Raw genomic sequence first — 57,671 nt, forward strand, 5'->3', positions numbered from 1 at the left:
AACAACCAATACTACTAGCACTAGTATTAATCGCTCCAGGAATAATCAAACAACTCAGACTCTGGCAACTCGGTAATCTCGAAAGCAAAAGGGATAACCAAGAATGATTTTCTATTACGGGGGGCTAATCCCCCTCCTCACATATTATTCTATAACGAAAATAAGAGGGCGCAAGTGATGAGTGTTCAAGCAATTGCGACTATGCTCATTTTACTGATACCTATATTTCTTATGATTCCCCGCAAAGCGCATCTTAATTATTTAAATAGGAAGATGAAAAATGACTGAAGAATGTGATTCATAGGTTTATATAAGCCGACAGCGAGAATCGAACTCGCATTGCAGCCTTACCATGGCTGTGTTCTACCATTAAACTATGTCGGCAGATGAAAATACCAAAATTCATTATAACATAAGCCATACCAATCTTGTACATCTGTGTTATTAAAATTTTTGAATTTCTCCCTGTTAGTAATAGATTTACACTTTATATAGTAATATTATACTTTCTTATATTATAAAACACACACATGCTCCCCTTAACCGGGAAACTTGTGTGTGTCTGCACTCTGTGTCACTATCCTATTGTTCCATCTGCTTCTCAAACTCGGCATTGACGTTATTGGCCTGGGGCCCGACGACGATCTGAAGGTTGTGGTCGTCGGCTTTGACGACGCCGTGGGCACCGGTCTGTTTGATCTTCTCTTCGTCGACGCGGCTCATATCTTCAACAACGAGTCTCAGCCGGGTCATGCAGTTTTCGTAGTCTGTGATGTTTTCTTTGCCGCCAACGTTCTCCAGGATCTTCTTGGCCATATATTCATATTTGGAATGGCTGAGTTCCAGTTCATACTCCTCCTCATCTTTTGCTTCTCCGAATTCCTCATCCTTCTCTCTGCCGATCACTGGGATGTCCAGCTTCGTGATCAGGATATAGAAGGTGAAGTAATATAAGGCTCCGAAAGCAAGACCGATGGGCAGTATGAACAGGCCGTTATCGGCGATGCCCAGATTCAAGGCGTAGTCAATGACACTGCCACCGAACGAGAAGCCGTGCCGGATGCTCAGCAGATATAGGGTGGCACCGGCGAGTCCTGTGTAGATGGCATGGATGAAGTAAAGCAATGGTGAAGTGAAAATGAATGTGAACTCGATGGGTTCGGTCAGTCCGGCCACGACGGAGGTCATACTGCCGGATCCCATCAGCGCTTTAGTCTTCTCTTTTTTCTGCTTGTATGCCGCTCTTGTGATGGCGAGCGCAACCGCTGGCACACCAAAGATCATGACGATGAAGAACCCGCCGAGGAAGAAACCGGCTGTCGGGTCACCGTTGAGGAATCTGGTGATTTCGCCCTGTACTGTTTCCCCGTCCGGTGTTTCATAACTGCCCAGTCCGAAATAGATATATGTGTTCAGTACGTGATGCAGTCCGAACGGCAGCAGGAACCTGTTTAGGAAGCCGAACAGGAAGATGCCGAATGCGCCCATGCCGACCAGTGCCTGAGCGAAGGAATCAATGCCTGCCTGGGCATACGGCCAGACGAGTGACGCCAGCCCGGCGACGGGAATCATGATGAGAATGGTCAATGTGATCGGCCATTTCTCACCGCCAAAGAACGAGAATATGGCGGGCAGCTGGGTATTTTTATACCTGTTATACAGCCCGGCGGCAATCAAACCGGAGAGCACTCCGCCGAAGACGCTCATATCGAGGTCCGGATTCATGAGAGTCAGCCCCTGATTTAATATGGTGATTGCCAGATAACCAGTTAATGCAGGAATCCCCCTGTCTTTCGTTTTCGACATCCCCATGGCGATACCGATCGCAATGAGCACATCCATATTATCGAAGACGATGCCCGCAGCCTGGAATAATGGAATGTTGAGCAGATCTTCGGCACTCAGGCGGAATAAAATCCCGGCAATCGGCATGGCGACGATGGGAATCAGCATGGATTTCCCCAAATTCTGCATGAATTTCTTCATTGTCATGACCCCTTCCTGCTTAGATCACGGTAGGTGATCAGCCTGAATCTATCATCGTTTTGAATGCGCTGGTTGATATCGTCATCTGTCAGCGCATCGAGTTCTTCCAACCTTGGCATGGCATAGGTAGAACCGTTCAGAAGTGCTTTATCGATATAAGAGGGATGGCACAGAACTTCAATGGTTTCTGCACTGCCGAATGTATCGATGATCTCGTCATTATCCGCGAGCAGGATATCCGGTTCATATTGGAAATAATCAGTGGTGATATAATCTGTAACTGCTGACTCAAAATTATTTCGCACCGGCAGACAGTATTCATTGGCCAGCGTTTTGAATACCGGCAGCACGTCCTCAAGATGGTTGACATGGTGGTGGCTGTCCAGATGCGTGGGTGTCAATCCTGAACTTAAGAACTTCTCGATCTGTGCCTGCCATTCTTTGTACAATTCCTCCGGATCGATATGAAATTTTCCCTGGTAGTGGCTGTTTTTCTTGAAATTTCCTTTTGCATCCACCAGTGTGTGATGACCCGCCACAAGCGGTCTGCCGCATGTAAGGGTCAGGTGCACACCGATGCCAAGTTCCGGATGGTCTCCGCCGAGTCTGAAAGCATGTTCGGCTGCCGGCATGTTGGTCATCAGTGTGGTTGAAGTGAGTATGCCCTCAGTATAAGCATCGATGATGCCGTAATTGACCGCCCGTGAGTAACCGAAGTCGTCTGCGTTGATGATTAACCGTTTCATTTTTTCCATCCCCTTTTCGGCCTATTTCAATTCCGGCCAATATCCCTGGTTTGCTTTGATCAGATCTTCAAGTATCGCTTTTGCCTTATTAACGTCCGTCACTGTACGGTTGAGCGTCAATGCCTGGAGCAATTTGTTATAGCTCCGCTCAAAGCAGGCATCAACGACGAGTGTTTCAAATGCATACTGATTTTCAATCAATCCTTTATAAAACGTCGGTATCTCTCCGACCGCGAATGGTTTTGGACCATGAGCGCCCAACATCGCCGGCACTTCAACCATGGCATCAAACGGAATGTTGGCAATGACGCCTTCATTTTTGACCATGACCGTGAAAATATGATTCAGATGATAAACGAGGGAAGCGGCAGCCTTCACCATGTAGACCCCATGAATATCATGTGTCAGTGATGCCCTCGCCATCGACTGATCTGCGATGATCCGATCGCATGTCTCGTGCACGCGTTTCTGCCGGCCGTTCATGACCTGTCTGGCACGCGTATTATCCCGCGATTCTTTCTCTGCCAGATCCTCCGGGTACAGATAATACTGCAGGTAAGTGTTCGGCAGATAATCCGGGAAGTCCATCAGTATTTGCCGGGCGGTCGCGAAGGTCGCTTTCCAGGACGCATCATCGGCGATTTCACTGTCGGTCGGGACGAACCCTTCGCTGATGATTTTGTCTTTAATCGTCTGTGTATAATCGTTCCCCTGTGTATCTTCGATTTTCGTAAACCAGCCGAAGTGATTGAGACCGAAATACCCGGGCACGAGATTCCACACGTCTTTGCCGAGCATATCCGCATAGCTCTGCATGATGGCAATCGGCATATCACAGATATTAAGCAGCCGGTCATCCTCCGGAAATACACGCTTCAGCGCCTCAGCAACAATCGCGGCCGGATTGGTGTAATTCAAAATCCAGGCATCTTTGGCGTATGTCCGGATGTCTTTCACCAGCTCGATCATGTCCGGTATGGAGCGCATCCCGTAAGCCATGCCGCCGGGGCCGCATGTTTCCTGGCCGAGGACACCATGCTTCAGCGGAATCTGTTCATCTTTCTCACGCATGGCCAGCCCGCCGGTCCGGATTTGCAGAAAGGCAATATCGATATCCTCAAACGCCTCTTTTTTATCGGTCGTGTACTTGAAAGACTCCAGTTCCGGATATTTTTCTCTCAATATGACTGCTGTCGCCTGGCCAATTCTTTCCTGACGCGCACCATCCGTATCGTAGAGTGTCAGTGTCTTTAAAGGGAGTGTCTCTTTCTCTTCAATCAGACTCATGATGATGCCGAGTGTATAGGTGCTGCCCCCACCGGCAATGACAAGATTCTTTCTCTCCATATGAAACCCCTTCCATTTAATTTAATACAAATATAACATGACATTTTTTATAATACAATACAACTAAAATACAAATTTACAAAGATGTATTAATAAATGGATACAAATGATAGAATGGAAGTAATTAAGCAGGAGGTTTGAATGCACTATGTGGGAGACAACTTTGCCTTTATATCAGCAGGTGGCAAACAAGATAAAAACGGACATCATTGCGAATGATGCCCGTGATGGGGAAGCCATCCCGACAGAAACAAAGCTGGCAGAGATGTATGAAGTCAGCCGTGTGACAGTGAGACGGGCAGTGAAGATTCTGATCGAGGAAGGACTGATCTACAGTGTCCACGGCAGCGGGACATATGTCAGCGGGAAAAAGATCGAACATGATATTTATAAACTGCAGGGGTTTACCGAGGAGATGAGCGGATTACATAACAATCCCTCTAATGAGATACTGGAATTCCAGCTCACTGTACCGTCGGAGTCGGTCAGAGAATATTTGAATATCGGAGAGAACCAAAAAGTCTATTATGTAAAGCGTTTACGGCTTGCTGACGGGCAGCCTTTGATACTGGAAGAATCCTATCTGCCGTTTGAGCTGTTTCCGGACTTGTCCGTTGATGTGCTGAAGCAATCAAAATATGAATTTATCGATCAAAAAGGGTTTAACATCAGTAAAAGATATGCGGACTTAAAACCGATCCTGCCAAGCGATGAATTGATGGCGCAGCTGCACCTCGAAACAAAGGATCCGATGCTCTGTCTGGAAGCCTGCGCCACATTCGATGACGGTACAATATTCGAGTATTCCAAAGTGTACTACCATCCGATAAAATATACATTTAAGCTGGTGTCGGAGAAATGATCAAAACTGAATATCTTCTCGCCGCCTATCTCGTCGGTGTGATACCCACATTGTTTGCTTATTGGTATTGACTGGACAACTATGATAACTGATTAGACGACTCAGCCATTACATCTAATAATCCCCAGTCTACGGACATAGACTGGGGATAACGCCATGTTAAGCAGCTTTGCAGTCACAATTCAACTTTCAGTATACAGGACACTAACTGCAAGAGTTTTTATGCTGTAAATTAATAGTACAGTTAAATTTGCTTTGTATAATACTTTTAATCGTTCTATAATAAGTCTGATAAAGAGGAAGAATTATAGATGAAAACTTCGAGTCTTCCGTAACACGGATGAAACAATCATCATCATTCACTCCATCGGTACATGCCGAGTCTGTACCCCCACAGCTTGATTAGTTCGCTCCGCCATATATAGAATGAGTTCCCGCCTTCATGCCAGCGCTCTCCGTCTGCGTTTAATGCAGAGATATACCGGAATTCAATACTCCCATCGTTCACTTTGTCATAAATATGTTTCGCTCGCTTAATATGATAATCGCTGGTAACGACGAGTGCTGAAGTCATGCCGCGGGCGCGCATGACCTCCATGGTGATGGCGGCATTGGTATAGGTGCTGGTGGCTTCGTAGTCTTTGATCAACGCGTCTTCTGGGATACCGTGGGCAACGGCAAGTGCTGTACTTTGTGAAGATGTTTCAGATTCAATCACCGGGGTGATTAGAATATAGTCTGCATGCCCTGCATGATAGAGTTCTGCGGTCTTTTCCATGCGCCCCGCGTCACCGCCGACCAGTACAATGAGGTCACTGTCGACCGGTGTATCTGAATAGCTATGGTTGAAGCTGTCAATCAACGCAACCACGATAAGCATTAAAACCATACATATGACAATGATTGTTATTCTAATCTTCATTGGCCCACCTCATTTAAGCATTGGACGCCGGACACAGCCATTCCCTGCTCGTATCAATTTTCTGTACTCGAGCTGTCTGGTTCGAATATGTATACAAATTCCGAAGGCTGCTCATCAAACAACCTTCGGAATAAACATCAGCCGGCCACTTTTTTCGTTGGTACTCTTGGCGCTCTGTAGGCCGGGAAAAATTCAGTATTTTCATCCGTGCCTGCCAGCCGGCACAGTTCGTGATACACCGCCCGATTCCATATTTTCCTGCCAATATGGAACTTGAATTCTGTGTTTTTGGAGAATCTTTTCTTGAATTTCAGCACACTGTCATCCACATCATTGGAAACCCCGCCGCCATAATGGATGACGGAGTAATGATTCTTCTTCCCCCAATTCATTGCCGTATACTTGAGCAGATAAGCTGGTGAATGATTCAGATACTTTGTTTTCGTACCGTTCAAATGATCGTGTATGACATTACCTGAGATGAAATAGAGCCCCATGGCGATGATCTCGTCGTCATAGGAAACACTTGTTGTAATAATGTTTTCTGGAAACTTTTGCTTCATTTCATAGAAATATCTGTGGTCAAAGTAATAAAAGCCGGTAGCATCATTCCGCTTCATCGTCTCGTTATAAATGTTTATGAACGCTTCGATATGATCAAAACCTTCAGTCAGGGTACATGAAATCCTTTCGTCCCTGAACAGTTTCCGGACCCGTCTGCGTGCAGTCGCACAAAATTCTTCCTGGAATGTATCTTCATAATTCTCCAGATCCGTTCCTACAGTATTCCGTATATACTCGACATCATATATCTTTCTGAATGGATTCTGATTCTGAAATATGGGGTTGAATCTGACAAACTCCGCGACGATATTATTCGTGTTGCAGTACTCAGAGAAACGTTTTTCAAACGCTGCAAGCAGGCCGTCCAGATCCGTATAGTGATGCACAACCGGTCCCCCGTAGCCGTAAGGAGTGATCAGATCGTAATACGTTTCGCCGTCCACCTGCGTATCGATCGCCCGTTTGATCGCACTGAGCGTCATATGCCCATACCTGTTCTTTACTTCGAAAAAGATCGCTTCCCCGCTTTCAATCAGCTCATTGACCTGTGCGTATTCCCTCGTAAAGTAGATATCATTGTTCATAGTAAGCCCTCCCCATGGATATTTTTAGCGGTCACTCTAAAACTTACGCGATCACTTTATCCGAAGAGACGATTTGTCTGAACAATCTTATGACTCTGCTGATTTCCTCTACGGTCATCTTTGTATCTGAAGGCAGACAGATACCATTTTCAAAAAGGTACTTCGAGTGATCCGCCCTGTCACTGAAATAATCACAACCTTTGAAAAGCGGCTGCATATGAAGGGGCTTCCAGACCGGACGGGCTTCTATATTACCCTCAGCGAAATACTTGATCACTTCACCGGCATCTGTCCCCAATTTTTGGGGATCTATCGTAAGTGTGGAAAGCCATCGGGTGTGAAATGCGCCATCCATTTCCGGCATGAATTGTATACCATTCACATCTCCCAGGCCATATACATACTGTTCAAAGATGGCACGCTTCTGGCTGATCCTGTCTTCCAGCACTTCCATCTGACCTCTGCCGATTCCTGCACTCACATTGCTTAAACGATAATTGTATCCCACATTCTCATGCTGGTAATGCATCGTATTTTCTTTGGACTGGGTCGCTTTCTTCAATGCTTTTTCGATGAGTATTTCTTCGTCGGAGACGATCATCCCGCCGCCTGAAGTCGTGATTATCTTATTACCATTGAATGAAAAGATACCAAATTTACCAAATGAGCCGCTCATCCGCCCTTTGTACATGGCGCCCAGCGACTCCGCGGCATCTTCAACGATCGGCACCCCGTATCTGTTGCAAATATCAACGAGTTCATCCATTTTCGCAGACTGGCCATAAAGATTGACGATGATAACTGCTTTTGGGAGTTTCCCTTTCATCTGATAAAAATCCAGTGCATTTTCCAGAGCTGACGGAGACATATTCCAGCTCTCCATGTCTGAATCGATGAAGGCAGGTTCCGCCCCAAGATAAAGGACCGGATTCGCACTTGCCACAAAAGTTAAGGAAGAACAGAGTACGGTATCGCCCTTACCCACCCCCAGCAGATCCAGGGCAAGATGTATTGCCCCTGTCCCGCTGTTGAGTGCACAGGCTGCTTTTATACCTGTATATTCCCTGACCTGTTTTTCAAATATATCGATATTCCTGCCTAATGGCGCAATCCAGTTTGTCTTGAACGCTTCTTTGACATATTTCTTTTCACTGCCCCCCATATGCGGGGACGATAAAAGTATCCTGTTTTGAGACATGCTATAGCACCTCTCCCTTAATTGGATTATTATATTACATTGGTTTTCAGTATCATAATGACTTCCCGACAAAGTTTATGATGTGATACTCATTTCCCAATAGAATTTCTTTTCATTTCAGGGTCTGATTCCATCTTTCCTGAAATTACGTATATTTCATCCATTTTTCCCTTATTTCCTGTAAACGCCTGGACCGTACTCTCCCCTTCCTGGCTGATGCCTTCGCTCTGCAATACTTTTCGGACGGTCATATATAGGATCTTCACATCCAGCCGAAACGTGTGGTTTTCAATATACCAGACATCCATTTCGAATTTTTCTGGCCATGGCAGGGTGTTGCGTCCGTTCACCTGCGCCCATCCGGTAATCCCCGGCCTTACCTCGTGACGCTTCATCTGCCGTGTATTGTACAGTGGAAGATATTCTGTCAATAAAGGTCTGGGACCGACGAGACTCAGATCGCCCTTGATGACGTTGATCAGCTGAGGCAGCTCGTCCAGGCTGTATTTGCGAATCATCTGTCCGGTGGGCCTCAGACGCAGCGTATCCGGCAGCAGTTTGCCGAACGCATCGGTTTCATCCGTCATGGTCCTGAACTTGTACAGTTCAAAACATTCTCCGTTTCGACCCGGTCTGATCTGCCTGAAGAGCAGCGGGGCACCCAGCTCCCGATGCACCAAAATTGCAGTGACCGCCATGACAGGCAGAAGGAGGATCAGAAGCAGGACAGCTGCCGCCAAATCGAACAGTCGTTTCATAAATCAGTACTCCCCTCTTAATTAGAGTATTGATCCTGTGATTCTTTAATCATTTACGCGTCTGCATCCAATTCGTTGATGATGAACCGGATTTTACCACTTTTCTCTTTGGGTATCTCATCCATATAGTTGAAAACATAGGTGTTGTCCTTGCCCAGCCGACGAGCCAGCCTGCCTCTGATCACCGTTTCATCCGCGCTTTCAAAATCATCTTCCACTGCGAGGTTCACCACAAATTGATCTCTTTCTTTTTGGACGAACTGCATTTGTATGATTTTTTCTTCAAAGCCGTCAGCAACCCATGAAATGTTCACGCTGGTCACTTTATTGGACTGGCTGCCGAGCAGGTAGTCCGATTGTCTCCCGATAATTCTCTGTATCTGGACATCGTCAACAAAGGAATTCAGGTACGCCCGCCCGGAATGAATTTCAACCTGATCTCCGATTCTGTAGCGGACGATCGGCGTTGCATCATTGATGTAGCTGGTCACAATCATTTCATACAGATGATGTCCGGTTTTCTCGAACTCAATCAGCCCTGTCTCATGCCCGATCCGATACTGGCCATCATCAGTCCCATAGATGAACGGGGCGCCTTCGGCAGTAGAGTACTGATCAATGACCTTCGTATCAAATGCATTTTCTATATCTGCTTTCACATGAGGCAGAAGGGTTTCAGCATTCGGGAACACCGCTTTAACATCAAAGTCCGGCCTCAGATGATTCGACAGTATATATTTCGCCACCATATGAATGGTTGAAGGATACCCATCCAATGCAGCCGGTTTGAATCTTTGAAGATTTTTATATACATGTTTCACATTCTGCGGCGTAATATGGCAAGATGCATAAAGCATCTGATCCATCGCCAGATTATACCGCCAGAGTACATTTTTGTGTTTCGGCGGTGTCAGTTCCTGACCGGTAAACGACGCGCGTCTCGAGAAAGGTTCGACCCCATTTGTTACTTTGATGTAGTCCAGATAGGCCATCCGCTCTGCACGGTCATACTCTGAATCATAGACAGCCAGATTAGCTCCGGTCGTGCCGCTCGTTCTGGATTTACGCAATATGCCTGCTTTATGGGAGCGCGCATCCAGTGCATTGCGCAGATCCGATTTTGTCGTCACCGGCAGGGCCAGAAAACTTTCAATGATATGCGCTTCATCGATTTCAATATTCCGGTAGACTGGAATGTTTCGTTTCAAATGATACATCAACTTAATCAGGGACTGGGTTTCATCAATACCGCCCTGCATGAAATGTTTGAGTGATGCCTGATATAAATGGCTGTATCGTTCCCGCCGTAATTTATAACCATAGAGACTGGTCATCACATTTTGTAAAAACACCGGCGATTTGTAGTAAAAATTATGCACCGAGGTATCCATCGTTCTTTTCAGCAACCGCATCACCCTGCTCTCCCAGAGAATTATAGAATTTCAGAAGCGCTTCCTGCATGTGACGTCTGTCAAAATGACCGGCAGCAAAATTACGGGCCTGATCCGCCAGACGTCTCCGTTTCTCTGCATCGTGTATCAGATCATCCAAAGCAGCCGTCAGACCTTCTGCGCCCATCCTTTTGACAATGATCCCTGTCCGCCCGTCAAGCACCGTGTCTCTGGCACCGGTGGCGTCAAACGTCACGACCGGCACCCCCATCGCCTGAGCTTCAATGCTGACGTTGCCGAATCCCTCGCGAAATGTCGGGAAAGCAAAAAGGTCCATCAGGCTGTAATAATATTCGATTGAATCCGTAAACGGACAATGGATAATATCGTCGTGGTCAGCGATCGTCTTTCTATTTCTTTCTGTAATCGGATCCCCATTTTCAAAATCCCCCACGAGCAGCAATTTCAAATGGTCATATTTCTTTTCCAGCCGGGTGAACGCAGCAACCAGTTCATTCATCCCCTTGTCCTTCGTCATCCGGCCGACGCAGCCAATGACGAAGTCCGAAGGTTTGATATCGAGTCCATTCCTAAGGCTGGACAGCTGGTGCGTATCAATACGCTCAGGATTGAATTTCTCCATGTCCGTGCCGTTGCTGCTGCCTCTGCCAATCCTGACCACCTTATGCCTGCTGAGCAGTTTTCTGCTGATCATTTCCGCTTCCAGGCTGTCTGAAATGACCATCACATGGGTGCTCAATTGACATGCAATTTTCTCGGTCAGATAAAGGAGATGGTATTTGAGTCCGGTGACTGTTTCCAAGCGCAGCCCCCGCTGGATATAGATGCGGTGGTCAACACCGCTCAAGAAACCGGCCACCATGCCGAGCAGCCCGGCTTTCGGTGTACTGAAATTGATGATATCCGGTTTTTCAGCCCTCAAATATCTGTATAACCGATAAAGGCTGCCCATATCCTTAACGATGCTGATCTCCCGTTCGAATGGAATATGCCTGATTTTTATATCATCATAACTTTTCTTAAAATCCTCATTACAAACCACTTTGACCTGGTAACCATTCTTTTCGATAAATCTGATCTGTTCTTCAATTAATACAATCGTCAGTGATGAAGTGACCCCCTGAATTATTTTCCGATTCATCGGCTACATCTCCAAACCTCTTGATTTTAAACCATGCACCCTGTGGCTTCATCTTTTCTTTTTCGGCAGTAATATGCCCATCGCAACGATAATGATATAGAAAAATTTAAACCGGTGTCTCAACGCTGTCCCGGCATTTGAAATGCCCAGACTGAATATCAGCCATCCGGCAAAAATGCTTAAAATCAAAATGCCGAGCAGCGGGCGTTTTTTTATCAGTCTCAGATTTTTGATGAAAAGTATCAGTGCGGACAGGTAGAACACACCGTCCATGAAAAAACTGATCAGATCATTGAAATTCCGGATGCTCCATGGCATCGGTGAAGCGATGAAGTATACGATCTTGATCGGCGAGTACAAAATCAGCTGAAACAGGTTGTTGATCTCCAGTCCGCTTAAATAGGCCGTATCTCCCCGCGTAGCGGTGAAAGCTTCATAAACTTCATCATTACTGTTCAGTATTTGCTCGAATTTATTGAATATGGGCAGTGAAGTGACCACGTCCGGGAAAACCAGGATATATGTCATAACCAGCGCAAACAGACTGAAAGGCACCACTGAATCCACAGTAAATCTGAATGTTCGCCGCCTGTGCCTGTAAAAGATGAACCCGAACAGATAACCAATCAGTATACCGATGATGGCCGAGTGGAAGACCGCACCCAAAAGTATGAAAATGATACTCAGTAAGGCACTGCCTTTTTCTTCTTTGACAAACCATCTGATAAAGAAATAGAGGGACAGCACAACCATCAGGGAAATGACAGACTCCCTGAGTAATATACTTGAGAATATCATCGAATGCGGAAAGAATGACATCGTTACCACCAGGACCATTTGTATATGTCCGGGCACATCAAGCATCCTGAAAATCCTTATCACAATGAGTATGGCGCTTATGGTAACCAGGATGTTTAAAAATTGAACAAACAGCCGGTCGTCACCATAGATATGGAAAATAACACCCAGGACTTTGGAATATATTCCCCCATAGACCGCTTCATTCAACAGTGTCAGATTATCTGAAATCATGACGCCCGTTTCATAGAAGTTTTCTGTGTCCTCCCCGCTGTGGGGAATTGTCCACCCGCCGTCAGAAAGATCAATCCACAGCATCGTGAGCCTGAGGAGAAAACCGGTATACACAATGATGAAGAACTTTGTATATCTGATGAACAGCCAGAGGAATAACAGCACCGCTGTGATGATAATGAATGAAAATGTCAGATGGAAAGTATCTGTCATATGATACTGAATCAGATACCCCAAGATAAGGTAAATTAGAGCGGTCAGCCAGATGATGAACATATTCCGCCTCCTAAGTCCCGACTTTATATTTCCAGTGGTAAAGCAGTACAACAAGCTGCCCCGAGATCAGAATGACCTGCGTTATAATTGCCACGATAAATGCGCCTGGGAGCCCATAGGGAATGATGACGGCGATTGAAAAAACACCAGTGGCAATGAAAGTGACGCCCTGCAGCACGACCTGCAGGTTGTAGATATTGAATATGCTGAGCGCCATCTCGAACAGCTTTGTATAGACTGTGAAAAACAGAAGAATGCCGAGCAGCACGATTTCATACTGATAGCCGATGAACTGGTCGCCATATACGAAAACGATGATATCAGTGCCAAAACTCAGAAGTATGATCTCTCCAATGATGATAAGCACAAGGAATATACCGCATAACCGGACGAAGGAACGGCCGAAACGTCTGATGCTGTTTTCAGCATCTCTGGACAGCGCTGCAACCACACTTTCGCAGATTGCCACCACCACATTATTTGTAATGGTGGCAAAATACATGATCGTCGCAAAAATCCCCAGCGTTTCAATGCTATGAAAATGTTCGATCATATACCTGGGGATATTGCTGACAAGGGAATTCAATACCTCAACGATCGACAGACCGATACCGAGATAAAATATATTTCTAAATGCCCTGGACGTCATCCGGGGTTTCACCCTGCCTTCAGAAAACGAAAATTTCAGATCATACAGATAGTAGATGATCACCTGTGAGATCAGAAGGCTTGCAATGGCCGCTATCAGAGACTGGAAAGTGATCGTTGCACCCGCAAACAGCAGAATGGTGAGTATACTTTTGTAGATTTTCGAATAGGCCAGAAAGCTGATGCGGGACTCGGCAATATTTTCCGTATAGATGAATTCCTCTTTGTTTTCATAAAATTTGAAGATGACAAAGATGAACAGGCAAATGCTTTCATATATACTCAGGTCCACAGTAATCATCAAAACGACAGCACAGAGAACGAAAGCATAATTGGTCATGTTACGGAACTGATGAAACACGGCATAGTCATAGGCCAATTTCCGCTGCGTCGGCACCAGCACCGAGAGCATGAAGCGGCTGAACAGCACGAAGGGACCCAGAAGTGCCAGAAAATATGAAAACAGGCCGACTTCGTACAGACCCAGCAGCCGGGTGATCAGAATAATCTGCACCCACTGGTTGATGGCGAGCAGGATGGTACCAATGACATTCAGTATTTTAACTCGCATTGATCTGTTCCAGCGCTTGGTGACCCGGAGCCCTCTGAGCGGCAAACCCGATCAGCATATCTTTCAATTCATTTTCATCAATCCCCATGAAAGTGTTCAGGTGTGCTTCGATGTCACTCAGCGATGATTCTGAGACTCTGCCGCGGTAGATTTTTTCGTAGACCTGTTCGGGATGGATCTCACCCTCTTTGAGCAGTTCTTCATACAGTTTCTCCCCCGGCCGCACCCCGACAAATTCTATGCCAATATCGTCTTCACTGAAGCCGCACAAGCGGATCATATTCTTTGCCAGATCGACAATTTTTACGGGTTCTCCCATATCCAGGACGAATACTTCCCCGCCTTCTGCGATGGTGCCTGCCTGAATCACCAGTCTCGATGCTTCCGGAATGGTCATAAAGTATCTGGTCATCCTCGGATCAGTCACCGTTACTGGACCGCCCATCTGTATCTGTTTCTTGAATTTGGGGACCACCGACCCGCTGCTGCCCAGGACATTACCGAAGCGGACGGCGACGAGTGTCGTCTCTTCACACCCCTTATCCAATGCCTGCACGATCATTTCTGCCATGCGCTTTGTGGCGCCCATGACATTCGGCGGATTGACGGCCTTATCTGTAGAGATCATGACGAACTTCTGTGCTTTGAAATGACAGGCCGCTTCCGCAGTATTCTTTGTACCGATCACATTATTCTTAACCGCTTCCTTCGGATTGAATTCCATCATTGGCACGTGCTTATGTGCAGCTGCATGATAGACGACCTCCGGACGGTATTTCTCAAACACTTCAAATATCCGCCTGCGGTTCTGGACATCTGCAATAATGGGCACGTAACTGATATTGTCCTGCTTGTTATCCAGCACTTCTTCCAATATTGTATAGATACTGTTTTCCCCATGGCCGAGGAGCAGTATTTTCCGCGGCTGAAACCGGGCAATCTGGCGGACAATCTCCGAACCGATGCTGCCGCCCGCTCCTGTGATCAGGATCGTTCTGTCTGCCACTTGTGCCTCGATACCTTCAATATCCAATTCGACAGGTTCACGTCCGAGGAGATCCTCCACCTCGACTTTCTTCAGCATGTTGACTTCCAGACGCCCGGACATGACGTCTTCAATATTCGGCATGGTCAGTACATCTACACCCTCAACATTCGCCAGTGAATGGACTTTTTTCAGTTCTTTTTTACTGAGGGAGGGGATGGCAACGACCACCTTTTTTATGCCGTACTTGTTAACCAGCCGTTCGATGTCTTCACGTTTACCTTCTACTTTCACGCCTCCGGCCAGCTCCATATTCTGCTTGGCGGAATTGTCATCAGCCACGACAACTGGATTCATACCCATTGAAGGATTATCCAGCATCTGTTTGATGAGCAGAGAGCCGCCTTTGCCGGCACCGAAAACCAACGTTTTGATCCTTGCTGATCCATTCGATTTTCTGCCGTTCAATTGGTAGTAAATCACTTTCCATGACAGCCTGGATCCGCCAATGAATATCATATGCATCATCCAGGTAATGACTGTCAGTCTGACGAACGTGATATCAAACAGCAGATACGTGAGTATATACGTCGCAATCATTGCAGACGTGACCGACTGGGTGATTGAAATCAGTTCCCTCACACTGGCGTATTCCCATGCCCGGTGATACAGATTAAAGATGTAGGCGAACAGATGGTGATTGACCAGGAGTATGACGGCTGTGACCCCTAATACAGCCAGTGAATACTCCGAGAAAAATGGCATGAGTATGAAATAGCCGATGAACACAGAGAAAGTAACAATCAACGAATCGACAAAGAGAAAGAGAAAATAACGCTTTTTAGCACCCATAGTATCCTCTTCTTTCCGTTAAACCCATAATTAAATTTTTTCCGAAATGCACCCTGAACATACACCACGATCAGACATTTTCACCAGGACCTCCATCCGGTAAAATATCCGTTTCAGATTCTAATACCTTCCTTTTTACTCCTCTTATGTCTGTTGCAGCACGACTGGGTGCCAGCTTCTCTTACGCTGTTGTTTCAACCCCTTCCCTCTGAACCCAATTACAGCACCCGTTGTAATTGGACCATTTGGATTTTATAAAATCATACAGTCGCCGTTCTCTATCTATAGGCAGTCTGTATAATTACCATAGTAAAAACTGTCCATATTCAATCCCGACTTGATGTGAATGATTGATAACTATGGATGCACCCGATTTCAGAAGATATGTACTTCTTCTGTTTTATGAAAATCAACCGTCATTTGACGCCTGATAGTAATAGTATTTGTCACTGGTCCGATGATTGACCTTTCGATTGTTGAGCACGACACCAATGATATTGGCATCTGCTTTTTCAAGCAGATCCTTCGCCTCCATCAGACGATCCCGATTATTATTTTCCACATCCGTGACAATGATGACACCGTCTGCCTGCTTGCTTAAAAGCTGGGCATCGGTCACGGACAGTATCGGCGGAGAATCCATAATGATCATTTCATATTGTGCGGCCAGTGAACCCATCAGCTCAGCCATCTTCTTTGAAGACAGCAGTTCAGAAGGATTCGGCGGAATGGGCCCTGAAGTGATCAGGTCCAAATCATCAAATTCAGTCTTTTTAACAAAATCTTCAATAGGTATATCGTTGACAATCGCTGCAGACAACCCTGACTGATTCATCGCTTCAAAGGTGTAGTGACAAGTCGGGCGCCTGAGATCTGCATCCAGCAGCAATGTTTTTTTGCCGGCCTGCCCATAGGCCACTGCCATGTTTGCAGCGATGGTGGATTTGCCGGCACCCGGGATGTCAGAGGTGAAAAGTACTGATCTCATCGGTCGATCCACACCCGCATACATGATATTGGTTCTGATCGTCCGGAACTGTTCACTTACGGTAGCGTGCGGACTGATAGCGACAATCAGCTGTCTTGGACCCGCTGCCCCGCCGCGGTGCATTTTTTTCCTCATCATATTCATCCGTCCCCTCTTAATCTTCAAACTTCTCGATTGACCCGACCACCGGTATATTGAGATGCTTCTCTGCGTCCGTTTCATTTTTGACTGATTTGTCGAAAAATGCTCTGGAAAACGCCACAGTCAAACCAAGAAGCAGACCGGCCACGATACCGATTGTGATATTGACCAGCGGCTGTGGAGAGACAGGATTTGTATCCGCTTCCAAAATTGCGGGTGAAAGAATGGAAACATTGTCAATATTCATTACTCCCGTAATCTGCGCCTGAAATACTTCGGCTGCCTCATTGGCAATCGCTTCAGCATCCTCTGCGCTCTCGTCCAGCACCGTCACATTAAGCACTTGAGATTGGTCTTCATTATCCACTGAAATCTGTTCAGACAGTTCAGGCATGGTCTGTTGCAATCCCAGGTTGCTGATCACTGTTTCCAAAACGATTGGACTTTTTATAATATCTCTGTATGTGTGGATCAGCTGCAGGCTGGCTTCAATATCCTGGTTATCGACCTGCGTGCTTCCTTCTGATTGACTGACCAATATTTGTGTCTGTGCTTCATAGCGGGGAGAAATTAAGAAAAAAGTAATAAGTGCAGCGACACCGCCAACCAATAGTGCTGATAGAAGAATGGAAATCATATTTTTCTTTAGGATTTCCAATACTTTCTCTAAATTGACAGATTCCTCCATACTGCCACCTCTCATCTATTAAATTTTAAGATGATGCATTTCACAATTATTTACTTTTTACAAAATTAATGTATTTCCATCATTATATCCAAGACCTTATAAATATGCAATAGAATTTTGAATATTCAAATAAATATATTTTAAAGTTTGAATTTTAGGAAACATAATAAAAAATGCTCCCTTCAAAATGAAGAGAGCAACTTTTATCTAAGCAGTAATATGAGTGCAAAAAAGATGATGGCGATGATCAAAATTCGTTCCAACAGCTTATCCGGCAGGATACTTGCGTATCTGCCGCCGACAGTGCCGCCAATGGCTGAGCCGATGGAAAGTGCGATGGCAAACTGCCAATGGATAAGACCGTTAAAGATGAAGACGAAAGTTGATACTGAAATATAGATCAGGATCACCAGTGTTTTAATGCCGTGCATTTCTGACATCGGTATTTTGGGGACCAGTATCAGCAATGTCAGGATGATGAAGAAACCCACCCCGGCCTGCAGAGCCCCGCCATAGATACCAATCAGGATAAAGGCCAAAAACAGCAGCACCATAGATACTTTGGGATTAAACTTCCCTTTGATATAACGCTGCGGTTTAATAATGAGCAACACTGCGAAAATGATCATGAAGGTCGCCAGCAGGGAATCGAATGTGTTGTCTGCGATATCCACAGCAATTTGGGCCCCATAAATGGAGGCAATGGTTGTCGGGATGGCAAGGAGCAGGCTGAGCCGCCAGTTCAGATGCCCCTTCTTCTGGAATTGATAGAGTGCGAAACCATTTTGAAACAGAATAGCAATCCGGTTCGTCCCATTCGCCACAGTAGATGGCAGCCCAAAGAAGATCAGCAGCGGCAGGGTCAGCATGGAACCGCCCGCGGAGACGATGTTGACGAATCCGACAACAATCCCCACTGCCAGCACCGCGAGACTTGGCAATATTTCCATATAATCGCTTCTTTCTTCCTGAGGATACTTTCCGTTGGTTCTCGCTTATACATTGAATGCGCGATATCCAAGTAAACAGCCTTCCGTATGTCTTACAATCGATCCATAGAAATGATATCCCTGTGGAACTCCTTGAAACACTGGAAGTGATTCGGATTGAAATTACGCAGTACATGGGTGCGAGCCGATCCTTTTTCATTCAGCAGCTTCATATAGAGAACACCGGAGTTATATTTTGATTCTTCATTACCCTCCATCAATTCCATATCCAGTTCCTGTATCTCCCGGAAGGGGTAATGGGTAATCTTCCAGTCATCTTCCATACTGGAATCTTTAAGATTCGATGTGCTCACAAAAATAAGTTCATTTTTCAACAGGAAATACAGCCCCACACGCGTGAGATTGGTCAGGCAGCTCCCCATGCAATGCACATCTTTTAAACGATAGTCCTTATAACTTTCATATTTTCTCAGACAATCATTCGCATTATTGATGAATTCCAGCTCCGTGTCCGCCATTGTGTATTGATGGCTGAGCACTTGTTCAATACTTTGAGGCAATTCTATCTTGTCCAGATATTCGTTCACCAACTGATAAGAAATCATAAATTTACTCCCGTCTTTTTTTATCAAATATCAGATAGCCTGTGAAACACATGGTATAAACCTCTGCCATTTGACTGAATTGATTTGGAATATCATATATTACAGGTACGCTTATATACATTTCAATTAATATAACTTTATCATATATCCCACGCAGTTACGATGCATAAAGTAATTCGTGATCCCTTCGCATCCGCTCCACTTCCCATGGCATTTTTTCCGCTTCCACATGAACATGGCGCATTGCCCCCTCCCCGATTTTCTTAGGGCCGCCCGGCTGCGGCGGTGTGTCTGCCCTAAAAGGTAGAAAGCTGACCATGGTCGTGGTGTGAAAGAACCAATGGTGCTTCTGACCAACAAACCGGTTCAGACAAAAGTCACAATGCTTTTTATCCTGAAAGCATACATTAACCGGTGGCGGATCGAAGAGAAAATCCATGTCCAAAAGCAGAAATTTCAGCCCCTTGCAGAAAATGGACGGCCTTGAATTCGGTGGATAAGCGGGAATTGTCAAATACAAATAATCTGAAGACATTGAATTATAGGAATATTCTTGATATTATACAAATATAAGGTATTCTATTTCGAAAGGAGATTTCCTGATGAAAAAGAGAATGTTGTTAAGTTCACTGTTTGTCGCCGGTGCATTAACGGTTACGGGTATGAGCGAAACTGCACAAGCCAACGAAGAAGAAGAAGGCGCCAAAACTTTATGGGGGGAGATACTGCCTGCTGAAACGGATCCGGATGGTGATGGATGGGCCAACATGGGATTTGATCCAAGCTGGATGCCTCAGGATGCTCAGGATGAAATTAGTGATTTGACTTATGAAAAAGATTTCGGTAATTTATCGCAAGTAGAATACAACGAAGCAGTCGCTGAAATATATCAAAGAGAAATGGATCGGGCAGATGATGCTGATCTGCCGGAGCATGTAAAACAACATGACGAAGCAAAAAGTCACGGTGACGATCGTAAACACTCAGAAAAAGGTTACTATCATAAAGAAGGGAAAAATTACTGGGATAAAGAATGGTACGATGAAATTAATCCATTGAATGTGGAAGTGACAAAAGAAAAAATGGCTTATCTTGCAATGCATGAACCTGAGAAATTGAATTCAGGACCATTACAGGAAAAACCTTATGACTATCATTTCCACTACAAAGACTATAAATTTAATTTTTCATTTGACGGCACCCACTGGAAATGGTCATATGACTATGTAAAATAGAAGATTACACTATATCACTTGTTCGACATTAAAATGAGACGCAAAAAAACCGTTCGGAATCAATTTTCGAACGGTTTTTGTGTAAATGACCTTCCACGGCACCTTTGCCGTTTTAACCGCCTCGGTGATATCTTCACCACACAATCAATCTTCTCTTTGCTTTTATATTTTTGGAATCTCTGCAGCTCGTACAATGGTTGTATCAGGTTTTGGGCGGTTATATAATATATTAGACATAGAAAAGGCCTCTTTTGTATTTATGATTTGTCTTGTCCTAAATAAAATCTTAACACTTTTAGAAGCCTTTTTCCTTTGATTTACCATAAGAATAACTGAAACAGGCATGAAAAAGATCGATTTTTGGCTCGAACTTTTCCATGCCTGTTTTTATTTTAAAGTCAATCTTTATTTTTGGGTAAACTTTAGGGATACAGAAAACTACCTGAAAATGCATTCGAGCGGCTGCCCAATTTTGGCATCACCGAAGTCAGCGTCAAGATTTTCGAAATTAATGAAACACTGTCGAAAATAACAAACGCACCGCTGGATTAAGCGGTGCGTCGTCCCCGGTCTGCTATGACAGCATAAAGTACTTCCCCAATTTTCGGAATTCACCATTCAAAGGGGAAGTGCTGCTTTCTGGAATCTTTAAGATTCGTAGTGCTCACCAGCACAAGTTCGTTCCACGCCCGGTAAACGCTGTTGGACATTTGAGCCCGGCATTCATTCACTCCGCTGATTTTGCCAGTGTGAAAAATGCGATCAAACCGATGGATGATGTGCTAAATAAGATGACACCCATGGGGACGGCGGATGCTTCGTTGACGCCGGCGAGCGGAGAAAATATGGCGCCGAGCAATAAGGGCAGCATGCCGAGGACGGCACTTGCACTGCCGGCCCGATTCCCCTGCTGAGCCATGCCGAGGGTGAAGGTGCTTGTGATCGTCATGCCCATTGTCGTCATGTAAATGAAGATCAGTATGACGATGGCCGCAAGCGGACCTTCTATGATGGTCATGAGCAGCAGGATAAAGGTGGTGCTTACCGCCGTGATTACAGCGGTTTTCAATAACCGTTTCTCATGAATAACGGCGCCAAACCGGCCGATGATAAAGCTGCCGATAATAATGGCAAGACCGTTGATCCCAAACAGGATGCTGAATACCTGCGGAGAGACGCCGTAAATGTCCTGGTAGATAAAAGGCGTGCCGGAGACATACGCGAAACTGCCGCCATGGACAAATCCCACGATGACCGCATAACCAATGAATGAACGGTCCGTGAGCAGGCGGCCCATGGTTCTGAGTGAGGCACCGACAGAACTCGCGATCCTTTTCTCCGCCGGTAATGTCTCTCTGAGGCTGACAGCCACGATCATCACGATGATTATACCTAATATGCCTAAGGCAAGGAAAATCGTCTGCCAGCCGGCAAAAGGAATGGCCAGTATGGCACCGCCGGCCATCGGTGCAACCATGGGGGCCACTGCATTGATGACCATCAGGAGGGAGAAGAATTTTGACAGTTCCCTGCCGCTGAATACGTCACGCACAACCGCTCGGGAAAGCACAACACCGGCCGATGCTGTGAATCCCTGCAGAAACCGGGCGGCGATGAGCACATAAATGTTCGGTGCCAGCATACAGAGTAACGAGGCGACGACAAACAATGAAGTGGAGATGATTAATGGTTTTCTTCTGCCCTGGGCATCACTGATCGGGCCGATGACGACCTGCCCAAAAGCAAGGCCGAGCAGACAGGCGGTTAAGCTGACCTGGACCAGGGCAGGCGTCGTGTTTAAGTCCTGGGCAATTCCCGGAAAACTGGGTAAATACATATCAATATTGAGCGGTCCCATAATGGCCAGTAAACCAAGGAGCATTGCCAGACCCAGCCGCTTCTTACCTGTTGGATTATGTAATACAGGATCATTGTTTTGCTGATCGATACGATCACCTCCAAACTCATATTTTATAACTTCACAATATATCCGTCTACTGTTGATTACTATTTTCGTCTTGATTACTCTATGATTCCCCTACTCTAATATAAGCGTATTTAAATGGATACTGCGTACACAGAAAAACCCGAAGCACGGACGTTTCACTAGCCGTGTTCGGGAAATATTTACCGTGCGCCAGTCATGGATCACAGATCTTCAAAGCCCGCGATTTCCAGTTCCACTTCTTCAGAATCATACGCCACTGTGTAACGGGTCTTAATGTCTATCGGAGATTCTAAACTGTCATAATCTCTTTCAATTGCCACATCAATCGTAATGGTATCTCCATCTTGTGAAAAATTAGAGAAACTGATATTAGATATATCCATGCCCTCAAATGTACCGCTATCCAGGTTATCTTGAAGATTTGTATATGTATCAGAATCTTCATCGACAAATTCATCCACTTCATTGATATCATCGAACATATACATCATTTCAAGTGCCAATAGATAATCCGTGACGAACGTTTCAACATTATCTTCCATCTCCGCTTCAAACTGTTCGCGTTCATCTTCCAATTGTGCTTGATTGCGTTCAGTCTCGCCAGCTTCAGTGATCGCGTCTTCATCAAATTCAAGCGCTACGCCGTGAACCGGTGCTGTACCTGCCATTGAATAGCTGCTTTCTGCTTCGTCAGGACTGACTTGTACAGTTTCAGTGCTGCTTTCAAATGTTTCATCCGCGTATTCCAGCGTGGCACCCACCTCGATTTCCTCATCAAAAGCGTAAGGCCCGACCCTGTTTTCATAATCATTTAAATCGACCTCAACGGCTTCATCATTCACAGTCACAGTGATATTTTCTTCAGAAATATCTTCAAAAACCATAGAAGTCACATTTTCACTGAAATCTCACCGGCATATAAGAAACATATTAATGACAGCATCCGATGTTTTAAATCATGTTTAGATTGATCCACCCCAGTTCACCAAGACACTGATGACTAAGGCAAACCAGGAGATGAAAAGCGCTATAATCACAAATGGCACAATATACCGGAGCCATCTGCCATAAGGCACTTTACATAAACCGAGCATTGCCATTAAACCGCCCAATGTAGGGGAAAATAAATTTGTAATTCCATCACCGATTTGAAAAGCTAAAATCGCTGTTTGCCGCGTAATATCCAGCATATCACCGACAGGGATCATAATTGGCAGTGTCACTAACGCCTGACCGCTGCCGCTTGGAATGAGAATATTAATAATCGATTGTGATATTGTCATAAATACAGCGGCCAGCGTGGTTGGCGAATGCTCCAGCACCGAAGTCAGAACATAAGCAATCGTATCACTGATATTTCCTTGGTTCATGACTACTTGCGTCGCCATTGCAACACCGATCAGTATGGCTGCTAGTGCACTGGGTTCAAGCGCTTTTGAAAATGTATCAGCGATCTGGCTGGAATTCATCCCAGCAATGATTCCGCATACGATACCAATCATGAGAAATATCGCCGCAACTTCATTAATATACCAGCCCTGGGTAAAAATACCGGTTAACATAACAGCAAAGCCTAAGATAAACACAAATAACATCGCAATATCTTTTTTTCTCATTCGATACGAACCCAGCGGCTGAGTCAGTTGCATATCCCCCGTTTCAATATCATGAGCCAAGCTGTTTTTCTCATCCTTTAAAATCCTTTTAAAATACCTGACATTATAATAAGCCAGTACAGATAAAACCAACGCCACTAAAACACTTCTGAAAAACCAGCCCGAAAAAAGCGGCAGCTCCGCTATCCTGTGCCCAACCCCCACAGTGTATGGGTTGAATGGGGACAGCCCGAATCCGACAAGCACGCCTCCTATTCCAATACCTGCACCGAGCATTGCATCCCCGCCGATGGAAACACTTAGTAAAACAGCGATTGGAATGAGAGCAATATTATTTTCAAGACCGACAAAAATCCCGAAAAAACCGTAGACGAATGTCATAATCACCACAATGAGGAAACGTCTTTTCATACCGATTTTACGAATCAATGTGCCGACCGTATTTTCAAGCATCCCTGTCTTTTCCAAAAGCCCGAACATCATCGCCGCAGCGAACGTGATAAAGACGATGTCAGCCATTTCCTGAAAGCCTTCTGGAATTGCAGTGAACAGATCCATAATACCCACAGGGTTGCCCGCGCCATATTCGAATGACCCGGGAATGGTCCGGGTGGCATCATCCACGGTCTCCCTGTCGTATGATCCTGCCGGAATAATATACGTTAAAACAGATGCAGCGACGACTATAAAAAATAATAATGCCAATGGATGGGGAATGCGATCCAATAACTTTTTCCTTTTACTCTCATCATTCATGCTTATTCACCCTTTCGTTAAATATCATTGATGATTTTCTGAAGCCCCCGAAATATTTGTTCTGATCCTACTGTGTGACCGTTCTTTTAAGATAAGCTTATACATTAAAAAAAGCCTCTTTCAACAAACAAGAGGCTAAATATCAATTCACCTTATCTCCAGGAATACGCAAAAAAGTTATTCCACAGGAATTGGCACCGTTTCTTTTAACAAGAAGGTTGCCGGACATCATCGGGCCTGTCCCTTAGTCGCTCTTGATAAGAATCATTATAAAATTTGATTTACTTCAATATTAAAAAATTTTAAACGTGATCAATTATTTTGTCAACGTCCGATACAAATGTATACGCTCGATATTCAAAATACAATGGCAAGAATTTTCAATTCTGTCTCCCCAATGTTAGTTTATATCTATGGAATTACTACACCGTCAAATGCCTATAAGAATCTTTTGAACTTTTTGACGCTTAATTCTATTATCTATCCTGGATGTCCTCTGCCTCGGTTTTCGTAAAACTTAGCTCCATCTCTAAATCTTTCTATATTTAAGCCGTTTATTGTCAAAGTATTCTCTTTATCCTGAATTAACTCAGCGATATACTGACCTATTGCCGGTGCCAATGTAAAACCATGCCCGCTAAAACCAGTAGCAAGGAAATAATTTTTTAGATCAGGAACACCGCCAATAATTGGGACACCATCAATAGATTCTGCTTCAGCGCCATTATATGTGAAATCAACTGCATAGCTTTGAGCTTCAGGAAGGACTGAAAGAACCGCCTTCCTTTGTTCTGTCAAACTCTTCTCTGAATATGTGCCAGTAAATTTATTATGACCAGGACCACTATCATAACCGCCGCCTGCTCTTAACTTTCCGTCTTTCGTTTGTTTTAATGATAGTTTTGTCCCTTCGACACTAATTACTGTATTGATTAATTGAGGGGCAGGAAAGGTTGCAGACATTTGAGGAATTCTCGGTTTAATTGGCAACTTATACTCTGTTTGTAGTGAATTATGCAAAACCTCAGACCATATTCCTGCCGCGTTTACAACTGCATCACATGGAATAAGGTCATTTTGTGTTTTCACACCAATGACCTCTCCGTTTTGGTATGAAATATTCAAAACTTGTTCGCCTGTTTTAATTATTGCACCTAAACTTTTTGCAGCATTAGCAAAAGCTGTTGTAGCTAATAGAGAGTTAGCATGACCTCCGTTCGGATAAAAAATACCATATGGAAAATCAGAAGATATGCTTGGATGTTCGTTTGCTATTGAATTTTTATCTAATAAATACGACTCGATCCCATTGTTTTTGTTATCATCTATTATTTCTTTTACTTGATTTTTCGAATGAGCTTCTTTAAATAATTTTAGTTGTCCGACAGGTGAATATTCAATATCTGCATTAAGTTCGTGTTCTAACTCTGACCATCTTTTAAGACTCGCTTGTGCTAAAGATAATTCCCGAGAATCTCTATCATTTTCCCTTAAACCGCCTGCAGATGCTTTTGATGCTGCTCCAGTATTTCCTATGCTGCCTTTTTCGATTAATGTAACCTTAATACCTTCCTGAGCCAAATGATAGGTTATAGAAGATCCAATAATCCCCCCGCCAATTACTATCACTTCGTTTATCATAATATCCATTTCCTCTCATTTAATATTACTATAATTACAAACAAGATATACTTAAAACAATTTAAAGTACAAGAACTTACTTTCATGAATTCAGACTAAAGAAAATTGTAGAATGAATAATCAGTAGTAAAAACAAATAACTGGCTGATACAATTTAGAGATAAAAAATTCTTCTATTAGCAACATCTTCTTCTTCCATGTTTAAATTTTTTTCGACTCTTTCTGGATATTTTTGGCCCACTGATGCTACTAGAGCATTTATTAATGTCATACTTGAGACATGTGAATATAATGGTCCAAAAGAGTTACTGGAAGCTATAAACACATAATCACTGATTTCTACTAATGGACTTTTGATACTATCCGTTATAGAAACTAAATTTACTTTATTATTTCTTTTCAAATAATCTGCTATTTCAATTGTTTGTTTTGTATATCGGGGAAAAGAAAAAGCAACTATAACACATTCTTCATCCGCTGTTTGCAGGCAATGATCCAACATTACACCATTAGAAGTAATAGGAAACGTATTACCTAACATTTTTTTAAGCGAAACCCCCAGATAATGGGCATCAGCGATAGAAGATCTATAACCTAAAGAATAAATATTTGCTGCTTTACCAAGCAAATGAACAACAGCTTCAAAATCATAGGTATTAATATTATCCAATGTTTGTTGTATATTGGAAACATCCGCGTTCATGCTGTGAAAGAGAATATTATTTTTATCAATCGTTTGATTTACTTGTTCCATTCTCTTGTTTAATTGATGGTTGATAAATTCTTCTTGCATAGAAGATTTCATCTGAGAAAAGTTAGCGTAACCTAAAGACTGAGCTAATCTAACCACAGTTGATTCCCCAACGCCTACATTCTCACTAATTTTACCTGCAGATATATATGATGAATGCTCTTTATTTTTGAGTATATAATCAACAACCAACTTCTCAGACTTAGTTAAATTTTTATTTTTCTGCTTAACTAAATCTAAAAATAATTTTTCCGAGGGCATGCTTTACCTTCTTTCTTTATTAACTTCAGCTCACATTTCGTTAATAAAATTCCCATTCTTCTCTTATGGTTTATTATTTTTAAATATATTCATATATACAAAATAATCTAATCTGCCAAATTGTATTCAGTGTTTACTTGCATGTTTGATATAGATTTAAAGAAAGCGGCAGTTAATGTAAAATATAACCAAATTCACAGAGGGTTACTTCCCTTTTTTCTAAAATTTCAACATAACCTTTATCAACAATTAATTATTAGAAAATGTTAAGTCTCCTAACATCAATTTTGCTCTTATGATATTATTTCATAACTTTTTAATTTTTAGTAAAAAAAGTATTATCATGTCGGCCAAATATCCCCACAAATTTAGCAAAGATAAATATTAAGAGCATTATTATAATACTGGTAACACCCACACCTAATGCACCAAAGGAAACTGTTAAAATAGGTATAGATGCAGTTACCAGCCCTCCGCCTGCAAATGGACTTGTAAATGGCGCTCTTAAACCATATGCAATAAAAGCATCTGATTGTAACTTTGGATCTACCATTCTTAATAGCATGTAACCTACAGCAGCTACTCCACAAGCTGTACCAAACAATATAATAGAATGCTCGAACCAGTCCTTTTCAAACAATCGAGGTCCAACGTAAAAAAAGAAGGAAATCATAGTAACTAACATAACTATCGACATAATTAATAATGGTACAAAATAATCAACAACTACTGGAATACTAATGGTAGCAACTGCTGAAACAATAAGAAAATCTAAAGCAAATCCTTGTATGCGTCGAAATGTTTCTAGGTCTACAGCTTCGTAAAAATTTGTTCTTTTTAACATTATGCCAACAATAAATCCACCGATCATTGCTAAAGGAAATAATGGCATACCAGGTATAAAACTTTCTATTATATCTTGTAAAATCCATCCTATAATAACTGCTACAGAAATTATCGCAAGATGAAACCCATACCCGTCAACAATTTCTGATTGAATTGTAGAAACTGAAGAAGGTTGTTGATCAGAACTTGGTATAATATCGGGTTTGTCTGATTGGACAACAGTATCACGTTTAGTCATGTATCGAGTATAACCTTTTCTGACTCCATAATTAATAATTATAGTCCCTGCAATTATTCCTACTAGTAAACCAATCGTAGCTGTTGTTAAGCCCAATGATCCACCATCTGACCAATTTAGTTCCTCAAATACTCCTACCATGCCTCCGGCAGTTCCATGACCACCTGACCACCCTATTTCAACTAACGTACCAAATAAGGGATCTACTCCAAAAATCGGGGTGAAAATCAAACCCATGAGTACTAATGGAATCCCCCACTGGATTAAACTTGTACCCCATGAATACATTAGCTGTGAAACAGCTTGTGTTTCTTTGAATCTCTTAACATTAATTTCAATTCCTATGAGCATAGGTGCGAAAACAATCGCTATAAGTACACCGGCATATCCTGACCAAGTATCCATCATTTCAACAGGTATAAGACCCAATATATGCGGTCCTAAGATTAATCCAATGAAACCAGCAATTAATGAAGCTGGTATAATTAGCCTCTTGAAAATTTTTAATTTAATGCGTATTATTACTCCAATTAATAATAAAATTCCCAGACAAGCTGTGTAAAAAAGTAAAGTATTTAGACTTTCGGATTCAATTGTTTCAAGTGGAAACATACACCATACACCCCTTTTTTAATTTTGAAATTTACCTTTAATTTCAAATAAATATTATTATACTTTTAGTTTAGCCCCTTTTGTTTGTCAGCTATTCTCAGGTTTTTTAAAACTATCTCTAAATTCACTTAAAAAATGGGAAATTTAAACTGCTTCAACATTACAATAAAATTCTTACTAATTATCACTCCTCAATTTCACGCATTTATTAAACAATTTATAGTTTTTTCATTACATCAATATCTTCCATATAATTTTTTAAATTTAATGAAAGATTTAGTAATAACTGCTAAAACTTTATTTGGTTCAAATGATTCATTTTAATATATTTATGAATTTATAAAATCATTTTATCATAAAAATCAAAATAATCAATGAATTATCCATGATTAAATTTATAACTGTAATAGATACTCGTGCCGTTATCTAACATTTCCTGCCTGCGGCCTTTCAACACCAGGAAACATCCATATTGAAGAACACTATAAAAATCACCTCTACCAAAAGGATAGAGGTGATTGATATGATCGATATTCAAAATACAATGGCTAGAATTTTTAGTTCTGTCTCCCCAATGTTTTTAATTCCATGGGATTGTCCCTGGGTGATCAGACATAGATCCCCACGCTCCACTGCTTTTGTTTTACCATCCGCATCGGTGAACTCAGCGGCACCTGACAAAATGTAATATCCTTCAGAATCCTCCAGATGCTGATGGTATCCAATACTGCCCCCGGGCGGAACAGTGACTGTGGCGAAAAGGTCAAGGCCTTCCACGTCATTTTTCCCGAGCAGCTTGTTGATGGCCACCTCACCTTTACCGCTGTGCAGATTTTGATGGCTATCCGCGTCTCTTTCTTTATATATCATATTCGATCCTCCGTTCTATCCAAATAATCCTGGCAGGAATGTCGAGATCGCCGGGAAGAAAATGATGAGCAGGACCATGATTCCCACAATCGCCAAGACATGCAGAATATACGGCAGCGTTTCTTCTATGCCCATTTTCCTGTCGGTAACGTTGCAGCCGGCAATCAGGGAAAGTCCGACTGGCGGTGTAATGTTTGCCAAAGCGAAGTTCATGATCAGCACCATGCCGAAGTGAATGGGATCAATACCATATTCTGCTGCAATCGGCATAAATATTGGACTGAGTAAAATGATCAGAGAAGTGACTTCTGTGAGTGTGCCCAATATGAGCAGTATCACTGATACGATCAGCAGGAACATGAGCGGTGAAGCCGCAAACTCCAGAAAGAAATCAGTGATCATCGCCGGGATCTGATTCACGGTCAGCACGTATGTAAATGCATTGGCCGCGGAGATGATGATAAGGATGGTTGCGGATGTCACTGCAGATGAAGCCATGATATCCTTATACTTTTTGAAATTCAGCTCCCCATAGATCATTGAGAGAATCAGGCCGTAGGCCACTGCAATTACAGCAGCTTCAGTGGCTGTCGCCAGCCCGGCAAATATACTGCCAATGATAAAAACAGGTGTAAGGAGCGGGAAGAAAGCTGTTTTGCCTGTCTGCCATAATTCATTCCCCGTTACTTTCCCGGTCTTAATCTCCCCGTAACCCTCTCTCTTAGCAATGAACGCAACATAGAGACATAACGCCAGTGTTAACAGAACACCCGGAATGATACCTGCCATGAATAAACTGCCGATTGAAATATTTGCTGTAATCCCCAGGATCACCATCGTGATACTCGGCGGGATGATGAGTCCAAGCACACCAGCCGGGCCGATAATACTGGCGATAAACGAGTTGCTGTAGCGTTCTTCCTGCAGTCTGGGCACCAGAACTGACCCGACCGCATAGGTTGTTGCTACTGTAGAGCCTGAAACGGCCCCAAACAATGCCGTCGTAACGACAGTCGTTATGGCTGTGCCGCCGGTCAGCCGTCCGACGACCGCACTTGAAAAAGCCATCAGACGTCGGGTCAGCCCGCCTTGTGCCATGATGCTCCCCGCGAGTATAAATAGCGGCAGCGCCAGATAGGAGAAATTATTCACCCCTGCAAACATTCTTTGGATCAATATTTCCAGCGGGACACCGCCCATCAGCAGCATGGCGATCGCAACAATGCCAATGACATATGCAATCGGCATGCCTAAAAACAGCAATCCGAAAAATATGATCAGTATGCCGATCATCATCATAGGGCGCCATCTCCTTCCGCTTCAGTTGGAGATTGCTTCATGCCTATGAATATGAAATACAATGAAAACAATCCGCTGACCGGCAATGCAAGATAAAATACTCCCATCGGCATCTGCAGTGCCGGAGACGATGACGACATGGATGCTATGGACAGAGTGAATCCGTAGACAGTCAGCACACCGTAAAATCCAACGAGGAGGAGATTGACAAAAATATAGACGAATTTTCGATTGTTCCGGCGAACCTTTCTCACGAAGTAATTCACTGCCAGATGCCGCTTTTCATAGATGGCGAGGCTGCTTCCCAAAAATGTCAGCCATACAATCAAAAGCCTTGCCAGTTCTTCAGTGCCCGGTATAAAAATGTTTAAGAATCTTGAAATGACCTGAAGCAGAACAATCGCTGTCAGCAGTGTAATGGCAATGATGCACAGCCATGTCAATGTTTTAACAAGTATTTTTGTCAGTTTCATATGTAAGATGCTCCTTATATTAAAGGGCAGGAAGAATCATCATTCTTCCCAACCGGATGCTTCATTATAAATCTCCATCAATTCTTCACCGAAGACTTCGTTTTCCCATTCTTCATATATCGGCAGCATTGCTTCCCTGAAGGCATCAGTATCCACATTATCGTTAATCTGGACGCCATATTCTTCAAGCTCAGCCAGGTACTCTTTTTCAGCCGCATCATTTTCTTCAATCACTTGATCTGATGCTTTTTCAGTTTCATTTAATATAATCTGCTGATCCGATTCTGAAATCTGTTCCCAAGTGTCGGTATTTACAGTGAGCATCACGGTATTATAAAAATGTCCGGTTAAAGAGAGATAATCCTGGACTTCATAAAGCTGTGGCGCAACGATATTAGCCAGCGGATTTTCCTGGGCATCCAGCGCCCCCTGCTGCAGTGCACCGTATACTTCACTGAAAGCCATGACCGTCGGGAGCGCACCCACCTGATCAAAAGCATCGACTCTGAGCGCCGTTTCAGCCACCCTGATCTTCATCCCTTCCAGATCTTCAGGCTCAACAATTGGTCTCTGGTTATTGGTGATATGCCGGTTCCCCCACTCCATATAACCAATCTGGGTCATTCCTTCCTCAGCCATGATATCTGCCAGATAGTCACCAAATTCCCCTTGATACGCTTGTCTTGCATGTTCAACATCCTCCCACATATATGGCAGATCTTCTATAGCCATTCTTTGATCCAAATACTGCATGGAGCCCACCATGATCGCACCGGCCTGCATCGAACCGATTTTCATCTGTTCGAGCATTTCCGTTTCTGAACCCAGCTGGCCGTTACCATATATATCAAAAGTCACTCTGCCCTCCGTCTTTTCTTCAACTGTCTGAGCGAGTGCCTCAATATTATCCGAAGCCGGGGTCCCTGGGGAAAGTGCATGACCCAATTGCAGTGTCACTGTATCCTGGGCCGCTTCCCCCTCATTTGAAGCACTGCACCCGGATAGAACAAATATTAAAAGAATAGACAAAGGCAGTATTAAATATTTTTTCGACATGGTATCCTCCCCGCTTATTAGTTCATTTTTGTATATAATATACAAAATATTAATCTAAAACAGGAATTATGTCAATATTGTATTAATAAATATTAGTATATATGTATTACTATACTAATATTTAAAATCACATTTTTATCCTGCTAAGGAATTTTCAATTCGCACTTTATCACCTGCCGATTCTTAAAAATTCATTTCTATACAGCTTTTAATATAGTAGTATTAGATTGTAATCACTTCTATGGAAGCTAGTATTTAAATGAAAATGATATGAAACAGAGGAATTTATGATGAAGAAAAAAGATAGGTCAAACGGACCGGAAGCTGAATGGATTGTTGAAGAATCAACAGAGCTGCTGAATTTCTTATTTAAAATGATGCCGTCACGAAGCCGGAAAGCGGTGAAAAAAGTTTTGGGCCGCGGACAAGTCGTTGTAAACAAAGAAGCGACGACCCAGTTCAATGAATCCCTCCAGCCCGGAGACCGTGTTCAAATTCATTCACACGGCACTAACTATAAAGCGCAAATGACAGGGATTAAGATCTTATATGAAGATGACGTCATGATCGTGATTGATAAAGAAGCGGGTCTGCTGTCAATCGCATCAGAAAAAGAGCGCCATATGACAGCCTATCGACAACTGACAGAGTATGTCCAACGCATTCATGCTAAAAACCGGATTTTTGTCGTGCATCGATTGGACCGTGACACTTCCGGCGTGATGCTGTTTGCTAAAAGTAAAAAGATTCAACAGTCCCTGCAAAATGCCTGGCATGAAGTCGTTCCGGAACGGGCGTATATCGCACTTGTTGAAGGGACCGTGAAAAAGGATGACACCATCACTTCCTGGCTGACAGAAGATAAAACGCTCACGATGCGCTCCAGCCCGCGTCCAAATAAGGGACAAAAAGCGGTGACCCACTACACAGTTTTAAAATCCAATCGTGACTTATCGTTACTGCAAGTGAATTTAGAAACCGGACGTAAAAATCAAATCCGTGTCCATATGAAAGACTTAGGTCATCCGGTCGTCGGCGATAAAAAATATGGGTCTCGCAGTAATGTTATTGGCAGACTTGGATTACACGCCCATTCCATTGCGTTCACACATCCTGTCACTGGTGAAACCCTGCGCTTCGAGTCAAAAATTCCAACATCGTTTACGCGCAAATTTTGATTGGCTGCTGCCAGGGGGTTCCAAAAGAACGCCCCCAAAATTGGTTTTTTATTCCAACTTTGGGGACAACTCATAAACAACAATTTAAATATAGACATTCATAGACACTAGCAAAAAAGACACTTATCTCTGATGTGGCTAGATGTGCAACAATGTGGATTTCAATCCTTTTGAAGTATATGCTTTAATAGCAGCAGACTGCCATTATATATACACTCTTTTATCAAGAAAATTAACATGGCCATTATTCAGTAGTTGTTTACTGTCTATCTAAAATATTTAATTCTTTGTGATAATTTTGAAGAGTAGAGAACCGATAGGATTTTAATATGTTTATGTCCTCCTCTCTCACAGCTTCTGTATATCTATTAACGTATTTTTCAAATGTTGTTATGATATGGTGCTCTGATTTTCTAATTTTCACAAAGTCACTTTTCTTATCTAACATAAACGGCTCGGAACTTATGTAGGACTGCTCTTTAATAATAACTGCCTTAGAAAAATCCAAACCATGTCTGTATGATTTACCATTTTTATGATGAATTCTCGTAGTATATCCATCTTTATGACCGATATGCATGTTCGACCTTAGGAGAATAGCAAATTGATAACCTATAATTTTTACGAGAAGTACGCCGTAACCTCGCCCCTTATCAAAATGTGCATCCAACATCTCAATTAAGTTATTTTCTTCATAAAATCTTTTTGTTAATTGCCTCAGTATAATCGAATGATTGTCTCCCATTTTACCCTCTGTAATGTTATTTTTTATAAAAAAAGGACCGTATTTCAGGTCCTGTACAAATCATACATTGGGTTTTCTGTTTTTAACGTGGGGCTAACCCTGCCACCACTTCATACATTGGGTTTTCTGTTTTTAACGTGGGGCTAACCCTGCCACCACTTCATATTAATTACATTATAAACCATTTACTATTATAGGTCAAAAAGCAATCATTAAATGTAATTTATAGATTAGCCTTTATTTCTCTGTCTTCTGCATATGATCAATCCTCGAACCAGAGGTCGGCAAGCAGTTCCATCGACTGCTTCCGTTTTTCCGGGTCATAGGTATAGGTTACGACGATCAGCTCATCCGCCCCGGAATCTTCCACGAATGCTTCCAATTTCTTGCGGACTGTTTCAGGCGAACCAACGGCTTTTAAGCTGAACATGCCATCCATCTTGGCTCTTTGCTGTTCTGATCCCAGTTCTTCGGGATCGACCGGCGGCTGCAGCTGACGCTGCTGACCAGAGTACATATCGGCCAGCATCATCTGTGTCGTCGTCCAGATCTTTTCCGCTTCTTCGTCCGTCGGCGCAACAACGACGTTTATACCCGCCATGACATAAGGGGCATCAATCTGTGCCGTCGGTGCGGATGTCTTGAATGCTGAACGGTACGTCTCGATTTTCTGTTTGTAGTCGTCCGCTGCAAAATGGGTCGCAATGGAGTAAGGCAGACCGAGCTGACCGGCGATGGAGGCACCGTTCATGCTTGAGCCGAGCACCCAGATGGGTATGTTCGTACCGGTGCCGACGGTCGAAGAGACAGGGGTACTTTTCCCGAGGCCTTCGTCACTGAACCAGCCCATCATGTCGTATATTGAATTCGCAAACGTCTGAGCATCGCTGTTTGTACGCGTAATGAGCTGGGACGTTTTTCCATCCGTCCCCGGTGCCCGTCCGAGACCGAGGTCGACCCGGTCCGGATGCATCTGGGCAATCGTGCCGAAATTCTCGGCTACCTGCAGCGGTGAATGGTTCGGCAGCATGATGCCGCCAGAACCCACGTTGATATTTTCAGTCCTGTCCGCTGCCATCGCAATCAACTGTGCAGTTGATGCAGAGGCCAGACTTTTCGTATTATGATGCTCCGCAAACCAGAGCCGCTTGAATCCGAGTTTATCTATCAGCTGGGCATTTTCCATGGCGGCCTCAATCGCTTCCCGTACCGTCTGGTTTTCGGAAATGCTTACAAGTTCGAGCAAGTTTAATGGTACATGTTGGGTCATTGAATCCGTTCTCCTTTATGTGAATTAATTCCTTTAGAATTATTTAACAGATAAAATCTCTATTAAAAACCGTACCATTATTTAAAGGCGCCCTCAAATGATTGAGACTGGTGGAACTTTTCTCACGTAGAAGTAAAAGATTAAGACTCTGGTAGCTTTATTTGCTTCGATTACACCAATCAATGATAAAATACGCGATGGTTCTTGTAGTTTGTTTCAGACTGTTTAAATCTATAAACTCATTGGGCGCGTGCATATTACCCCCAAATGGACCATAGCAAGTCACAGGAATATCGAATTCATCAAACACCCTGACATCCGTGGTAGCTGTGAATGGAAGGTCCTTCACCTCTTCATCGTCTACTAAATAATGACTGTCAGATAAACTTTTATATAAGTCACTGTTCTTATTCATTTCAAAACCTTGAGCATTGAATCCAAAAAATTCTATTTCAGGCAGGTGATCTTTCAACCATTCATCAGATTCACAGTGTTTAATCAGCCATTCTTGCACTTCTTTTTGTACATCTGATGGTTCAGTTCCAGGATAAAAACCAACTCTTGCTTCAAATGTACATTCGACCGGCACATTTGATACCCAATCTCCGCCAATTATTTTACCGACATTTACATTTAACGGATGCGGATGTTCTTTAAAAGCAGCGTGTTTTTTCTGATCATTGATATATCGCCTGTATTTTTCCAGAGATTCAATCATTTTATAAGCTTTCATAATCGCATTTTGTGCTTGGTCTGCTTTTTCAACATGAGCGCCAGCTCCCGTTACAGTCACTCTCATATATATAACGCCAACTTGGGAAGTTAAAATTCTATGCTGAGTGGGTTCAGGTATGAGAGCCCCGTCCGCTACATAACCGGCATCCAATAGTGCTAATGCCCCGTTACCAGTCACTTCTTCTTCTATAACGGTTTGGATCTGAATATCACCATTGAGTTTGATACCCGCCTTTTCAATCGCTTTTAAGGCGAATATATTAGCGGCCAGCCCCCCTTTCATATCCAGGATGCCCCGGCCATACATTTTGCCATTGCGTATTGCAGGGGTATATGGATCAGTGTCCCAATGGCTGCGTGGCCCTGCATCTACCACATCGATATGCGATTGGAGAATTAGACTTCTGCCTGATGATCCTTCATCAGCTTTAAAAGTGCCTGCCATCACAGGACGATTGTTATACCCCCACTCAGGTTTTCCATAATTTTTATAATTGGATATTCTACTGGGTTCTACATCGAATGAATCTGTTTTTAGATCCATCCCTTTCAAATATTCCTCAATGAAGTACTGGATGTTTCTTTCATTTCCCAATGTACTTTCATAAGACCCGAGCGTTTTTAAAAACAGCAGTTCTTCTTGCCATAATTTTTCAATAGACTGTTCAAGAACGTCATTCATCTGCATATTAAAACACGCCTCCTACTCAGTAAGTTTATCTCTATTGGCCAATTCACAAACGACTCCAAGATATAGGTTTCCACAATTATAAATATCGTCATCCGTTGTATACTCAGAAATATCATGACTGATACCATTCACACTAGGTGTGAATATCATAGCAGTCGGTGCGATTTCACTGATATATCTGGCATCATGCCCTGCCCCGCTCATGAGATTTAAAGATTTGAGTCCAAGTTTTTTTGAATTGTAATCTATAATATCCAAGAGGGCTGGATCAAAATTTACAGTCGGCGACGTCCATGTATCCTGAATATCAATCTGTGCCTCTCTGCGGCGCGATATTTCTTTCATCTCTGTTTTCACTTCATTGATAAATGTATTTCTTACCGTATCATTGTCAGAACGAATATCTAAAGAAAACTTTACTTGTTCCGGTATCACATTCACAGATCCTGGTGAAGTTTCAAACTTGCCAATCGTTAAAAGCAGTGATTGGTCAGCCGTTTTCTGTTCAAGTTTATGAATCATCTCTGCAGCTGCCATCAATGCGTCTTTCCTAAGGTGCATCGGCGTCGACCCCGCATGATTTGAATGTCCATTGATTGTGATTTCAAACCAATTCATCCCTTGGATCCCTTTCACAACACCAATATCACTACCTGTTTGTTCTAGTTTAGGCCCTTGTTCGATGTGAACTTCAACGAAAGAATGAATATCTTTAATTCGATTTTCCGGACTCCCTTTATAACCGATCCGCTCCAGTTGATCACCAAATCGCAAGCCGTCTGTATCAATCCGTGAATACACAAAGTCTTGACTGAATTGTTGAACTAAAAATCCTGAAGCCATCATCGGCGGCTTAAATCTCGCACCCTCTTCGTTGGTAAAATTAACGATTTCTATCGGTCGTTTCGTTTTTATATCATTGTCATTTAATGTCCTGATGACTTCTAGAGACAACAAAACACCTACAATACCATCATAACGGCCGCCAAATGGCTGCGTATCCAAATGAGAACCAATCAGCACTGGAGGAAGGTCTTGTTCTCCTTTTCTTCTGCCATACATATTACCTGCATCATCTATCCTGACGTTTAATCCATCTGCTTCCATCCATTTCTTAAACAAATCACGCATTTTTTTATCTTCATCAGACAGCGCCAAACGATATAACCCTGTATCTTTCACTTTACCAATATCAGAACTTGATTCCAAAGTCTGTTTAAAACGTTTGAAGTCTATCGTAACCGAATTCGTGTTCATGTGTGTTCACCTCGTTTAATTAAAGCCAAACATGAGGAAAAGATACCCCCATACAGCTACAGTAATAACAGTCATAATTATGGCAATCGTATAGATCTGTTTATATTGCTTCTTGATCTTGGCCAGACCGTCGGGCTTACTCAAAAATTCTTTTATCGTAATTTTAGACATGCTGGTCGCTTTCATTGTATGATAATAGTCTATTTCATACTGGTTCGGTTTCGTGGAAAATCCAACAATGATTAATATGCCTATGGAAAACACCAAAGCGATCATCAGTTCATCTACGCCTTCTGGTAACTGGATCCATCCCAATCTAGCAATTTCACCGATCCCCACAAAAGATAGGACACCAACGATCATACTGGCCATCGCCGCCTTGCTGTTCATTCGTTTCCATTCGAATGAAGCCACAATCGTCGGCAGCCACCCGACAGCAAAGATCGATCCAGCATAAATAGAAATCCAGTATATCGCTGAGGGCCGTGCGAGCGTAATTGCACATACTACAATTGCAACGATAATCTGACCCACTCTTGCAGCATTCAAGCTTTGTCTAGTGTTCATTTTTTTATTCAACAATCTTTCATAAAGGTCTCTGGACAATGCAAAACCGACCAGCACAAAAAGCGTTGAAGCTGTGGACATTATGGATGCCATCAATGCTGCCAGACCGATACCAGCCACAGCTGGAGGCGTGAAGTCCAAGAAACCTGTTACCATTGCGTAATCTGTATCTGTAATATTCGGATCTAAAACTCTGACAGCTGCTGCTGCGAGAAACACAGTCAGTTGCATAAAGGGCGCGAAAAATACACCAATGATCGCAACTTTTAAAATGACGAAGTCGTTTTTGGCTGGAAACACACGTGAAACTAAGGCGGGTATACAGGCAAAAAACAGAATCCAAACAAGAAACTGTGAAATTGACCATCCGATATGCCTATCTTCTGTGCCGCCGATTGACCAGTACCCAGGTAAACTTTCCGCCAGTCCTTTCATTTGTTCAAACCCGGCCTGTCCGATAAGTAAGGGTGCAATAACGACTGATATGGTCAGCATAGTGAAAAACATCAAAGTATCTGTGACCACGATGCCGTACATTCCGCCGATGGCTGTAAAAGCTAACATAGCCAAAGTAAACAGAATGACAATCCATCTGTAATCAATCCCCGTCACTTCACTTAAAACGATTCCAGCACCGATAAACTGGATGACCCCATAACCGATCAAACCGACAATCATTATTAATATGGCGACGATACTGACCCATTTGTTGTTATAGCGCTTGTCGAAAAAATCAGGCATCGTCGTACTCCCATATGCTTTCATTTTCCTGCCTACATATATGACTGCAAGCAAGGTCCCAATCCATGCACCAAATGAACCCAGCGCAGAGATAACTAACGGCCCCTCAGCATAGGATTGTCCAGCGATGCCCAATAGTGTCGTGGCACTTAAATAGGTTGCTGCTAAAGTACCCACTATTAGCAGGGTAGAGCCTCGGCCGCCCATGGTATAAAAGTCATCTTCAGTTTTGACGTATCTGATTAGTACAATGGCCACACCGACATATATCGCGAGTACTGCAATCATTATTCCCGCTGCCATCAGTATCCCTCCCCTTGGTCACGTTTAGTGTCTTTGTTAGTGGTATTACTATTTTCCTCTTGATTTTGAGCGTGCTTTAATTTCTCTTCTTCCTCTTTAATGACAGGTAAATATTGTTTCTTTAAGATCCCAATCACTGCTGCACATGAGATTACAGTGACTAACGTCGCATTAATGAAGAGAATTAATACATCAACATTCATTCATTTTGGCCCCTTTTATTCATGAGTTTTTAAATATGTCCACTCGTTCCCTTCCTATTGATTTAATCCCGCTTCCAAAATTCTGAATCCACTGTCCAGTTCTTCATCTGTAATGACAAGCGGCGTTAAAAAGCGTATGACGTTTCCATTTATCCCTGCCGTTAACAATAGAAGCCCATGATTATGCGCATATTGGGCGATTTGACCTGTTTTTTGTTTATCCGGCATGTTGTCATTATCCGGATCAACCACTTCCATTGCTGCCATCGAACCCATTCTACGAATATCTCCGATAAAAGAATACTTTTCTTTAAATTGCTTAAGTTTCGCTTCTATTCTCTCCCCGATGCTTTCAGACTTATCTACTAAATTTTCTTCTTCAATTGTGTCAATTACTGCCAGGGCCGCGGCACATGCGACTGGATTCCCAGCGTAAGTGCCTCCTAATTCTCCTGGAGATGCTGCATTCAAAATCTCCTTTTTTCCGACAACCGCACTTAAAGGCAAGCCAGCTGCTAAAGATTTAGATAGAGCCATAAGATCTGGGACGACATCAAATTGTTCGACTGCGAACATAGAGCCAGTACGCCCAAAACCGGTTTGTATTTCATCGGCTACAAATACAATCCCGTTGTCATTACAAAAGTCTTTGACATACCTAACAAATTTCTGCGGAGGAATAATAAATCCGCCTTCTCCCTGCACCGGTTCCAGTATGACACATGAAACAGTTTGCGGATCCACATGGGAGACAAAAACCTTATTAAATTCTTCAATGATAAAATCTATATATTCATCCTCAGTCATTTGTTCCGGTTTGTTCGCCAAATCAGGATACGGCGCTTTATATAATTCTGAAGCAAACGGGCCAAATTCATATTTATAAGGCTTAACTTTACTCGTTAATCCCATTGTTAAATTCGTTCTGCCATGAAATCCTTTATCAAAAGAAACGACTGCCTGTCTGCCAGTGTATTTCCTCGAAACTTTTACTGCATTTTCAATAGCTTCAGCACCGGAGTTTGAAAACAGTGCCTGTTTCTCAAATTCACCTGGAGTAATATTACATAATTTTTCGGCAAGTTTTATATAACTTTCATACATGATGACGTTAAAACCAGGATGTAAAAATTTATCTGCCTGATTTTTCACCGCTTCGGTCACTTTAGGATGACGATGGCCAACATTTAAAGTCCCAATTGCTCCAGCAAAATCTATCCATTTATTCCCATCTAAATCGGTGACAGTCGCTCCTTCTCCATAGTCTGCGATACTTACATTTGCATTTGAAACGCCTTTTGGTATATATTCTTCTCTTTTTTGTTGTAGTTCCTTTGTACTATAATTCATTTTATTGAAACCCCTTTCAAATTTTGAATTTACAGACTATTATGTCATAAATTGTTCCAATTAAAAGCACCAATTTTAAAAAAATTTGGGGACCAGATATAAATCAAGGACCTACTATAGGTCCTTGATACGCATCCATTGAATTTTCTGTTTATCATTATCGCTTCCAAAAACCCTTAACGAAACTGTCCAACTAAGTGTCGCCTATCTAGTATAAATATCTTAATTATGTCTTTATTTGTTTAAGCGGACCTGATGCTTTAACTTTAATGCGGGTGGCATTACCTGGTAAATAAGCAAGGGGGACGTCTTCGAAACTAATTATTTCTGTTTGATCTCCATCAGCACCGGCTTTAACCGCTTCTTCCACAGCATATTCTTTGATTTCCGCTATGATCTCTTGTCTTTTTGAAGGGTCTATATTATATATCTTTTCTATCTCACCACTAATATCCGATATTGCAGATCCAATCGCATTTGCTACGCCTCCATTGTCAGGGTTGAACACTTCACTCGCACCTTCTATGTCACCTTTAATTAGCGCACTGCCCCCGCCAACAAAGACCACTGACATCTTGGATTTCCTTCAACCAGTCAAATTAAATTTTCATTTTGGAATTCCAGTACACTCTCAGCTCCCGCGTCCTCATTTAACCCTTCGAATAATGCCCTGCCTCTGACAAATCCACCATCTGTTTTCCTTTCAACATCTACAATTTTCCATTAAAAAGTATGTGGCCATTGAGCTTTTCTTTTAAATTTTTGATAGGGGTTTTCGAATTGATAATGATATCCCCCATACTTTCTTCCAGGGACAGCGAGCCTATTATTGATGAATTTTTCACTTGTGACCCTGTATCGGGTAGATAGCGTTCAGCAAGTGAGCCGCCCATTGTCATCGTTGCAGCGCGTGCAATTATCTCGGTCCATATTCCATCTATTGCATTCAATGGGTCTATGTTCCTAAATGCATGATAACGAACGCACGGGGGTTGCAGTTGACCCGCCTTGATTCAACGCTTTGCCAGTATGTATACTTGCCAACTTTTGCTTTCTAATAGTAGCCATACTTGGTTTATACACTAAAATCCCTGTAAAGACTGTCATAACAATATTCTGAAGAAAGGTGTATGAAACTCATGCTAGAATTAGGTTTTTAAATTATCTTTCCTATATTCAGTTGGTGTCTTCCCTACTAACTTTTTAAAAGTTCGATGAAAGTAAGGTATACTATGGTACCCAGATAGTTCAGCCACTTCTTGGACATTTGCATCTGATTCCCTTAGTAATTCTTTAGCTTTTAAAGTACGTTTCTTAATTAGGAAATCACTCACTGTCATACCTACAGTTTGCTTAAATTTTTTACTGAAATATACAGAGCTCATATATATTTGGTCGGATAGATCTTTTAAACGAACTGTCTCATGTAAATGCTCATCTATATATTCAATAACGATGTTTAACCAAGGTGGATTGGTTGGAGATTCATCCACTCCGCTGTCAAATACATCTTCCCATCGGTGCAATTGAATCATTAATTGAATAATATGAGTAAATGCAGCTTCTTCCCAGAAAGGGTTTTCATTCTTTTTTTCTAAATTTATCAAATTTAAATATTTTTCTACTGTATCTTGCTTTTCGATAGGAATAAAATAACGAAATTTTTGTTTTCTTTCAGATCTTCTAAAAAGGTCAAATAAAAGGTTACGGTTAATATTATTATCTATAAAATGAGTTGGAAATAAATACAGAACAGAAGTAGTAAGTACTTGATTAACTTTTATCATTGTTCTGTGAATAATATTTGGCGGTACAAATATTAAATCTCCTTTTTTCAAATAAATAATATGCTGGTCAATAAAAAAAGTTGCTTCGCCTGTATGAATATAAATTAGCTCCCACCATTCATGTAAATGATTTGGCCACTCTTCTTTTCTTTCTTTTGGTCTACGATACACGAATGAGAATGGAAGATTTCCTTCATATGTCAATGGTTTGTGTACAGGTTTCATTTTTACCTCCTTAACCCTAATATTAAAATAAGGTATATTTTAAACTATATAATACATTATAATACCTTAAAACAACTGATATAATCTTAAGAAATAGCATATCATACAGAGTTAAATATTCTAAATAAAAAGAATAATAAAGGAGGAAATCATTGTGAAAGAATTACAAAACAAAATAACAATTATCACAGGTTCTGGCTCTGGTATTGGCCGTGAAACAGCTTTGTTATTTGCTGAAAAAGGAGCAATTGTTGTTGTTAATGATGTTGATGAGACAAAAGGAGAAGAGACAGTAGATATGATTCATAATCATGGAAATGAGGCATATTTTATCCAAGCAGATGTAACTGATGCTATTTCTACTGAAAAAATGGTAAGCGCTGTCATTGAAAAATATGGAAAGATTGATGTTTTATTTAATAATGCAGGCATTAGTAACGTTGGCCCTCTTCATAACATTGAAGAGCATGATTGGGATAATATCGTTGACGTCAATATAAAAGGAGTATTTCTTACTAGTAAGTATGTGCTTCCACATATGATGAAAAGACAGGTCGGTTCAATTATTAACATGTCTTCCTGCGTAGCAGAGATGGGACTTTCCGAACGTACTGCTTATGCAGCAACTAAAGGGGCAGTCTTATCAATGACAAAATCTATGCAAGTGGATTATGCTCCCGACAATATTAAAGTAAATGCTCTATTACCGGGTACAATTTATACTCCATTTGTCGAGGGGTACTTGAGTAAATCTTCTGACCCTGATGCCGCTATTAATAAAGTTAAACAACGTCAACTTTCTGGAGAACTAGGCAAACCTGAAGATGTGGCTAATGCAGCTTTATTTTTGGCTTCAGATCAATCTAAATTTATTATGGGTTCTCCTTTATATATCGATGGAGGCGTTGTTTTTGGTAAAAATGCATAAAATATTATGGAGGTTTTATATTGAAACTGTGTAATTTATTAAATAATAATACTGAGCAATTAGGTGTCTATGATGATGGTTATGTTATTAACATAGCTGAAGCTTTACAAGAATATCCAGATGAAAATATTCCACTAACGTTAGATAAATACATGAATTCTAATGGATCCTTATTAAAAGTACTAAGTAATTATGTAAAAGAGTTGGCTAAACAAGCAGATAAACCATATGTCTACAAAGAACAAAGCGTTCGATTTGGGCCATCTGTATCACGACCAGAAAAAATTATATGTATTGGTTTAAACTATCAAAAACATGCAGATGAAACAGGGGCATCTTTTCCAGAGGTTCCCATTCTCTTTAGTAAATTTAATAACACTTTGACCGGCCACAAGCACGATATTAAAATTCCAGAAGTAACTGATAAATTAGATTACGAAGTTGAGCTAGCACTAATTATAGGTGAAACTGCCAAAAACGTCTCAGAAGATGAGGCTTTAAATTACGTATTTGGTTATACACCTTCTAATGATTTGTCGGCTCGTGATCTTCAGATGCGTACACCACAATGGTTGCTTGGAAAAACTTGTGACGATTTCACACCAATAGGACCATACCTTACTACTGCCGAAGAAATTAAGAATCCACAAAATTTAAGGATCCAAACTCTTGTAAACAATGAAATTCGTCAAGATTCAAACACATCTGACATGATATTCACTTGCGCGCAGATTATTAGTTATGTGTCCCAACATATGACGCTGACGCCAGGAGACGTCATTCTTACGGGAACTCCTGAAGGAGTAGTATTAGGTGAGCCAAAAGAAAAACAAAATTATCTCCAAGATGGTGATTTTGTAACAATTAATATTGAAAGTTTAGGTACACTCAATAATAAATTTATTTCAAAATCAAGGAGCAGAAAAGAATGAAGATTACAAATGTAGAAACATACTTATTAGATATACCGCTAGGTCAAAAGGCTATTACTGATTCACAAACTAAATTAGATTCCGTTGAATTTGTTGTTGTACGTTTGGATACAGATGAAGGAGTGTCAGGTTGGGGGTTTAATTGGAATTATACAAAAGGTACACGGGCAGTCCAAACTATTATCGACGATAACTATGCCTCATTACTAATAGATAAAAATCCACTGATGTATAAAAACATATTAAATGAATTACACTATACGAACCATTTTATTGGGCAAGTTGGAGTAACACGTGTTGCTCTTTGTGCTATAAATCTTGCTCTTTGGGATATTCGTTTAAAAGACGTTCAACTGCCGCTATGGAAATATCTTGGTCCCGTAAAAGAGAAAGTAAAAGCTTATAACACAGATGGCGGCTGGTTAGAAACATCGACCGATGAACTTATTTCCGATATGAACCAGTTAATTGACCATGGCTTTGATGCAGTAAAAATGAAGCTAGGAAAACCAGATCCTCGTGAAGATTATGAAAGAGTTAAAGCCGTAAAAAATGCTATCCCAGAACATGTTAAGTTGATGACTGATGTAAATACAGTTTGGGATTTAAAGACAGCTAGAACATGGGGAAAGAAAATGCAAGATCTTGATATTTACTGGCTAGAAGAACCTATGAACCCTTTTAATAAAAAAGACCATGCTAGACTCGCAAGAAACATTGACATACCTATTGCTGTGGGAGAAACAATATATACAAAATACGATTTTCGAGATTATATCGAAGCTGGGGCTGTAGATATTGTCCAAGCTGATGTTACAAAACTCTCAGGTATTGACGAGTGGTTGGATGTAGCTGCATTAGCTCGTTGTTATGATCTTGAGGTTATTCCTCATACAAATATCCAACAAAAATTACATGTCCAATTAGCTGCAGTATCATCAAATGTACCTATGGTCGAAAACTGTTATAAATCACTTTCTGAAATTTGGGAAGATCCTATTCAAGTTGTAAATGGCTACTATACACTTCCACAAGAGTCTGGCCTTGGATGTAAATTAAAAGATTCTATCTTAGAAAAATATCAAGTCAACTAATTATATTCAAATTTACTTAACAATGAGAGTATAACCACTTATCGTTCCTTTTCTAATAAAAACACTGGGTTTACGATCAGTAAATCCAGATGTTTCTCATTAAAACTTTAGTCCTACTTACAAGAGTATACTTAAATAGAGTTAGAGTCTATATAAATTCACCACAGGCATGCCCACTACTAAGTATACAAGAGTTTTTATTAATTCTGGTAAATACTTCCATAAACAGTGGCGAAATTATCCGCAATTATTGGTACAAGTTAAATCAATATTCACTATTTTTGGAAGCGTTTACTTGGAGGTGTCAATTACTTTTGAAACAATCTATATTTTATATTTTGATAGCTCTTCTTCTTTTTACAGCAAGTTGCACAAAAAAAGAAGAGACACAAGGGGAAGAAACACAGGGAGAAGTCCATACTTTAAATATAGCATATGGAAATAACACAGATGAACCTATCCACAAACAAGCAGAAAAATGGAAAGAATTAGCGGAGGATAGAAGTGATGGACGTCTTGAACTAAATCTTTACCCTAGCTCGCAATTAGGGGATGAAGCCGATATGATCGAAATGGCAATTAACGGTAATAACATTATTGTTCTTACTGCTTACGATTTTCTGATGGATTATGTGCCAGACTTTGGCATATTAAATGCCCCTTATCTAACGGAAGATGAAGAAGACTTGTTCTATTTAACTGAAACAAACTGGTTTGAGGGTTTAGAAAATGATCTTAGAAATGATTTCGGTTTAGAAATGATATCCAAAAATACATTGTATGGTGACAGACATATGATGACGCAAAACCCAGTGAAAACCCCAGAAGATCTTCAAGGTATGAGAATAAGAGTGCCAGACAATATGTTGTATACTCGTTCTTTCTCTGAAATGGGAGCCTCCCCAACATCTATGCCATTGGGAGATTTATATAGTTCTTTAAATCAAGGAGTCGTTGATGGCGCTGAAAACCCCCTTCCAGTCCTTACTGGATCTAGAACTCATGAAGTAACAAATCATTTATCTTTGACAGGCCATATGACAGTAATTGCATCGTGGGTTGGTAGCTCGTCTGTTGTTTCTGACCTACCAAATGATTTAGAGCAAATTTTAAAAGAAACGTCTATGGAAGCTGGTGAATATGGACAAAAGTTAGTTAAAGAAGAGGAAAGAGAAACCCTTCAAAATTTAGAGGAAAATGGGATGAACATTCATGAAGTGAATCAAAATCTTTTTGCAGAGGAATCTGAAGATGTCTATGATTCAATACCTTCCTGGAGTGATGGTTTATATGACCATGTACAAAATTTATTAGATGAAAAAGAATCATAGTAGGAGGAGTAAGTTTGCAAATTATCATCAGAACGATAAATAAATTAGACGAGGTTCTTAGCATCTTAGCCCTTTCAGGAATAATAGGCATTGTTAGTGCTAATATTTTCTCCAGGTTTTTTTTCAATACTTCAATTGCATGGACACAGGAAGTGAGTTTAGGATTATTCGTTTGGTTAACTTTCACTGGATTTAGTGTAGTAATGAAAAGAAATGATCATGTCAGTATTGACTATTTTGTAAAAAAGTTACCTGAAAAAATTTTTAAAAAAAACCAATATTTAATTATGATTATTACACTTTTGGCTATATCCTTAATTTTCGTTATATGGGGTTTTGTACTAACAATTCAATCATCTTGGAATGTTACTCCAGTACTTAGAATAGGATATGAATGGATACATTTAGCTGTTCCTGTTGGCGGAACTCTTTCTGTATTCCACATAATACAGATTTTAGTAAAACGAAAAAATGATATTCTGTTTGATCAAGAGGAGGTGGAATAATGCTTTTAATTATCACTTTTATAATTATGTTGATATCGCTATTGATTAATGTACCAGTTGCTCTATCTATACTTATTGCTTCTGCATTTTATTTTATAGCAAACGATGCTTTTACTAATGAAGCGCTAGTTCAACAGATGATTGGTGGAGTCGAATCTTTCCCATTACTTGCCATTGTCTTTTTTATAACTGCAGGTATTTTAATGAATTATACAGGAATTACAACTAGAATAGTAAGATTTGCACAAGTAGCAATTGGTCATATGACAGGAAGTCTCGCTAAAGTCAATGTTTTATTAAGCGTTTTGATGGGAGGCTTGTCAGGTTCTAACGTAGCAGATGCTTCGATGCAATCCAAAATACTGGTACCTGAGATGACCAAGAAAGGTTATGATAAAGGTTTCTCTACAGCTTTAACAGCATCAAGTTCAATAATCACCCCCATTATTCCTCCTGGTATCGCCTTAATACTTTATGGATATATCGGGAATGTTTCCATCGGTGACTTGTTTCTTGCAGGCATTATACCAGGCTTAATGCTAAGTATTTTGCTTTTAATTTATGTACACTTCACGGCAAAAAAACGTGGGTTCGAAACAGAAGTTACAGAAAGGGCTTCCTTCAAAGAACTTTTAATTGCTTCTAAAGATGCTTTGCTTGCTATATTTTTACCAGTAATTATTATTGGTGGTATTAGGCTAGGTATTTTCAGTCCTACAGAAGCAGGAGCTATAGCTGTTTTATATGCATTGTTTTTAGGATTTGTTATCTATAGAGAAATGAATTTTAAAGATTTACTTAACGCTTTTAAAGAATCTGTACACATTATATCCACGGTTATGATTATTATTTCCGCAGGAACCGTATTAGGATGGGTATTTACGTTAGAACGATTACCACAAACATTGACAAATATTATAACCGCATCGATTGAAAACCCATCTCTATTTTTATTTGCAGTTTTAATAATTTTACTAGTGCTGGGTATGTTTGTAGAAGGAAATGTGCTATTAATTATTTTAACTCCTATTTTTATTCCAATGTTAGATGCATATAACATTGATCCAGTCCATTTTGGTATATTCTTCATTATGACTATGAGTCTTGGTACTATTACACCACCAATAGGTACTATTATGTTTATTACCAGTTCCATAACTAAAACAAGAATCGATAAATTTATAAAAGAAGTGAAACCAATATGGGGATTATTAATTTTAGCTTGTTTAATCATTGCTTACGTACCTGTCGTCTCAATGTTATTACCTAATTTATTGGAGTAATCTAAGAGATAAAAAGAAAGACAATAATCCAATTAGTGGGAGTTAAATCAGGGTCTTTGACACAAATCTCCCCAGGGTTTTCTATACGAGTCCAATCATATTGGTAAAAACAGATGTAATAGTAATGTTTGCTGATGAAAAATAGTGAAATTTGGAAAATTAGTTTTTACTCATAATAATGTTAAGACAGTTTTAGTAAAGATAGAAAGAAACAATACAGACCCTAATACTTGGAATAAAATGAAGGTCGCTTTATATGAAACATTTTATTCTATTAAGCGTGTAGTGAGTGCCATGGCTAAAAATGATGCGGTTCAATTTTACTATGACCTCCGGGAAAGTGGATGCTTTAAGCTGTACCAAATTTTTCAGGGTATACGTCATATAAATTTGCCATTATCGAGTCGACTCATTCTATGACCCTCCAATACGACAAAGAAAACCTTTGAATCAACGTAATAGCACCTGGATCTACGATGAGCCCAACAATTGGAGTATGGCAAAAAACTGTTCCTGATTAATATAATATTGTATTAAAAGACTTATCTTCAGATGAAATGGCAACACCAGAAGATCAGGGGCTCTAAGTCAAATAGGATTGATGGGCGTTGAAGCCCGAGCGTCTAACTGGCTTTCTGCGAGTTGGACGCTCGTTTTGTTTCGGGCTGGTATAACCGTGACATCAATAGTATCCGGTCTCTAAAATGCACAAAGTTCCGATAGCCAAAAGCCACCCCCTTTAATGTTTTGATACTGTTGTTGATGCCTTCGATCGGCCCATTGGTTAGAGTGGGATACGCCAGGGTATGGGTGATATATTCATTGTACTTTTTAAATGTGCGTAAGACTCTGCGCATGCCCGGTGAGAGCGGCTGCGCGGAGGCGTTGTGAATGAGTGTATTGAAATGGTCGATGTCTCTTTTTTTAATGCTTCGGCCAGGGCATGGGCGTATTCATGATTACTGCCCAGCGTGTCATCCACATCGAGCAGATACTGCACAATGCCATGGCTGGTTTTCCATTCCGGGAATAAGCGATATTTTTTATATTTCGCGCGGGGCAGATGCTTCGGATGTTTTAACAGGCGTTTCCAGTAGCGTTTAAACTTATTGTACAGCGGCCGGTATTGATGCCGGTATTGATTCATCACTTGAATCCGGGTCCGATTGACCTCACGGTTGAGTGCCTGGACGAGATGAAACGGATCAATGATCAGTTTCGCATGCGGAAAACAGGTTTGAACCCCATTGATGTAGGGCGCATACATATCAATGGTTACGGTCTTCATCCGGTGTCTGGCTAATCGGTCGTATCGCAGGAAGTACCGCATTAATGCCTCTTGCTTCCGGTCTTCGACAATGTCAATCCCCCGATGGCTGACCGCATCACAGAATATAAAGCTCATGGCCGAATCGACCGACTTCACGTTTTTAAACTCATCAAATGAGAGATTCTCCGGCAAGGCGTGTCGGACGCTGACGGATGGCCTATGCCGTCTGGTCAATCACCCGGCGCACGGTCGTTGTCGAGACACTCGCCATTTCTGAAATGTACTGTTCCGTTAGTCGTTGATTGCATTGATGGGCGATCCACTGCCGGGTGCGCGTGGAAATACGACAGTGTCGATCGACAATCTGTGTCTCAGCGGTAAAACTGGGCCCGCACGCTTTACACAGATACCGTTGTTTGGCCAGCTTCAGGAACGCGGGCAGACCAGAAATATGCGGCAGGGTAATTCTCGATACCCGGGTCCATTTTTAACAATACTGAACTGCGCATTGATACAGCCGCATTCTGGGCAATGCGTCGGATCATACGTGAGCTTGGCCGTAATAAACAGAGATTTAATGCCTTTATGGATGGCTTCTTCCACCTCTGTATGGGTGAAATCGATGTTATGTGCTTTAATTTGGAGTACAGATAATATAAACTGTTTCATAGGCGTAGATGTCCTTTTTATGATTTGGGGTGACTTCATTATAAAGAACATTTGCGCCCTTTTTATACCGTTTTACAGAAAAATACGATTAATGACGTTTGAGTCATCAACCGTGTTTATTATAGGACCTAGAAAATAACCGATACTACTAAAAATAATAACTTTAATTTGTAATAAAGAGAGAACGCTAAAATTTTTCTATTCCCCCTTATATATCAACCACATCCACATGTACATCTGCTTCCCTCAACAGTTTGATTGATTCTTCCGGGGCATCCTCATCAGTGACGACCACATCGATCTCATCTATTTTTGCAAATTGAGAGATGGCCAATACATCAAATTTAGAATAGTCCAGCAATGCGATGGATTTATTGGAGTGATTGAGCATCAACCTTCTAATGTCTGATTCTTCAATATGGTAATCTGTGTACCCGATTGTATTGGAGAACCCGCCAATGCCGAAGAAACTTTTGTCTACATAATAACGTTCTAAATTTTGCATGGACATGCTGCCGGATAATGAAAGTTCTGTACTCCGCATGATGCCGCCGCTTAAGATAATACTGATGTTTTCGTTATTGCCAAGAATATATGCTACATAGACTGAATTGGTTATAATGGTCAAATCAGATATATTTTTTAGATGAGGGAGCATGTGATTGATAGTGGTACCAATATCAAGATAGATGGTGTCCCCATTTTGCACATATTCCACAGCTTTTTTTACAATAGCTTCTTTTTGAATTAAATGTAAGTTATTTCTACTCTGGAATGGCGGCTCAGCAGATTTCTTCTCAATAATTCCCCCGCCATGGACTTTTTTCAATTTCCCTTCTGAGGCCAGAAAATCAATATCCTTATGGGCGGTTTGTCTGGAAATATTAAATAGTTCACACAGTTCAGTAGTGCGAACGGACTTTTCACTAGCCAATTTTTGAAGTATTATTTCTCGACGCTCGTTTTGAAGCATGAACTTCTACCCCTAATCCTTCATATAATATATGTGTGTTTTAAATAGAAAATATGTAGTTCAATCATTCATAAAGTTTTGCATTAATATATTGAAAAAGAACCCGATTCAGGTAAAGTTAAATCATCACAAAGTAACCCCTGGACCAGGTTTTGATAATAACTACTTTATCCTATATTACTCTCGATTTCAATCACCATAATCGGACGGCAGGACTGAAGAAAATCATTACTCCACCCAGCTTTTCGAACGTTCGACAGCTTTCCTCCACCCTTTCATGAGCGCCTTACGTTCTTCAGAGGTGATTTTTGGGGTATACCGTTTCTTTAATTTCCATTTAGCGTCAATTTCCTCTACACTATCGAACTCATCCATTGCCAAAGCAGCAATGTATGCAGAACCGAGTGCCGTCGTTTCAGTAATATAAGGGACATCAATCGGCACACCTAATAAATCTGCCTGGAATTGCATGAGAAATTCATTCTTTACGGGTCCCCCATCAACACGCATTACTTCAATTTCCATACCGGAGTCTCTCTCCATGAGATCGAAGTTTTCTTTCACCTGATAAGCTATCCCTTCCAGAGTAGCTCGTACGATATGTTCTCTTGTTGTGCCCGCCGTAATTCCCACCATTGTTCCTCTTGCATATTGGTCCCAATAAGGCGCAGCTAAGCCAGTAAAAGCAGGTATGAAATAAACGCCATCTGTATCTGGTACGGATGCTGCCATCTCATCAATTTCATCCGGTCCATTAATGATTTTTATGCCGTCCCGTAACCATTGGATCGCAGCACCAGCAATATAAATCCCAGCTTCCAATGCATAGCAAGTCTGTCCATCAAGGTCCCAGGCGATTACATTAAGCAGCCCGTTATCAGAACTAACAGCTTTATCTCCTGTATTCATCACCATGAAACACCCTGTCCCATAAGTCGTCTTTACCATACCGGGCTTGAAACAGGATTGGCCGAATAAAGCTGCCTGTTGATCTACGATGCTACCGGCAATTGGCACTGACCCTCCCATGAATTTGTCTGGTTCAGTATCCCCATAATATTCACTGGTCGAGCGAATGTCAGCCATCAAGCGCTTAGGAATATTCAATCTATCCAGGATCTCCTGATCCCAATTGCCTGTGTCAACATTATATAGCATCGTTCGTGAAGCTGTAGATTTATCAGTGATATGCAGTCTGCCGTCTGTCATTTTCCAAATCAGCCAGGAATCGAGGGTCCCCGCTAACAGCACGCCTCTCTCTGCTTTTTCCCGTGCACCCGCCACATTTTCCAGTATCCATTTAATTTTCAAAGCCGAAAAATAAGAATCCACAAAAATACCTGTTTTTTCTTTTATCACATCACCCCATTCTTCGCTCAGGCGATCGGCTTCCTTATCGACACGTCGGTCCTGCCATACAATCGCATTATAGATGGGCTCTCTGGTCTCAACGTCCCATACCACTGCAGTTTCTCCCTGGTTGTCCAGGCCGAGCGCTGTAATATCATTGATTCCTATCTCACCTTTTTCCAATGCAATGTTAATTGCTTCTTTCATTTTTATCCATATTTCATTTGCATCATGTTCTACCCATCCAGGGTGAGGATAGTACTGTGTATGTTCAGCATATCCTTGTGAAAAAACTTCCCATTTTTCATCTAGTATGAGAGTTGTTGTACCTGTTGTGCCCTGGTCTACTCCCATGAAATACTTTTTCTCTTGCATATGGATTCCTCCTCACTTCTTTCATTCACTTAAAGATATGACATTAGAAAAATCACTAATGTATCTGCTACACGACACTTTCTTGATGTTTCTTCATCAATTCCTCGCTTTGTTTCTCGGTGCTCTCTAGATCAGCACTCAACCAATAAGCGACCCCAATCGCCAGGATGCCTGCGGCTACTTTACCTGATATTAAAGCGACGATCATCTCCGGATTGACCCCTCCGATGAAGCCTAAGTGGTCCCCAAGAACAGCAGTGGCAGGAACGATCCATGCGACGTTGATCACTTTGCCCCGGTTGTTCATATCTTTTATCATTGGATAAACTGGCACACTGTTAGCTATGGAAATGACAATTCCTCCTGCTGAAGTGGAATCCATCCCAAATTTTTCTCCGATTTTCTCCAGAGGCTTTTTTAATACTCGGATGACTAGGTGAACGATCGGGAAAGCACCCAGCAAGATTATTCCTATACTCCCCACAATCTCAATACCATCCATAATTGGTGCCATCCCTGGAATCAGTACAAAGCCTGTCAGAAATTCGAACGCAGAAGCAGCCAGACCGATTGTTATTACAATAACAAGGAATCTTGCAAATAACAGTGCACAATTGATAGAGAGATTGGGAAAATATATTAATCCGAATATGACGATTGCAGATAAAATGATGATAGGAACCAGATTAATAAGTATTAGACCAATATCATAACCAGCTACCAGTCCGCCCACAAGTCCGCCGAAAGGTATGGTTGTGAGCCCTGCCAACAGGCCTTTGGCGAAAAATGGTCTGTCTTTAAAGTCAATCAGTCCCAGTCCAACAGGAATGGAAAATACTAAAGTACATCCAAGCATCGAAGCCAGTATGGCTCCTGATAATACGCCGGCCTGCTCATCGTTCGCCAAGTCCAATGCCAATTGGTATCCACCCATGTCAATCGCCAGGATAGAGGCGAAAACTGCGGGGTCTGCACCAATAAAACCAAACACCGGGATAAGGACAGGCCCAAGAACATCCGCAATTACAGGGGATAGAGATACGATTCCCACCATTCCCAGAGCGATCGGTCCCATTGCATAAAATCCTTCTTCAAACTTTTCTCCCAGCCCGAACTTGTTACCAATGACCCTGTCAAATCCTCCGATAATTATCCCTAGCGCCATAACAACGATTATTACTTCATCAAAAGACATTGTATACCCCTCCGAATTTTGTTTAATATGTACCAGTAATCTGTGCAAACTTTCAGTGCTTCATGTCCATTAAAAGGAACCGCTTTCAAATTTCCAGGGAAAACCTTAGATTAAACACAAAAGTTTCTATTACCTGACTTGTACGGCACAGTCTCCGTAAGCATAGATGCCGGGAAGCGTCGTTTCCCCATATGCATTGGTGCGGATAAAACCCAAATCATCCAATCCGATATCAGACATGCGCAGAAATGCAGTATTGGGCATCTTTCCATGACTGTATATGAAAGAATCACAACTTACCTTTCTCTCTTTTCCATCATTTTTACCCAACACTCTTACACCAGTTACGCGGGGATCTCCTTCAATATCAAGGATCTCCACATCCTTTGCATATTCCTTCGTCACTTGACAGTCAGGATGATCTTTTAATCTATCAGCAACTATTTGTGAGATATCATTATCAATGATAATCAACGGCCGCATTCCCGGGATATAACCGCGTTCGATAAAACTCAACGCCAGAGACGGTGTCATTTCGCTGGCCGGCCTGGACCCGGGGATCCAGTTTGCACCTCTCGGTTTTTCAAGTGTGCCGGTGGTGATTATAATTTGAGAGGCCTTCACCTCACGGGAACCAATTTCCGTCTGTACGGTGAGTACATTTACATTTTCATCTGTCTCTATATCAATGGCGGTTGATTTCCCCCAAAATGCATAAGGCAGATTTTCAGCCTGAGCAACAATTTTTCTGTCTTCCTTCTTTTCCAATATTCCATTATCACTATAAAATCCGCCCATCTTTTCCTCATAATCTATAATAAGCACGTTTTCCCGATTATCCGCATACAAGACAAGTGCCTGTCTTAAACCCGTCAACCCGGCGCCGATGATGACCGTATCGAAAACCATATTAAACCCTCCTATTTACATTCTTTTAACCATAATTAATCTTTAAATGCCATGTCGGTATTTCGACCTCCTTTAACAGGCAAACCCTCAATATTCTGATTCTCCCCCATCAAGTCGATAATTTTAGGTATGCAGCAACTCCCCTGGCATTCTCCCAACATCGCTTCAGTTCTTCTTTTTACGCCATCCAGTGAAGCTGGAGCGATTGAGCGGTTTAAAGCTTGAACAATATCATTCTTAGTAACGGATTTACATAAGCAAACCATTTCATCAGTCGATTCTTTTCCGGAAGTCAATTTTGATAGATTCGGTTCCCAGTCATTTTTTTCATCAAAACTTGCCCCAATCTCTTCAAGCATTTCTGCGGTTTTTTCCGCAATCCCTGGTGCTGCAGAAAGACCGGTGGATCGGATGCCGGCGACGTGGATCATTCTTTTATCATAGTCTGATGGCCGAAGAATATAATCGCCGCCGGCATAAACAGAGCGAAGGCCCGCATATTGCCGCACCGTAGTAAAAGTCCGCGCTGCGGGTACCATCTTTTCACATCCTTCTAGTATTTCTTCCAGCCCATCTTCCGTCGTTGATTTATCTTCCTTATCCTCCATATCTTCTGCAGTAGGGCCCAGAAGATGCCCTCCGAAAACCGCGGGAGTCACCAATTTTCCTTTTGAAATAGGGGTGGGGACGGGTAAAATAATATTCTCGATATCGATGTGGCTTTTCGTCACTATGAATTGTCCCTTCCTGGGCTTCAAGGTGAAACTGTCATCATCTATCAATCTGGCGATTACATCTCCATGAAGCCCGGCAGCATTCACAATGTAGGAAGCCTGTATTTTGGAATCATTTCCTAAAGTGACAACAAACCCTTCATTATCAGGAGAGATCTGTACAGCTTCACTATTCAACATAACCTCAGCACCATTTAACACTGCGACTTCAG

The 57,671-nt window shown here is 41.8% G+C and carries 55 protein-coding genes, 1 tRNA gene, 1 pseudogene and 1 riboswitch (1 of these 58 only partly in view); of the genes and pseudogenes, 10 read left to right on the plus strand and 47 right to left on the minus strand.

The features are described from left to right. Positions 1-313: 313 nt before the first annotated feature. The 4 genes from G343_RS0110960 to G343_RS0110975 all read right to left on the minus strand — a co-directional run bounded on the left by G343_RS0110960 (position 314) and on the right by G343_RS0110975 (position 4,079). Positions 314-384, minus strand: a tRNA-Thr gene (locus G343_RS0110960). Positions 385-582: 198 nt separating this feature from the next. After that, positions 583-1,986, minus strand: coding sequence for a PTS transporter subunit EIIC (locus tag G343_RS0110965; protein WP_026366374.1), 1,404 nt, complete (start codon positions 1,984-1,986; stop codon positions 583-585). 2 nt (positions 1,987-1,988) lie between these two features. Then, positions 1,989-2,732: a chitin disaccharide deacetylase gene (chbG, locus tag G343_RS0110970; RefSeq protein WP_020008196.1), complete on the minus strand. Its 744-nt coding sequence runs from the start codon at positions 2,730-2,732 to the stop codon at positions 1,989-1,991. A 21-nt stretch (positions 2,733-2,753) separates the two neighbouring features. Next, a complete protein-coding gene (locus tag G343_RS0110975; RefSeq protein WP_020008197.1) occupies positions 2,754-4,079 on the minus strand; it encodes a 6-phospho-alpha-glucosidase in 1,326 nt (441 codons plus the stop codon). A 148-nt stretch (positions 4,080-4,227) separates the two neighbouring features. On the opposite strand from G343_RS0110975, the gene G343_RS0110980 reads away from it, so the two are divergent. Further along, on the plus strand, positions 4,228-4,941 hold the full coding sequence (locus G343_RS0110980; protein WP_020008198.1) for a GntR family transcriptional regulator: 714 nt from the start codon (positions 4,228-4,230) through the stop codon (positions 4,939-4,941). A gap of 355 nt (positions 4,942-5,296) precedes the next feature. On the opposite strand, the gene G343_RS0110985 is transcribed toward G343_RS0110980, so the two are convergent. The 14 genes from G343_RS0110985 to G343_RS15470 all read right to left on the minus strand — a co-directional run bounded on the left by G343_RS0110985 (position 5,297) and on the right by G343_RS15470 (position 19,701). After that, entirely contained in the window at positions 5,297-5,863 is a 567-nt protein-coding gene (locus G343_RS0110985; protein WP_020008199.1) for a YdcF family protein, read from the minus strand. Between the two features lie 137 nt (positions 5,864-6,000). Next, the gene (locus tag G343_RS0110990; protein ID WP_020008200.1) at positions 6,001-7,011 is read right to left on the minus strand and encodes a GNAT family N-acetyltransferase; all 1,011 of its coding nucleotides are present in this window, start codon (positions 7,009-7,011) and stop codon (positions 6,001-6,003) included. Between the two features lie 43 nt (positions 7,012-7,054). After that, a complete protein-coding gene (locus G343_RS0110995; protein WP_020008201.1) occupies positions 7,055-8,209 on the minus strand; it encodes a DegT/DnrJ/EryC1/StrS family aminotransferase in 1,155 nt (384 codons plus the stop codon). Between the two features lie 89 nt (positions 8,210-8,298). Next, complete coding sequence (locus G343_RS0111000; protein WP_020008202.1) at positions 8,299-8,967, minus strand: sugar transferase; 669 nt, start codon at positions 8,965-8,967, stop codon at positions 8,299-8,301. Between the two features lie 53 nt (positions 8,968-9,020). After that, positions 9,021-10,379, minus strand: coding sequence for an acyl-CoA synthetase family protein (locus G343_RS0111005; protein ID WP_020008203.1), 1,359 nt, complete (start codon positions 10,377-10,379; stop codon positions 9,021-9,023). Next, a complete protein-coding gene (locus G343_RS0111010) occupies positions 10,339-11,520 on the minus strand; it encodes a glycosyltransferase family 4 protein (protein ID WP_020008204.1) in 1,182 nt (393 codons plus the stop codon). The genes G343_RS0111005 and G343_RS0111010 overlap by 41 nt, the downstream gene beginning before the upstream one ends. Before the next feature lie 48 nt (positions 11,521-11,568). Next, positions 11,569-12,828 carry a hypothetical protein gene (locus G343_RS0111015; protein ID WP_020008205.1) on the minus strand — a complete coding sequence of 420 codons (1,260 nt, stop codon included), beginning with the start codon at positions 12,826-12,828 and terminating at the stop codon, positions 11,569-11,571. A 10-nt stretch (positions 12,829-12,838) separates the two neighbouring features. Beyond that, positions 12,839-14,047: a lipopolysaccharide biosynthesis protein gene (locus tag G343_RS0111020; RefSeq protein ID WP_020008206.1), complete on the minus strand. Its 1,209-nt coding sequence runs from the start codon at positions 14,045-14,047 to the stop codon at positions 12,839-12,841. Next, on the minus strand, positions 14,037-15,884 hold the full coding sequence (locus G343_RS0111025; RefSeq protein WP_020008207.1) for a polysaccharide biosynthesis protein: 1,848 nt from the start codon (positions 15,882-15,884) through the stop codon (positions 14,037-14,039). Before G343_RS0111025 ends, G343_RS0111020 begins: the two co-directional genes overlap by 11 nt. A 409-nt stretch (positions 15,885-16,293) precedes the next feature. After that, a complete protein-coding gene (locus G343_RS0111030; protein WP_020008208.1) occupies positions 16,294-17,016 on the minus strand; it encodes a CpsD/CapB family tyrosine-protein kinase in 723 nt (240 codons plus the stop codon). Between the two features lie 10 nt (positions 17,017-17,026). After that, the gene (locus tag G343_RS0111035) at positions 17,027-17,701 is read right to left on the minus strand and encodes a YveK family protein (RefSeq protein ID WP_020008209.1); all 675 of its coding nucleotides are present in this window, start codon (positions 17,699-17,701) and stop codon (positions 17,027-17,029) included. Between the two features lie 203 nt (positions 17,702-17,904). Beyond that, a complete protein-coding gene (locus tag G343_RS0111040; protein ID WP_020008210.1) occupies positions 17,905-18,651 on the minus strand; it encodes a sulfite exporter TauE/SafE family protein in 747 nt (248 codons plus the stop codon). Positions 18,652-18,743: 92 nt separating this feature from the next. Beyond that, positions 18,744-19,256 carry a hypothetical protein gene (locus tag G343_RS0111045; RefSeq protein ID WP_020008211.1) on the minus strand — a complete coding sequence of 171 codons (513 nt, stop codon included), beginning with the start codon at positions 19,254-19,256 and terminating at the stop codon, positions 18,744-18,746. A 157-nt stretch (positions 19,257-19,413) separates the two neighbouring features. Next, entirely contained in the window at positions 19,414-19,701 is a 288-nt protein-coding gene (locus G343_RS15470; protein WP_156823616.1) for a hypothetical protein, read from the minus strand. A gap of 157 nt (positions 19,702-19,858) precedes the next feature. Between G343_RS15470 and G343_RS15030 the strand changes: the two genes are divergently transcribed. Together G343_RS15030 and G343_RS15965 are read left to right on the plus strand one after the other, a co-directional pair. Continuing rightward, the gene (locus G343_RS15030; RefSeq protein WP_051087893.1) at positions 19,859-20,491 is read left to right on the plus strand and encodes a hypothetical protein; all 633 of its coding nucleotides are present in this window, start codon (positions 19,859-19,861) and stop codon (positions 20,489-20,491) included. 462 nt (positions 20,492-20,953) lie between these two features. Next, a complete protein-coding gene (locus tag G343_RS15965; RefSeq protein WP_156823626.1) occupies positions 20,954-21,043 on the plus strand; it encodes a hypothetical protein in 90 nt (29 codons plus the stop codon). 175 nt (positions 21,044-21,218) lie between these two features. On the opposite strand, the gene G343_RS0111070 is transcribed toward G343_RS15965, so the two are convergent. The 10 genes from G343_RS0111070 to G343_RS0111115 form a co-directional block, all read right to left on the minus strand. Beyond that, the gene (locus tag G343_RS0111070) at positions 21,219-22,373 is read right to left on the minus strand and encodes a Bcr/CflA family efflux MFS transporter (protein ID WP_020008214.1); all 1,155 of its coding nucleotides are present in this window, start codon (positions 22,371-22,373) and stop codon (positions 21,219-21,221) included. 266 nt (positions 22,374-22,639) lie between these two features. After that, the gene (locus G343_RS0111075) at positions 22,640-23,323 is read right to left on the minus strand and encodes a TcaA 3rd/4th domain-containing protein (RefSeq protein WP_020008215.1); all 684 of its coding nucleotides are present in this window, start codon (positions 23,321-23,323) and stop codon (positions 22,640-22,642) included. Between the two features lie 78 nt (positions 23,324-23,401). Next, positions 23,402-24,811, minus strand: coding sequence for a YfcC family protein (locus G343_RS0111080; protein WP_020008216.1), 1,410 nt, complete (start codon positions 24,809-24,811; stop codon positions 23,402-23,404). 149 nt (positions 24,812-24,960) lie between these two features. Then, a riboswitch (SAM riboswitch) is annotated at positions 24,961-25,075 on the minus strand. Between the two features lie 216 nt (positions 25,076-25,291). After that, entirely contained in the window at positions 25,292-26,452 is a 1,161-nt protein-coding gene (locus G343_RS0111085; RefSeq protein WP_020008217.1) for an NAD(P)/FAD-dependent oxidoreductase, read from the minus strand. A 154-nt stretch (positions 26,453-26,606) separates the two neighbouring features. Then, positions 26,607-27,464, minus strand: a complete 858-nt coding sequence (locus tag G343_RS0111090) for a MurR/RpiR family transcriptional regulator (protein ID WP_020008218.1) — start codon at positions 27,462-27,464, stop codon at positions 26,607-26,609. Between the two features lie 316 nt (positions 27,465-27,780). Continuing rightward, a complete protein-coding gene (locus tag G343_RS0111095; protein ID WP_020008219.1) occupies positions 27,781-29,160 on the minus strand; it encodes a sodium/glutamate symporter in 1,380 nt (459 codons plus the stop codon). 534 nt (positions 29,161-29,694) lie between these two features. Beyond that, positions 29,695-30,030 (minus strand): cupin domain-containing protein, encoded by a 336-nt coding sequence (locus G343_RS0111100; protein ID WP_020008220.1) that lies wholly within the window; start codon positions 30,028-30,030, stop codon positions 29,695-29,697. Between the two features lie 15 nt (positions 30,031-30,045). Next, a complete protein-coding gene (locus G343_RS0111105) occupies positions 30,046-31,329 on the minus strand; it encodes a TRAP transporter large permease (protein ID WP_020008221.1) in 1,284 nt (427 codons plus the stop codon). Beyond that, positions 31,326-31,802 (minus strand): TRAP transporter small permease, encoded by a 477-nt coding sequence (locus G343_RS14615; protein ID WP_020008222.1) that lies wholly within the window; start codon positions 31,800-31,802, stop codon positions 31,326-31,328. The genes G343_RS0111105 and G343_RS14615 overlap by 4 nt, the downstream gene beginning before the upstream one ends. A 39-nt stretch (positions 31,803-31,841) precedes the next feature. Beyond that, the gene (locus G343_RS0111115) at positions 31,842-32,858 is read right to left on the minus strand and encodes a DctP family TRAP transporter solute-binding subunit (protein WP_020008223.1); all 1,017 of its coding nucleotides are present in this window, start codon (positions 32,856-32,858) and stop codon (positions 31,842-31,844) included. Positions 32,859-33,148: 290 nt separating this feature from the next. Here G343_RS0111115 and G343_RS0111120 point away from each other — a divergent pair, with 290 nt between their 5' ends. Further along, a complete protein-coding gene (locus G343_RS0111120; protein ID WP_020008224.1) occupies positions 33,149-34,036 on the plus strand; it encodes an RluA family pseudouridine synthase in 888 nt (295 codons plus the stop codon). 259 nt (positions 34,037-34,295) lie between these two features. Here the strand turns inward: G343_RS0111120 and tenpIN are convergent, their stop codons facing one another. From tenpIN to G343_RS15035, 10 genes and pseudogenes are all read right to left on the minus strand, one after another. Continuing rightward, positions 34,296-34,781 (minus strand): type III toxin-antitoxin system TenpIN family toxin, encoded by a 486-nt coding sequence (gene tenpIN / locus G343_RS0111125; protein ID WP_020008225.1) that lies wholly within the window; start codon positions 34,779-34,781, stop codon positions 34,296-34,298. A gap of 262 nt (positions 34,782-35,043) precedes the next feature. Then, positions 35,044-36,051, minus strand: coding sequence for an LLM class flavin-dependent oxidoreductase (locus G343_RS0111130; RefSeq protein ID WP_020008226.1), 1,008 nt, complete (start codon positions 36,049-36,051; stop codon positions 35,044-35,046). Between the two features lie 157 nt (positions 36,052-36,208). Next, the gene (locus G343_RS0111135; protein WP_020008227.1) at positions 36,209-37,474 is read right to left on the minus strand and encodes an ArgE/DapE family deacylase; all 1,266 of its coding nucleotides are present in this window, start codon (positions 37,472-37,474) and stop codon (positions 36,209-36,211) included. Between the two features lie 15 nt (positions 37,475-37,489). Further along, the gene (locus tag G343_RS0111140) at positions 37,490-38,734 is read right to left on the minus strand and encodes a M20 family metallo-hydrolase (protein WP_020008228.1); all 1,245 of its coding nucleotides are present in this window, start codon (positions 38,732-38,734) and stop codon (positions 37,490-37,492) included. A 15-nt stretch (positions 38,735-38,749) separates the two neighbouring features. Continuing rightward, positions 38,750-40,345, minus strand: a complete 1,596-nt coding sequence (locus G343_RS0111145; protein ID WP_020008229.1) for a sodium:solute symporter family protein — start codon at positions 40,343-40,345, stop codon at positions 38,750-38,752. Continuing rightward, a complete protein-coding gene (locus tag G343_RS0111150) occupies positions 40,345-40,548 on the minus strand; it encodes a hypothetical protein (RefSeq protein ID WP_020008230.1) in 204 nt (67 codons plus the stop codon). Before G343_RS0111150 ends, G343_RS0111145 begins: the two co-directional genes overlap by 1 nt. A 54-nt stretch (positions 40,549-40,602) precedes the next feature. Beyond that, positions 40,603-41,898, minus strand: coding sequence for a 4-aminobutyrate--2-oxoglutarate transaminase (gene gabT, locus G343_RS0111155; protein ID WP_020008231.1), 1,296 nt, complete (start codon positions 41,896-41,898; stop codon positions 40,603-40,605). A 226-nt stretch (positions 41,899-42,124) separates the two neighbouring features. Then, entirely contained in the window at positions 42,125-42,472 is a 348-nt protein-coding gene (locus G343_RS0111160) for a hypothetical protein (RefSeq protein ID WP_020008232.1), read from the minus strand. Positions 42,473-42,492: 20 nt separating this feature from the next. Next, positions 42,493-42,797 (minus strand): annotated as a pseudogene (locus tag G343_RS15970) (S-methyl thiohydantoin desulfurase domain-containing protein). A 249-nt stretch (positions 42,798-43,046) separates the two neighbouring features. Beyond that, positions 43,047-43,910 (minus strand): helix-turn-helix transcriptional regulator, encoded by an 864-nt coding sequence (locus G343_RS15035; protein WP_020008234.1) that lies wholly within the window; start codon positions 43,908-43,910, stop codon positions 43,047-43,049. A 154-nt stretch (positions 43,911-44,064) separates the two neighbouring features. Here G343_RS15035 and G343_RS0111175 point away from each other — a divergent pair, with 154 nt between their 5' ends. From G343_RS0111175 to G343_RS0111200, 6 genes are all read left to right on the plus strand, one after another. After that, complete coding sequence (locus G343_RS0111175) at positions 44,065-44,838, plus strand: SDR family NAD(P)-dependent oxidoreductase (protein WP_020008235.1); 774 nt, start codon at positions 44,065-44,067, stop codon at positions 44,836-44,838. Between the two features lie 20 nt (positions 44,839-44,858). After that, positions 44,859-45,770 carry a fumarylacetoacetate hydrolase family protein gene (locus tag G343_RS0111180; protein WP_020008236.1) on the plus strand — a complete coding sequence of 304 codons (912 nt, stop codon included), beginning with the start codon at positions 44,859-44,861 and terminating at the stop codon, positions 45,768-45,770. After that, complete coding sequence (locus G343_RS14630; RefSeq protein WP_020008237.1) at positions 45,767-46,864, plus strand: mandelate racemase/muconate lactonizing enzyme family protein; 1,098 nt, start codon at positions 45,767-45,769, stop codon at positions 46,862-46,864. Before G343_RS0111180 ends, G343_RS14630 begins: the two co-directional genes overlap by 4 nt. Before the next feature lie 314 nt (positions 46,865-47,178). Then, a complete protein-coding gene (locus tag G343_RS0111190; RefSeq protein ID WP_020008238.1) occupies positions 47,179-48,195 on the plus strand; it encodes a C4-dicarboxylate TRAP transporter substrate-binding protein in 1,017 nt (338 codons plus the stop codon). Positions 48,196-48,209: 14 nt separating this feature from the next. Further along, entirely contained in the window at positions 48,210-48,701 is a 492-nt protein-coding gene (locus G343_RS14635) for a TRAP transporter small permease (protein WP_020008239.1), read from the plus strand. Then, the gene (locus G343_RS0111200) at positions 48,701-49,984 is read left to right on the plus strand and encodes a TRAP transporter large permease (protein ID WP_020008240.1); all 1,284 of its coding nucleotides are present in this window, start codon (positions 48,701-48,703) and stop codon (positions 49,982-49,984) included. The genes G343_RS14635 and G343_RS0111200 overlap by 1 nt, the downstream gene beginning before the upstream one ends. 623 nt (positions 49,985-50,607) lie before the next feature. Here G343_RS0111200 and G343_RS15975 read toward each other — a convergent pair. From G343_RS15975 to G343_RS0111230, 9 genes are all read right to left on the minus strand, one after another. Beyond that, the gene (locus G343_RS15975) at positions 50,608-50,841 is read right to left on the minus strand and encodes a transposase (RefSeq protein ID WP_425413877.1); all 234 of its coding nucleotides are present in this window, start codon (positions 50,839-50,841) and stop codon (positions 50,608-50,610) included. Continuing rightward, entirely contained in the window at positions 50,769-51,410 is a 642-nt protein-coding gene (locus G343_RS15635; RefSeq protein ID WP_211211841.1) for a transposase, read from the minus strand. Before G343_RS15635 ends, G343_RS15975 begins: the two co-directional genes overlap by 73 nt. Positions 51,411-51,471: 61 nt before the next feature. Then, on the minus strand, positions 51,472-51,720 hold the full coding sequence (locus G343_RS15980) for a transposase (protein WP_211211842.1): 249 nt from the start codon (positions 51,718-51,720) through the stop codon (positions 51,472-51,474). Then, positions 51,681-51,923, minus strand: coding sequence for a hypothetical protein (locus tag G343_RS15645; protein WP_051087895.1), 243 nt, complete (start codon positions 51,921-51,923; stop codon positions 51,681-51,683). The genes G343_RS15980 and G343_RS15645 overlap by 40 nt, the downstream gene beginning before the upstream one ends. Before the next feature lie 208 nt (positions 51,924-52,131). Beyond that, positions 52,132-52,896 (minus strand): DeoR/GlpR family DNA-binding transcription regulator, encoded by a 765-nt coding sequence (locus G343_RS14650; protein ID WP_020008241.1) that lies wholly within the window; start codon positions 52,894-52,896, stop codon positions 52,132-52,134. 228 nt (positions 52,897-53,124) lie between these two features. Next, on the minus strand, positions 53,125-54,621 hold the full coding sequence (gene glpK / locus G343_RS0111215; protein ID WP_020008242.1) for a glycerol kinase GlpK: 1,497 nt from the start codon (positions 54,619-54,621) through the stop codon (positions 53,125-53,127). A gap of 67 nt (positions 54,622-54,688) precedes the next feature. Beyond that, the gene (locus G343_RS0111220; RefSeq protein ID WP_020008243.1) at positions 54,689-55,816 is read right to left on the minus strand and encodes an ethanolamine utilization protein EutH; all 1,128 of its coding nucleotides are present in this window, start codon (positions 55,814-55,816) and stop codon (positions 54,689-54,691) included. Between the two features lie 129 nt (positions 55,817-55,945). Continuing rightward, positions 55,946-56,725, minus strand: coding sequence for an NAD(P)/FAD-dependent oxidoreductase (locus G343_RS0111225; protein ID WP_020008244.1), 780 nt, complete (start codon positions 56,723-56,725; stop codon positions 55,946-55,948). 35 nt (positions 56,726-56,760) lie between these two features. Continuing rightward, positions 56,761-57,671, minus strand: partial view of an NAD(P)/FAD-dependent oxidoreductase gene (locus G343_RS0111230; RefSeq protein ID WP_020008245.1) — the 3' portion only. The gene runs 472 nt beyond the window's last position; 911 of the gene's 1,383 nt are visible here — the last part of the coding sequence; the start codon falls outside the window, past its right edge; it ends in the stop codon at positions 56,761-56,763.

The organism is Salinicoccus albus DSM 19776 (assembly GCF_000385175.1).
GTDB lineage: Bacteria > Bacillota > Bacilli > Staphylococcales > Salinicoccaceae > Salinicoccus > Salinicoccus albus.

Coding starts and splice junctions, on each gene's coding strand:
- G343_RS0110965 (WP_026366374.1), bottom strand. CDS start 1,986: ATGAAGAAATTCATGCAGAATTTGGGGAAATCCATGCTGATTCCCATC.
- chbG (WP_020008196.1), bottom strand. CDS start 2,732: ATGAAACGGTTAATCATCAACGCAGACGACTTCGGTTACTCACGGGCG.
- G343_RS0110975 (WP_020008197.1), bottom strand. CDS start 4,079: ATGGAGAGAAAGAATCTTGTCATTGCCGGTGGGGGCAGCACCTATACA.
- G343_RS0110980 (WP_020008198.1), top strand. CDS start 4,228: ATGTGGGAGACAACTTTGCCTTTATATCAGCAGGTGGCAAACAAGATA.
- G343_RS0110985 (WP_020008199.1), bottom strand. CDS start 5,863: ATGAAGATTAGAATAACAATCATTGTCATATGTATGGTTTTAATGCTT.
- G343_RS0110990 (WP_020008200.1), bottom strand. CDS start 7,011: ATGAACAATGATATCTACTTTACGAGGGAATACGCACAGGTCAATGAG.
- G343_RS0110995 (WP_020008201.1), bottom strand. CDS start 8,209: ATGTCTCAAAACAGGATACTTTTATCGTCCCCGCATATGGGGGGCAGT.
- G343_RS0111000 (WP_020008202.1), bottom strand. CDS start 8,967: ATGAAACGACTGTTCGATTTGGCGGCAGCTGTCCTGCTTCTGATCCTC.
- G343_RS0111005 (WP_020008203.1), bottom strand. CDS start 10,379: ATGCGGTTGCTGAAAAGAACGATGGATACCTCGGTGCATAATTTTTAC.
- G343_RS0111010 (WP_020008204.1), bottom strand. CDS start 11,520: ATGAATCGGAAAATAATTCAGGGGGTCACTTCATCACTGACGATTGTA.
- G343_RS0111015 (WP_020008205.1), bottom strand. CDS start 12,828: ATGTTCATCATCTGGCTGACCGCTCTAATTTACCTTATCTTGGGGTAT.
- G343_RS0111020 (WP_020008206.1), bottom strand. CDS start 14,047: ATGCGAGTTAAAATACTGAATGTCATTGGTACCATCCTGCTCGCCATC.
- G343_RS0111025 (WP_020008207.1), bottom strand. CDS start 15,884: ATGGGTGCTAAAAAGCGTTATTTTCTCTTTCTCTTTGTCGATTCGTTG.
- G343_RS0111030 (WP_020008208.1), bottom strand. CDS start 17,016: ATGAATATGATGAGGAAAAAAATGCACCGCGGCGGGGCAGCGGGTCCA.
- G343_RS0111035 (WP_020008209.1), bottom strand. CDS start 17,701: ATGGAGGAATCTGTCAATTTAGAGAAAGTATTGGAAATCCTAAAGAAA.
- G343_RS0111040 (WP_020008210.1), bottom strand. CDS start 18,651: ATGGAAATATTGCCAAGTCTCGCGGTGCTGGCAGTGGGGATTGTTGTC.
- G343_RS0111045 (WP_020008211.1), bottom strand. CDS start 19,256: ATGATTTCTTATCAGTTGGTGAACGAATATCTGGACAAGATAGAATTG.
- G343_RS15030 (WP_051087893.1), top strand. CDS start 19,859: ATGAAAAAGAGAATGTTGTTAAGTTCACTGTTTGTCGCCGGTGCATTA.
- G343_RS0111070 (WP_020008214.1), bottom strand. CDS start 22,373: ATGCTCCTTGGTTTACTGGCCATTATGGGACCGCTCAATATTGATATG.
- G343_RS0111075 (WP_020008215.1), bottom strand. CDS start 23,323: ATGGTTTTTGAAGATATTTCTGAAGAAAATATCACTGTGACTGTGAAT.
- G343_RS0111080 (WP_020008216.1), bottom strand. CDS start 24,811: ATGAATGATGAGAGTAAAAGGAAAAAGTTATTGGATCGCATTCCCCAT.
- G343_RS0111085 (WP_020008217.1), bottom strand. CDS start 26,452: ATGATAAACGAAGTGATAGTAATTGGCGGGGGGATTATTGGATCTTCT.
- G343_RS0111090 (WP_020008218.1), bottom strand. CDS start 27,464: ATGCCCTCGGAAAAATTATTTTTAGATTTAGTTAAGCAGAAAAATAAA.
- G343_RS0111095 (WP_020008219.1), bottom strand. CDS start 29,160: ATGTTTCCACTTGAAACAATTGAATCCGAAAGTCTAAATACTTTACTT.
- G343_RS0111100 (WP_020008220.1), bottom strand. CDS start 30,030: ATGATATATAAAGAAAGAGACGCGGATAGCCATCAAAATCTGCACAGC.
- G343_RS0111105 (WP_020008221.1), bottom strand. CDS start 31,329: ATGATGATGATCGGCATACTGATCATATTTTTCGGATTGCTGTTTTTA.
- G343_RS14615 (WP_020008222.1), bottom strand. CDS start 31,802: ATGAAACTGACAAAAATACTTGTTAAAACATTGACATGGCTGTGCATC.
- G343_RS0111115 (WP_020008223.1), bottom strand. CDS start 32,858: ATGTCGAAAAAATATTTAATACTGCCTTTGTCTATTCTTTTAATATTT.
- G343_RS0111120 (WP_020008224.1), top strand. CDS start 33,149: ATGAAGAAAAAAGATAGGTCAAACGGACCGGAAGCTGAATGGATTGTT.
- tenpIN (WP_020008225.1), bottom strand. CDS start 34,781: ATGGGAGACAATCATTCGATTATACTGAGGCAATTAACAAAAAGATTT.
- G343_RS0111130 (WP_020008226.1), bottom strand. CDS start 36,051: ATGACCCAACATGTACCATTAAACTTGCTCGAACTTGTAAGCATTTCC.
- G343_RS0111135 (WP_020008227.1), bottom strand. CDS start 37,474: ATGCAGATGAATGACGTTCTTGAACAGTCTATTGAAAAATTATGGCAA.
- G343_RS0111140 (WP_020008228.1), bottom strand. CDS start 38,734: ATGAACACGAATTCGGTTACGATAGACTTCAAACGTTTTAAACAGACT.
- G343_RS0111145 (WP_020008229.1), bottom strand. CDS start 40,345: ATGGCAGCGGGAATAATGATTGCAGTACTCGCGATATATGTCGGTGTG.
- G343_RS0111150 (WP_020008230.1), bottom strand. CDS start 40,548: ATGAATGTTGATGTATTAATTCTCTTCATTAATGCGACGTTAGTCACT.
- gabT (WP_020008231.1), bottom strand. CDS start 41,898: ATGAATTATAGTACAAAGGAACTACAACAAAAAAGAGAAGAATATATA.
- G343_RS0111160 (WP_020008232.1), bottom strand. CDS start 42,472: ATGTCAGTGGTCTTTGTTGGCGGGGGCAGTGCGCTAATTAAAGGTGAC.
- G343_RS15035 (WP_020008234.1), bottom strand. CDS start 43,910: ATGAAACCTGTACACAAACCATTGACATATGAAGGAAATCTTCCATTC.
- G343_RS14630 (WP_020008237.1), top strand. CDS start 45,767: ATGAAGATTACAAATGTAGAAACATACTTATTAGATATACCGCTAGGT.
- G343_RS0111200 (WP_020008240.1), top strand. CDS start 48,701: ATGCTTTTAATTATCACTTTTATAATTATGTTGATATCGCTATTGATT.
- G343_RS15975 (WP_425413877.1), bottom strand. CDS start 50,841: ATGCGCAGAGTCTTACGCACATTTAAAAAGTACAATGAATATATCACC.
- G343_RS15645 (WP_051087895.1), bottom strand. CDS start 51,923: ATGAAACAGTTTATATTATCTGTACTCCAAATTAAAGCACATAACATC.
- G343_RS14650 (WP_020008241.1), bottom strand. CDS start 52,896: ATGCTTCAAAACGAGCGTCGAGAAATAATACTTCAAAAATTGGCTAGT.
- glpK (WP_020008242.1), bottom strand. CDS start 54,621: ATGCAAGAGAAAAAGTATTTCATGGGAGTAGACCAGGGCACAACAGGT.
- G343_RS0111220 (WP_020008243.1), bottom strand. CDS start 55,816: ATGTCTTTTGATGAAGTAATAATCGTTGTTATGGCGCTAGGGATAATT.
- G343_RS0111225 (WP_020008244.1), bottom strand. CDS start 56,725: ATGGTTTTCGATACGGTCATCATCGGCGCCGGGTTGACGGGTTTAAGA.